The sequence below is a fragment of the Paracoccus halophilus genome, assembly GCF_000763905.1.
Lineage (GTDB): Bacteria > Pseudomonadota > Alphaproteobacteria > Rhodobacterales > Rhodobacteraceae > Paracoccus > Paracoccus halophilus.
This window is the reverse complement of record NZ_JRKN01000010.1, coordinates 1-54,686: the sequence shown is the minus strand read 5'-3', so window position 1 is coordinate 54,686 and position 54,686 is coordinate 1. Positions and strand designations below refer to the sequence as shown.

Annotated in this window: 56 protein-coding genes (1 of these 56 running past the window's edge); 35 read left to right on the top strand and 21 right to left on the bottom strand. The window is 67.5% G+C overall.

Annotated elements, in window-relative coordinates; genetic code table 11:
• The 3 genes from IT41_RS19435 to IT41_RS09385 form a co-directional block, all read right to left on the bottom strand.
• On the bottom strand, positions 1–1,236 hold the 5' portion of the coding sequence (locus IT41_RS19435) for a class I SAM-dependent methyltransferase (protein ID WP_052081369.1). The gene continues 891 nt to the left of window position 1, outside the view; only the first 1,236 of its 2,127 coding nucleotides appear in the window; its start codon is at positions 1,234–1,236; its stop codon lies off the left edge, out of view.
• A gap of 54 nt (positions 1,237–1,290) precedes the next feature.
• On the bottom strand, positions 1,291–3,192 hold the full coding sequence (locus IT41_RS09390; RefSeq protein ID WP_036740622.1) for a propionyl-CoA synthetase: 1,902 nt from the start codon (positions 3,190–3,192) through the stop codon (positions 1,291–1,293).
• A 216-nt stretch (positions 3,193–3,408) separates the two neighbouring features.
• On the bottom strand, positions 3,409–5,688 hold the full coding sequence (locus IT41_RS09385; protein WP_036740621.1) for an NADP-dependent malic enzyme: 2,280 nt from the start codon (positions 5,686–5,688) through the stop codon (positions 3,409–3,411).
• 157 nt (positions 5,689–5,845) lie between these two features.
• On the opposite strand from IT41_RS09385, the gene IT41_RS09380 reads away from it, so the two are divergent.
• From IT41_RS09380 to IT41_RS09355, 6 genes are all read left to right on the top strand, one after another.
• Positions 5,846–6,241, top strand: a complete 396-nt coding sequence (locus tag IT41_RS09380) for a cytidine deaminase (protein ID WP_036740620.1) — start codon at positions 5,846–5,848, stop codon at positions 6,239–6,241.
• Positions 6,238–7,530: a thymidine phosphorylase gene (locus tag IT41_RS09375; RefSeq protein WP_036740619.1), complete on the top strand. Its 1,293-nt coding sequence runs from the start codon at positions 6,238–6,240 to the stop codon at positions 7,528–7,530. Before IT41_RS09380 ends, IT41_RS09375 begins: the two co-directional genes overlap by 4 nt.
• On the top strand, positions 7,523–8,722 hold the full coding sequence (locus tag IT41_RS09370) for a phosphopentomutase (protein WP_036740618.1): 1,200 nt from the start codon (positions 7,523–7,525) through the stop codon (positions 8,720–8,722). Before IT41_RS09375 ends, IT41_RS09370 begins: the two co-directional genes overlap by 8 nt.
• Complete coding sequence (locus IT41_RS09365) at positions 8,719–9,687, top strand: adenosine deaminase (protein WP_036740617.1); 969 nt, start codon at positions 8,719–8,721, stop codon at positions 9,685–9,687. Before IT41_RS09370 ends, IT41_RS09365 begins: the two co-directional genes overlap by 4 nt.
• Positions 9,684–10,319, top strand: coding sequence for a uracil phosphoribosyltransferase (gene upp / locus IT41_RS09360; protein ID WP_036740615.1), 636 nt, complete (start codon positions 9,684–9,686; stop codon positions 10,317–10,319). Before IT41_RS09365 ends, upp begins: the two co-directional genes overlap by 4 nt.
• A gap of 230 nt (positions 10,320–10,549) precedes the next feature.
• The gene (locus IT41_RS09355; RefSeq protein WP_231564725.1) at positions 10,550–11,539 is read left to right on the top strand and encodes an SPOR domain-containing protein; all 990 of its coding nucleotides are present in this window, start codon (positions 10,550–10,552) and stop codon (positions 11,537–11,539) included.
• A 32-nt stretch (positions 11,540–11,571) separates the two neighbouring features.
• Here IT41_RS09355 and IT41_RS09350 read toward each other — a convergent pair whose 3' ends face one another.
• From IT41_RS09350 to IT41_RS09340, 3 genes are all read right to left on the bottom strand, one after another.
• Positions 11,572–12,591 carry a hypothetical protein gene (locus IT41_RS09350; RefSeq protein ID WP_036740610.1) on the bottom strand — a complete coding sequence of 340 codons (1,020 nt, stop codon included), beginning with the start codon at positions 12,589–12,591 and terminating at the stop codon, positions 11,572–11,574.
• A 204-nt stretch (positions 12,592–12,795) separates the two neighbouring features.
• Positions 12,796–13,701, bottom strand: a complete 906-nt coding sequence (rpoH, locus tag IT41_RS09345; protein ID WP_036740607.1) for an RNA polymerase sigma factor RpoH — start codon at positions 13,699–13,701, stop codon at positions 12,796–12,798.
• A 49-nt stretch (positions 13,702–13,750) separates the two neighbouring features.
• On the bottom strand, positions 13,751–14,797 hold the full coding sequence (locus IT41_RS09340; RefSeq protein ID WP_036740605.1) for a pseudouridine synthase: 1,047 nt from the start codon (positions 14,795–14,797) through the stop codon (positions 13,751–13,753).
• Here IT41_RS09340 and IT41_RS09335 point away from each other — a divergent pair.
• The gene (locus tag IT41_RS09335) at positions 14,796–15,101 is read left to right on the top strand and encodes a DUF6476 family protein (protein ID WP_231564724.1); all 306 of its coding nucleotides are present in this window, start codon (positions 14,796–14,798) and stop codon (positions 15,099–15,101) included. The two genes, IT41_RS09340 and IT41_RS09335, sit on opposite strands and share 2 nt — an antisense overlap.
• Here IT41_RS09335 and IT41_RS09330 read toward each other — a convergent pair.
• Complete coding sequence (locus IT41_RS09330; RefSeq protein WP_036740602.1) at positions 15,092–15,346, bottom strand: accessory factor UbiK family protein; 255 nt, start codon at positions 15,344–15,346, stop codon at positions 15,092–15,094. The genes IT41_RS09335 and IT41_RS09330 overlap by 10 nt on opposite strands.
• Positions 15,347–15,457: 111 nt before the next feature.
• On the opposite strand from IT41_RS09330, the gene lgt reads away from it, so the two are divergent.
• The 4 genes from lgt to IT41_RS09310 all read left to right on the top strand — a co-directional run bounded on the left by lgt (position 15,458) and on the right by IT41_RS09310 (position 18,552).
• On the top strand, positions 15,458–16,345 hold the full coding sequence (lgt, locus tag IT41_RS09325; RefSeq protein WP_036740600.1) for a prolipoprotein diacylglyceryl transferase: 888 nt from the start codon (positions 15,458–15,460) through the stop codon (positions 16,343–16,345).
• On the top strand, positions 16,342–17,400 hold the full coding sequence (locus IT41_RS09320; protein WP_036740597.1) for a class I SAM-dependent methyltransferase: 1,059 nt from the start codon (positions 16,342–16,344) through the stop codon (positions 17,398–17,400). The genes lgt and IT41_RS09320 overlap by 4 nt, the downstream gene beginning before the upstream one ends.
• Positions 17,384–18,148 (top strand): peptidoglycan editing factor PgeF, encoded by a 765-nt coding sequence (pgeF, locus tag IT41_RS09315; RefSeq protein ID WP_036740594.1) that lies wholly within the window; start codon positions 17,384–17,386, stop codon positions 18,146–18,148. Before IT41_RS09320 ends, pgeF begins: the two co-directional genes overlap by 17 nt.
• A 125-nt stretch (positions 18,149–18,273) precedes the next feature.
• Positions 18,274–18,552, top strand: coding sequence for a hypothetical protein (locus tag IT41_RS09310; protein WP_139221639.1), 279 nt, complete (start codon positions 18,274–18,276; stop codon positions 18,550–18,552).
• A 21-nt stretch (positions 18,553–18,573) separates the two neighbouring features.
• Here IT41_RS09310 and IT41_RS09305 read toward each other — a convergent pair whose 3' ends face one another.
• Positions 18,574–19,071 carry an Lrp/AsnC family transcriptional regulator gene (locus IT41_RS09305; RefSeq protein ID WP_036740588.1) on the bottom strand — a complete coding sequence of 166 codons (498 nt, stop codon included), beginning with the start codon at positions 19,069–19,071 and terminating at the stop codon, positions 18,574–18,576.
• Between the two features lie 160 nt (positions 19,072–19,231).
• Here IT41_RS09305 and trxB point away from each other — a divergent pair, with 160 nt between their 5' ends.
• The 4 genes from trxB (at position 19,232) to IT41_RS09285 (ending at position 23,894) form a co-directional block, all read left to right on the top strand.
• Positions 19,232–20,236 carry a thioredoxin-disulfide reductase gene (gene trxB / locus IT41_RS09300; RefSeq protein WP_052081368.1) on the top strand — a complete coding sequence of 335 codons (1,005 nt, stop codon included), beginning with the start codon at positions 19,232–19,234 and terminating at the stop codon, positions 20,234–20,236.
• A 273-nt stretch (positions 20,237–20,509) separates the two neighbouring features.
• Entirely contained in the window at positions 20,510–22,219 is a 1,710-nt protein-coding gene (locus tag IT41_RS09295; protein ID WP_036740585.1) for a bifunctional sulfate adenylyltransferase/adenylylsulfate kinase, read from the top strand.
• A gap of 89 nt (positions 22,220–22,308) precedes the next feature.
• Positions 22,309–23,088: a hypothetical protein gene (locus IT41_RS09290; protein ID WP_036740583.1), complete on the top strand. Its 780-nt coding sequence runs from the start codon at positions 22,309–22,311 to the stop codon at positions 23,086–23,088.
• Complete coding sequence (locus tag IT41_RS09285) at positions 23,085–23,894, top strand: hypothetical protein (protein WP_036740581.1); 810 nt, start codon at positions 23,085–23,087, stop codon at positions 23,892–23,894. The genes IT41_RS09290 and IT41_RS09285 overlap by 4 nt, the downstream gene beginning before the upstream one ends.
• A gap of 151 nt (positions 23,895–24,045) precedes the next feature.
• Here the strand turns inward: IT41_RS09285 and IT41_RS09280 are convergent, their stop codons facing one another.
• Together IT41_RS09280 and IT41_RS09275 are read right to left on the bottom strand one after the other, a co-directional pair.
• Positions 24,046–24,270: a DUF1150 family protein gene (locus tag IT41_RS09280; protein WP_036740579.1), complete on the bottom strand. Its 225-nt coding sequence runs from the start codon at positions 24,268–24,270 to the stop codon at positions 24,046–24,048.
• 13 nt (positions 24,271–24,283) lie between these two features.
• A complete protein-coding gene (locus IT41_RS09275; RefSeq protein ID WP_036740576.1) occupies positions 24,284–24,694 on the bottom strand; it encodes an Hsp20 family protein in 411 nt (136 codons plus the stop codon).
• Between the two features lie 186 nt (positions 24,695–24,880).
• Between IT41_RS09275 and IT41_RS09270 the strand changes: the two genes are divergently transcribed.
• From IT41_RS09270 to IT41_RS09260, 3 genes are read left to right on the top strand one after another with little or no spacing between them, the layout of a single operon-like run.
• Positions 24,881–25,099 (top strand): YdcH family protein, encoded by a 219-nt coding sequence (locus IT41_RS09270; RefSeq protein WP_036740572.1) that lies wholly within the window; start codon positions 24,881–24,883, stop codon positions 25,097–25,099.
• 52 nt (positions 25,100–25,151) lie between these two features.
• Positions 25,152–25,637 (top strand): 5-(carboxyamino)imidazole ribonucleotide mutase, encoded by a 486-nt coding sequence (gene purE / locus IT41_RS09265; RefSeq protein ID WP_036740570.1) that lies wholly within the window; start codon positions 25,152–25,154, stop codon positions 25,635–25,637.
• On the top strand, positions 25,630–26,673 hold the full coding sequence (locus tag IT41_RS09260) for a 5-(carboxyamino)imidazole ribonucleotide synthase (protein ID WP_036740568.1): 1,044 nt from the start codon (positions 25,630–25,632) through the stop codon (positions 26,671–26,673). The genes purE and IT41_RS09260 overlap by 8 nt, the downstream gene beginning before the upstream one ends.
• Here IT41_RS09260 and cobD read toward each other — a convergent pair.
• On the bottom strand, positions 26,657–27,625 hold the full coding sequence (cobD, locus tag IT41_RS09255) for a threonine-phosphate decarboxylase CobD (protein ID WP_036740565.1): 969 nt from the start codon (positions 27,623–27,625) through the stop codon (positions 26,657–26,659). The two genes, IT41_RS09260 and cobD, sit on opposite strands and share 17 nt — an antisense overlap.
• Positions 27,626–27,847: 222 nt before the next feature.
• Between cobD and IT41_RS09250 the strand changes: the two genes are divergently transcribed.
• From IT41_RS09250 to IT41_RS09225, 6 genes are all read left to right on the top strand, one after another.
• Complete coding sequence (locus IT41_RS09250; RefSeq protein WP_036740563.1) at positions 27,848–28,348, top strand: type III secretion system chaperone family protein; 501 nt, start codon at positions 27,848–27,850, stop codon at positions 28,346–28,348.
• 132 nt (positions 28,349–28,480) lie between these two features.
• Positions 28,481–29,287, top strand: a complete 807-nt coding sequence (gene proC, locus IT41_RS09245; RefSeq protein ID WP_036740560.1) for a pyrroline-5-carboxylate reductase — start codon at positions 28,481–28,483, stop codon at positions 29,285–29,287.
• The gene (locus IT41_RS09240; protein WP_036740558.1) at positions 29,284–29,625 is read left to right on the top strand and encodes a tRNA-binding protein; all 342 of its coding nucleotides are present in this window, start codon (positions 29,284–29,286) and stop codon (positions 29,623–29,625) included. Before proC ends, IT41_RS09240 begins: the two co-directional genes overlap by 4 nt.
• Positions 29,625–30,575 carry a 2-hydroxyacid dehydrogenase gene (locus IT41_RS09235; protein WP_036740555.1) on the top strand — a complete coding sequence of 317 codons (951 nt, stop codon included), beginning with the start codon at positions 29,625–29,627 and terminating at the stop codon, positions 30,573–30,575. The genes IT41_RS09240 and IT41_RS09235 overlap by 1 nt, the downstream gene beginning before the upstream one ends.
• The gene (locus IT41_RS09230) at positions 30,575–31,801 is read left to right on the top strand and encodes a glycerate kinase type-2 family protein (protein WP_036740553.1); all 1,227 of its coding nucleotides are present in this window, start codon (positions 30,575–30,577) and stop codon (positions 31,799–31,801) included. The genes IT41_RS09235 and IT41_RS09230 overlap by 1 nt, the downstream gene beginning before the upstream one ends.
• Before the next feature lie 87 nt (positions 31,802–31,888).
• Positions 31,889–32,845, top strand: coding sequence for a magnesium transporter CorA family protein (locus IT41_RS09225; RefSeq protein WP_036740551.1), 957 nt, complete (start codon positions 31,889–31,891; stop codon positions 32,843–32,845).
• Here the strand turns inward: IT41_RS09225 and IT41_RS09220 are convergent.
• The 6 genes from IT41_RS09220 to cobS form a co-directional block, all read right to left on the bottom strand.
• Positions 32,842–33,516 (bottom strand): DUF1045 domain-containing protein, encoded by a 675-nt coding sequence (locus tag IT41_RS09220; RefSeq protein ID WP_036740548.1) that lies wholly within the window; start codon positions 33,514–33,516, stop codon positions 32,842–32,844. The genes IT41_RS09225 and IT41_RS09220 overlap by 4 nt on opposite strands.
• Before the next feature lie 99 nt (positions 33,517–33,615).
• Positions 33,616–35,433 carry an aminopeptidase P family protein gene (locus tag IT41_RS09215; RefSeq protein ID WP_036740545.1) on the bottom strand — a complete coding sequence of 606 codons (1,818 nt, stop codon included), beginning with the start codon at positions 35,431–35,433 and terminating at the stop codon, positions 33,616–33,618.
• A gap of 37 nt (positions 35,434–35,470) precedes the next feature.
• Positions 35,471–36,733 (bottom strand): exopolysaccharide biosynthesis GT4 family glycosyltransferase EpsE, encoded by a 1,263-nt coding sequence (gene epsE, locus IT41_RS09210; RefSeq protein WP_036740544.1) that lies wholly within the window; start codon positions 36,731–36,733, stop codon positions 35,471–35,473.
• 99 nt (positions 36,734–36,832) lie between these two features.
• Entirely contained in the window at positions 36,833–38,692 is a 1,860-nt protein-coding gene (gene cobT / locus IT41_RS09205; protein WP_036740542.1) for a cobaltochelatase subunit CobT, read from the bottom strand.
• Between the two features lie 14 nt (positions 38,693–38,706).
• The gene (locus IT41_RS09200; protein WP_139221640.1) at positions 38,707–39,078 is read right to left on the bottom strand and encodes a hypothetical protein; all 372 of its coding nucleotides are present in this window, start codon (positions 39,076–39,078) and stop codon (positions 38,707–38,709) included.
• Positions 39,075–40,046, bottom strand: a complete 972-nt coding sequence (gene cobS, locus IT41_RS09195; protein WP_036740535.1) for a cobaltochelatase subunit CobS — start codon at positions 40,044–40,046, stop codon at positions 39,075–39,077. Before cobS ends, IT41_RS09200 begins: the two co-directional genes overlap by 4 nt.
• Before the next feature lie 135 nt (positions 40,047–40,181).
• On the opposite strand from cobS, the gene IT41_RS09190 reads away from it, so the two are divergent.
• Positions 40,182–41,150: a DUF808 domain-containing protein gene (locus IT41_RS09190; protein WP_036740532.1), complete on the top strand. Its 969-nt coding sequence runs from the start codon at positions 40,182–40,184 to the stop codon at positions 41,148–41,150.
• A 57-nt stretch (positions 41,151–41,207) separates the two neighbouring features.
• Here the strand turns inward: IT41_RS09190 and IT41_RS09185 are convergent, their stop codons facing one another.
• Positions 41,208–42,938, bottom strand: coding sequence for a chloride channel protein (locus IT41_RS09185; protein ID WP_036740529.1), 1,731 nt, complete (start codon positions 42,936–42,938; stop codon positions 41,208–41,210).
• 116 nt (positions 42,939–43,054) lie between these two features.
• Here IT41_RS09185 and IT41_RS09180 point away from each other — a divergent pair, with 116 nt between their 5' ends.
• Together IT41_RS09180 and IT41_RS09175 are read left to right on the top strand one after the other, a co-directional pair.
• Entirely contained in the window at positions 43,055–44,434 is a 1,380-nt protein-coding gene (locus tag IT41_RS09180) for an FAD-binding oxidoreductase (protein ID WP_036740526.1), read from the top strand.
• 94 nt (positions 44,435–44,528) lie between these two features.
• Entirely contained in the window at positions 44,529–45,125 is a 597-nt protein-coding gene (locus IT41_RS09175; RefSeq protein WP_036740523.1) for a LysE family translocator, read from the top strand.
• Between the two features lie 10 nt (positions 45,126–45,135).
• On the opposite strand, the gene IT41_RS09170 is transcribed toward IT41_RS09175, so the two are convergent.
• Entirely contained in the window at positions 45,136–45,636 is a 501-nt protein-coding gene (locus IT41_RS09170; protein ID WP_036740520.1) for a GNAT family N-acetyltransferase, read from the bottom strand.
• Positions 45,637–45,771: 135 nt separating this feature from the next.
• Here IT41_RS09170 and IT41_RS09165 point away from each other — a divergent pair, with 135 nt between their 5' ends.
• From IT41_RS09165 to IT41_RS09140, 6 genes are all read left to right on the top strand, one after another.
• Complete coding sequence (locus tag IT41_RS09165) at positions 45,772–46,557, top strand: glycoside hydrolase family 25 protein (protein ID WP_074948069.1); 786 nt, start codon at positions 45,772–45,774, stop codon at positions 46,555–46,557.
• Positions 46,533–47,189: a CPBP family glutamic-type intramembrane protease gene (locus tag IT41_RS09160; protein ID WP_036740516.1), complete on the top strand. Its 657-nt coding sequence runs from the start codon at positions 46,533–46,535 to the stop codon at positions 47,187–47,189. Before IT41_RS09165 ends, IT41_RS09160 begins: the two co-directional genes overlap by 25 nt.
• A gap of 60 nt (positions 47,190–47,249) precedes the next feature.
• Complete coding sequence (gene aspS, locus IT41_RS09155) at positions 47,250–49,025, top strand: aspartate--tRNA ligase (RefSeq protein WP_036740514.1); 1,776 nt, start codon at positions 47,250–47,252, stop codon at positions 49,023–49,025.
• Between the two features lie 134 nt (positions 49,026–49,159).
• The gene (locus IT41_RS09150) at positions 49,160–50,527 is read left to right on the top strand and encodes a DUF1800 domain-containing protein (RefSeq protein ID WP_036740512.1); all 1,368 of its coding nucleotides are present in this window, start codon (positions 49,160–49,162) and stop codon (positions 50,525–50,527) included.
• A gap of 9 nt (positions 50,528–50,536) precedes the next feature.
• Positions 50,537–51,718, top strand: a complete 1,182-nt coding sequence (locus IT41_RS09145) for a DUF1501 domain-containing protein (RefSeq protein WP_036740507.1) — start codon at positions 50,537–50,539, stop codon at positions 51,716–51,718.
• A gap of 20 nt (positions 51,719–51,738) precedes the next feature.
• Positions 51,739–52,428: a GNAT family N-acetyltransferase gene (locus IT41_RS09140; RefSeq protein ID WP_036740504.1), complete on the top strand. Its 690-nt coding sequence runs from the start codon at positions 51,739–51,741 to the stop codon at positions 52,426–52,428.
• Here IT41_RS09140 and IT41_RS09135 read toward each other — a convergent pair.
• Positions 52,425–53,153: a response regulator gene (locus tag IT41_RS09135; RefSeq protein ID WP_036740708.1), complete on the bottom strand. Its 729-nt coding sequence runs from the start codon at positions 53,151–53,153 to the stop codon at positions 52,425–52,427. The genes IT41_RS09140 and IT41_RS09135 overlap by 4 nt on opposite strands.
• A 139-nt stretch (positions 53,154–53,292) precedes the next feature.
• On the opposite strand from IT41_RS09135, the gene mce reads away from it, so the two are divergent.
• Both mce and IT41_RS09125 read left to right on the top strand, forming a co-directional pair.
• Entirely contained in the window at positions 53,293–53,697 is a 405-nt protein-coding gene (gene mce, locus IT41_RS09130; protein WP_036740706.1) for a methylmalonyl-CoA epimerase, read from the top strand.
• On the top strand, positions 53,697–53,969 hold the full coding sequence (locus IT41_RS09125) for a DUF1467 family protein (RefSeq protein ID WP_036740501.1): 273 nt from the start codon (positions 53,697–53,699) through the stop codon (positions 53,967–53,969). The genes mce and IT41_RS09125 overlap by 1 nt, the downstream gene beginning before the upstream one ends.
• Here the strand turns inward: IT41_RS09125 and IT41_RS09120 are convergent.
• Positions 53,923–54,636 carry an EI24 domain-containing protein gene (locus tag IT41_RS09120; protein ID WP_036740498.1) on the bottom strand — a complete coding sequence of 238 codons (714 nt, stop codon included), beginning with the start codon at positions 54,634–54,636 and terminating at the stop codon, positions 53,923–53,925. The genes IT41_RS09125 and IT41_RS09120 overlap by 47 nt on opposite strands.
• Between the last annotated feature and the right edge of the window lie 50 nt (positions 54,637–54,686).

Genomic DNA, 54,686 nt, shown 5'->3' with positions numbered 1-54,686 from the left:
GACGACATCATCGACCAGCTTGCGATAGGCCTCCGGGGTGGATTGATGGATCGCCACATCGAGGCAGATCGCCAGATCGGCGCTGCCCGCCGGCACATCCCCCGACGCGCCCTGCGTGAAGCTCCAGTCCGGGCGCTTGGCGCGCGCCAGATCCAGCCCGCTCGCGGACAGGTCGAAGCCGCGGTAATCCCGCAGCCCGAACACATGCATCACCTCAAGATCGCCGCAGCCGATATCGACCACCGGCCGGTCGGCATGGGCGGTCAGGACGGGTGCCAGCTGGCGGCGCTTGTCCAGCATCACCTCGCCGCGCGAGCCCAGCCCCGAGCCCAGTTCGGGGTCCGTCGCATAGCGGGTTTCCCAGAAAACCGCATTGTCCAGGCCGATGCTGTGCTGCCGCCGGATGCGGTTCATCGCCTGCATCATCTGCCGGTCCACCCAGGCGATGCCGGTCGGCGCGGGCATGCCATGGGCATCGACATGGCGATGGTAATGCATCGCGGTGATCTCTTGCGGCGCCAGCCCCTGATAGATATGGGCGCGGAAATGCGTCGGAAAGTTCGCGCCGACATCCAGCGGCAGAAAGGGCAGGTCCAGTTCCTGCATCGCCAGCGCAAAGCCAAGCTGGTCGGCGTGATGCAGATGATCGCCCAGAAGCGCCTGCTGCGCGAGACAGTGGCGCGACCAGCGCGGCCAGGCCTCGGCCAGCGCGGCAAAGGCGGCCCGGGGCAGAAAATAGGCGCCGCCATTGCAGTTCCGTGCGGGAACCTGCAAATCGGGCCTGAGCGTCGCGGGCGCGGTGGCGGGGTCGGGAAAACCCGCCTGCGCGAACAGGGGGCGCCATTTTTCGGCCGGGGGCTGGGCGGAATCGACGATCTTGGCGCGCACGGCTCTGTCGTCGAAAAGCGGGCGGGGATCGCGCAGGAACAGCAGATCCGCATCAAGCAGCAGCACCCGCTCCGCCTGCTGCAGAAGCCCGGTCCGGAACTGGACCAGCTTGTTGCAATAGGCGCCCGGCCCCTCGGCAAAGGCGTCATAGGGTTCAATCACCGCGCCCAGCCCGCGCAAGCGGTCCAGCCGCGCATCATTCGCCATGTCGCGCGGGACATGCACGACCAGCGCCGTACCCGGGTCATCGCCGGCGATACCGGCGCTGCGCAGCGATGCCAGCAACAGCCAGGCTTGTGTCAGGAAACGCGGATGCCGGTCGATGACACAGGAAATGGCTGTCTTCATGGATCGTCCTGTTGTCGCGGATCGCAGGGCATGCACGCCCTGCGGCAATTCCGGTCAGGGCTTATCCCTATTCGGATAGCCAAGCAATGCCAGCGCCGCGCCGATTTCATCCAGAACGGCCGGATCGTCGATGGTCGCGGGCGTCTTGAAATCCTCGCCATCGGCGATCTTGGCCATGGTCGCGCGCAGGATCTTGCCCGAGCGGGTCTTGGGCAGCCGCTCCACGACGCAGGCGGATTTAAACGCCGCGACCGGGCCGATCTGATCGCGCACCATGCGCACGACATCCTTGACGACCTGCTCATGCGGCGTCGTCGCCCCGGCCTTGAGGCACAGGAACCCCAGCGGAGCCTGCCCCTTGAGCGCATCGGCGACCCCGATCACCGCGCATTCCGCGACATCGGGATGCGCGGCCAGCACCTCTTCCATGGCGCCGGTCGAGAGCCGGTGCCCGGCCACGTTGATCACGTCATCGGTGCGCGCCATGATATAGAGATAGCCGTCCTCGTCCACATAACCGGCATCCCCGGTTTCGTAATAGCCGGGAAAATGGTCGAGATAGCTGTGTCGGAAACGCGACTCGGCGTTCCACAGCGTGGGCAGCGCGCCGGGGGGCAGGGGCAGCTTGATGGTGATCGCGCCCAGCGTGCCGGGCGGCACCGGATGGCCGCTTTCGTCCAGCACCTGCACGTCATAGCCGGGCATCGGCACCGAGGGGCTGCCGGGTTTGGTGGGCAGGGTCTCGATCCCGATCGGATTGGCGGCGATGGCCCAGCCGGTCTCGGTCTGCCACCAGTGATCGACCACCGGCACGCCCAGATGCTGCTGCGCCCATTTCACCGTGTCCGGATCGGCGCGCTCGCCGGCCAGGAACAACGCCTGCAGGTCATGCAGCTTGTAGCGGCGGATCCATTCGCCGTCCGGATCCTCGCGGCGGATGGCGCGCAGCGCGGTGGGCGCGGTGAAGAAGCTCTTGATGCGGTGGTTCTGGATGATGCGCCAGAACACCCCGGCATGGGGCGTGCCCACCGGCTTGCCCTCGAAGACCACGGTGGTCGCGCCGGCGACCAGCGGGCCATAGCAGATATAGCTGTGGCCGACGACCCAGCCGACATCGGATGCCGCCCAGAAACGGTCACCGGCGCCGATATTGTAGATATTGCTCATCGACCATTGCAGCGCGACCAGATGGCCCGCCGTGTGGCGCACCACGCCCTTGGGCTGGCCGGTCGTGCCCGAGGTATAAAGGATATAGGCGGGGTGGTTGCCTTCGACCGGGACACATTCGGCGGGCTTCACCCCGTATTGAAAGCCGTGCCAGTTGAAGTCGCGGCCCTCGACCAGCTTGGCGACCTCTTGTTCGCGCTGGAAGATGACGCAGAATTCGGGCTGGTGGCTGGCCATCTCGATGGCGCTGTCCAGCAGCGGCTTGTAATGGATGACGCGATTGGGTTCCAGCCCGCAAGAGGCGGCGATGATCGCCTTGGGCTGGAAATCGTCGATGCGGATCGCCAGCTCATGCGCGGCAAAGCCGCCGAACACGACCGAGTGGATGGCGCCAAGCCGGGCGCAGGCCAGCATCGCCTCGAGCGCTTCGGGGATCATCGGCATGTAGATGATGACGCGGTCGCCCTTTTCCACGCCACGCATGCGCAGCGCCCCGGCAAGCGAGGCGACGCGGTCCTGCAACTGCCTGTAGGTGATGCCCCTGGTCGAAAGCGTGATCGGGCTTTCATGCACGATCGCGACCTGATCGCCGCGTCCGGCCGCGACATGGCGGTCCACCGCGTTCCAGCAGGTGTTGACCATCCCGTCCGCGAACCATTCATAGATCGGGGCCTTGTCGTCGAACAGCGCCCGCGAGGGCTTTTTCTGCCAGTCGATCGCCTCGGCGGCCTGCATCCAGAACCGGTCGGGATCGGCCCGCCAACCGGCATAGACGTCTTGATATCCCATGAAAGCTCCTCCTCCAGGTTCGGCTTTGGTAGGCGCGGCCCAGGCCGTCAGGCAAGGATGTTAACGCCCGACATGTCCCATGGAAGAAGTTATTTTGCAGAATTTCCGGCGGCGCCTTGACAAATGTTTGCAAAACCGCCGGAAATTTGCGGATCGCAGAAAAATGCGCGCCGGTTTGCATAGCCGGCGCGCCTGTCGTGGGATGGCCGAATCGCGCTAGCGGTAATGGCCGACCGGGGTACCGGCGATCACGCTCATGTTCAGCAGCCCGCGCGTGGTGATCGAGGGGGTCACGATATGGGCGCGGTTGCCCATGCCCATCAGGATCGGCCCGACCTCAAGCCCGTTCGCCTTCATCTTCAATGCGTTGCGCACGCCCGAGGCGGCGTCGCTGCTGGCGAATACCAGCGCGTTGGCCGCGCCTTCCAGCCGCGAATCCGGGAAGATGCGGTTGCGCAGCTCGGCGTCCAGCGCCGAATCGACCTGCATTTCGCCTTCGAAGCAGAAATCGACCTCGCGTTCCTCAAGGAGCGCCATCGCCTGGCGCATCTTGCGACCGCCGGCGGTGTCGAGATTGCCGAATTGCGAATGGCTGCACAGCGCGACCTTGGGCGTCAGGCCAAAGCGGCGGATATGGCGCGCCGCGCCGATCGCGGTTTCCATCACCTGGCCGGCACTGGGTTCGTAATGCACCTGCGTGTCGGCGATGAAGATCGGGCCATCCTCGAGGATGATCATCGACAGCGCGCCGACCGGGTGCAACCCGTCGCGGGCCAGGATCTGGCGGATATAGTTCAGGTGCCAGCTATATTGTCCGAAGGTGCCGCAGATCAGGCTGTCGGCCTCGTCGCGGTGGACCATGACGGCGCCGATGGCGGTGGTATTGGTGCGCATGATCGCCCGCGCGATATCGGGGCTGACGCCCTGGCGGGCCATCAATTCGTGATAGGTGCCCCAATAGTCGCGATAGCGCGGGTCGTTTTCCGGGTTCACGATCTCGAAGTCGCGGCCGGGGCGGATCGGCAGGCCGGCGCGTTCGGCGCGCCGCTCGATCACCTCGGGGCGGCCGATCAGGATCGGCACATCGGTGGTTTCCTCCAGCATGGCATTGGCGGCGCGCAGCACGCGCTCGTCCTCGCCCTCGGCAAAAACGATGCGGCGCTTGGCCGTCGCGGCGGCCTCGAACACGGGCCGCATGATCATCGCCGAGCGGAAGACCGAGCCGTCCAGCTTGCGCTTGTAGGCGTCGATATCGGACAGCGGGCGCATCGCCACGCCGGTTTCCATCGCCGCGCGGGCGACGGCGGTCGAGACGACCCCGATCAGACGCGGGTCGAAGGGTTTCGGAATCAGGTATTCGGGGCCGAAGGTCAGCGTCTCGCCGCGATAGGCCATGGCGGCCTCGGCGCTGGTGGTGGCGCGGGCAAGCGCCGCGATGCCCTCGACGCAGGCGACCTCCATCTCGTCATTGATGGTGGTGGCGCCGACATCCAGCGCGCCGCGGAAGATGAAGGGAAAGCACAGGACGTTGTTGACCTGGTTGGGATAATCGCTGCGCCCGGTGGCGATGATCGCATCGGGGGCGACGGCGCGGGCATCCTCGGGCAGGATCTCGGGCGTCGGGTTGGCCAGCGCGAAGATGATCGGGCGGCCGGCCATCTTCCTGACCATGTCGGGCTTCAGCACGCCCGGACCCGACAGGCCCAGGAACAGATCCGCGCCCTCGATCACCTGATCCAGCCTGCGCAGGTCGCTGGCTTGCGCGAATTCCGCCTTTTGCGGGGTCATTTCCTCGGTCCGGCCCTGATAGACCAGCCCGGCAATGTCGCACAGCCAGACGTTTTCGCGTTTCACGCCCAGTTTCAGCAGCATGTTCAGGCAGGCGATGCCTGCCGCGCCGCCGCCGGTCGAGACGACCTTGATATCCTGGAAATTCTTGCCCGCGACATGCAGCGCATTGGTCGCGGCCGCGCCCACCACGATGGCGGTGCCGTGCTGGTCGTCGTGAAAGACCGGAATGTTCATCCGTTCGCGGCACAGCTTTTCGACGATGAAGCAGTCGGGCGCCTTGATATCCTCAAGGTTGATGGCGCCGAAGCTGGGTTCGAGGGCGGTCACGATATCGGCCAGTTTCTCGGGGTCCGATTCGTTCACCTCGATGTCGAAACAGTCGATATTGGCGAATTTCTTGAAGAGCACGGCCTTGCCCTCCATCACCGGCTTCGAGGCCAGCGCGCCGATATTGCCCAGGCCAAGCACCGCGGTGCCGTTCGAGACCACGGCGACCAGATTGCCGCGCGCGGTATAGCGGGCGGCGCTGGCGGGGTCGGCCTTGATCTCCAGGCAGGCTTCGGCCACGCCCGGGGAATAGGCGCGGCTGAGGTCACGGCCATTGGCAAGGGGCTTTGTCGCACGCACCTCAAGCTTACCCGGACGCGGGAATTCGTGATAATCCAGTGCCGCCTGTCGCGCGCTGTCCTGCCGGCGTTCTTCCATTGCCTGCCCACTCCTCTCAAGATGGTTCAGCGTTAAACTATTTTCGGGGCGGGGAACAGGGGTCTGCGGCGCGGGGGGGCAACCGTGCCGGACTTGCATCGCCGCCGGCCCGGGCGCAAGATCGGGGGCGGAAAATCTGGAACGAAAGAGCGGTCAGATGGCGCTTCTCGATGCGGCACGCGAAGTGCGGGAACGGGCCTATGCGCCCTATTCGGGTTTCAAGGTCGGCGCTGCCGTCCGCGGGGCCTCGGGGCGGATCTATCACGGCTGCAATGTCGAGAACGTCGCCTATCCCGAGGGCACCTGCGCCGAAGCCGGCGCCATCGCGCTGATGGTCGCCAGCGGCGAGACCGACCTGATCGAGGTCGCGGTGATCGCCGACAGTTCCGGCCCCGTGCCGCCCTGCGGCGGCTGCCGCCAGAAACTGGCCGAGTTCGGCCGTGCCGATACGCCGGTGCTGCTGGCCACGCTGGGCGGCGCCACGCTGGCCACCACGATCGGCGAATTGCTGCCGGGGCGTTTCGACATTTCGCATCTGTCGGGCACCGAATGATGGCAGCCGATCCGCGCCCCCTGATCGCAGCGATCCGCGACGGGCGCGGGCTGGACGAGGCAGGCGCCGCCCTGATCGCGCGGGGGCTGGCCGATGGCACGGTCAGCGACGCCCAGGCGGCGGCCTTTGCCATGGCGGTTCTGCTGCGCGGTCTGGATGCGCCGGCGCGTGTGGCGCTGACCCGCGCCATGCGCGATTCCGGCAAGGTGATGCATTGGGATCTGCCCGGCCCGGTGGTGGACAAGCATTCGACCGGCGGCATCGGCGATGCGGTCAGTCTGATTCTGGCGCCACTGGTGGCGGCCTGCGGCGGCTTTGTTCCCATGATTTCCGGGCGCGGGCTGGGCCATACCGGCGGCACGCTGGACAAGCTGGAGGCGATCCCCGGTTTCCGTACCGCGCTGTCCGAGGAGGCGTTTCGACGCATCGTTGCCGAACAGGGATGCGCGATCGTCGCGGCCGGGCGCGACCTGGCCCCCGCCGATGCGCGGCTTTACGCGATCCGGGACGAATCCGCGACGGTGGGGTCGATCGACCTGATTACCGCCTCGATCCTGTCCAAAAAACTGGCGGCCGGGCTCGACGCGCTGATCCTGGACGTCAAGCAGGGCAGCGGCGCGTTTCTGCGCGACGAACGGGCGGCGCTGTCGCTGGCCCGGGCGCTGGTCTCGACCGCCTCGGGCGCCGGCTGCCGCGCCCGCGCCTATATCACCGATATGGACCAGCCGCTGGCGCGCAGTGCCGGCAATGCGCTGGAACTGCGCGAGGCGATCGCCGTCCTGCGGGGCGAGCGGCGGGGGGCGCTCTGCGATCTGTCGCTGGCGCTCTCCTCGGCCTGTCTGGGAATCGTCGGGATCTCTGCCGATGCCGCCCGCGCCCTGCAAAGCGGCGCCGCGGCCGAGCGTTTCGCCCGCATGGTCGCGGCGCAGGGAGGTCCCACCGACCTGCTGGAGCACCCCGACCGGCACCTGCCGGCCGCGCCGGTCGTGCGCGCGGTGCCGGGCCATGGCCGCGTCGCCGCCATCGACACCGAGGCGCTTGGCCATGCCGTCGTCGCGCTTGGCGGCGGGCGGCTGCATGCGCGCGACCGCATCGACCCGCGCGTCGGGCTGGCGGATCTGTTGCGCATCGGCGAGCAGGCCGGCCCGGATCGCCCGCTGGCCGTGGTTCATGCGGCCTCGGAAGGGGCGGCCGCGGCCGCCATCGCCAGCGTGCATTCGGCCTATCTGCTGGGCGACGGACCCGAGCCCGGACCGCTGATCCGTGACGAGGTGGGCTTGGATGACTGACCAGGGGGCGAGGGGCGGGCGCGCTTTCGTGATCGTGATGGATTCCGTGGGCATCGGCGGGGCGCCCGATGCCGCTGACTATTTCAACGACGGCCTTCCCGATACCGGTGCCAATACCGTCGCGCATATCGCGCAGGCGCGCGCGCTGAACATGCCGCATCTGGACGCTCTGGGGCTGGGCGCCGCGATCCGCCTGGCCAGCGGCGCCGTTGCGCCGGGGCTCGGTGCCGCGCCGCGGGGCCTTTGGGGGGCGGCGACCGAGAGTTCGCGCGGCAAGGATACGCCATCGGGACACTGGGAGATCGCCGGCGTGCCGGTGCCTTGGGAATGGCACTATTTTCCCGACACGCATCCGGCCTTTCCGCGCGATCTCACGGCCCGGATCGCCCGGGCCGCCGGCACCGAGGGCATCCTTGGCAACCAGCATGCCTCGGGCACCGAGATCATGGCCCGGCTGGGCGCGCGGCATCTGCAGACCGGCTGGCCGATCTGCTATACCTCGGCCGACAGCGTGCTGCAGATCGCCGCGCATGAGGAGGCGTTCGGGCTTGAACGCCTGAACCGGCTGTGCAGCGAGGTGGCCGGGATGGTCCATCCCATGCGGGTCGGGCGGGTGATCGCCCGCCCCTTTGCCGGGGCCGAGGGCAGCTTTGCCCGCACGCCCAACCGCCGCGACTATGCCATCGCGCCACCCGCGCCGACGATCCTCGATGTCGCGCAGGCAGCCGGGCGCGCGACCCATGCGGTGGGCAAGATCGGCGATATCTTCAGCCATCGCGGCATCGCCCATCTGCACAAGGGCCAGTCCGATGCCGATCTGGCCGGCCACCTGCTGGCCCTGGCCGATGAGGCCCGGCCCGGCAGCCTGATCCTTGCCAATTTCGTCGAGTTCGACAGCCTTTACGGCCATCGTCGCAATGTTGCCGGCTATGCCGGGGCGCTGGAATGGTTCGATGGCGTGGCGGGGGCGTTTCTGGACAGGCTGCGGCCCGGCGATCTGGCGATCTTTACCGCCGATCACGGCAATGATCCGACCTGGCGGGGCACCGATCACACCCGCGAGCGCGTGCCGGTGCTGGGCTGGGGTTATGGCGCGCGCGAGATCGGGCAGGTGGGCTTCGCCGATATCGCGGCCTCGGTCGCCGCGCATCTGGGCCTGCCGCCCGTCGGGCCGGGGGCATCCTTCCTGTGAAGACGCTGAAAAAGGTCGAACTGCATCTGCATCTGGAAGGGGCCGCACCGCCGGGTTTCATCCGTGCCAAGGCTGCCGAAAAGCATCAGGACATCAGCCGTATCTTCGATGCGAAGGGCGCATATTCCTATCGGGATTTCAACGGGTTCCTGCGCGTCTACGAAGCCGCAAGCTCGGTTCTGACCTCGCCGCGCGACTATGCCGGGCTGCTCGCCGAGGTGCTGGCCGAATGCGCCGAGCAGGGCGCGATCTATGTCGAGCTTTTCGTCTCGCCCGAGTTCTGTGGCGGCGGCGATCTGTCGGCCTGGCGCGACTATCTGGCGGCGATGGACGAGGTGGCGCAGGCGGCGCGCCGCGACGGTATCGACAGCCGCGCCGTGCTGACCGCGATTCGCCATTTCGGCCCCGAGCGCGCCCGCAAGACCGCCATCTGCGCGGCCGAGACCGGCGGCGGCTGGGTCGCGGGTTTCGGCATCGCCGGGGCCGAGGATGCCGGCAGGCTGCCGGATTTCGCCTGGGGCTTCGATTGCGCGCGCGAGGCGGGGCTGGGCCTGACCGCCCATGCCGGCGAATGGGGCGGACCTGATCAGATACGCGACGCGCTGTCGCTGGGCGTCAGCCGGATCGGGCACGGGATCAGTGCCGTGCATGACCCCGCATTGCTGCGCGACCTGGCCGAGCGCCAGATCACACTTGAACTCTGTCCCGGCTCGAATGTCGCGCTTGGCATCGTGCCGGGCTGGGCCGCCCATCCGATCGCGCGGCTTGCCGATGCGGGGCTTCGGGTGACCGTCTCGACCGACGATCCGCCATTTTTCCACACCACGCTTTGCCATGAATACCAGATGCTTGCGGATGCGTTCGGCTGGGCCGAGGACGAATTTCGGCAGATGAATCTCTGGGCGGTTGACGCGGCGTTTTGCGACGGTGATACGAAAGCTGCCCTGCGAAAGGACCTGACATGACCGCGCCGCATCTGACCATCGTCAACCACCCGCGGGTTCAGCACAAGCTGACCATCATGCGCGACAGGAACACCTCGACCGCCGGCTTTCGCCGGCTGCTGCGCGAAATCAGCCTGCTTCTGGCCTATGAGGTCACGCGCGAACTCGAGATGACCAGCAAGCGGATCGAAACCCCGTTGGGCGCCATGGAGGCCCCTACGCTCGAGGGCAAGAAACTGGCGCTGATCTCGATCCTGCGCGCCGGAAACGGGCTTCTGGACGGGATTCTGGAACTGATCCCGGCAGCGCGCGTCGGCTTCGTGGGGCTTTATCGCGATCCCGAAACGCTGCAGCCGGTGCAGTATTACTTCAAGGTGCCCAACGATCTGGACGCGCGGATGACGATCGTGGTCGACCCGATGCTGGCGACCGGAAATTCCCTGGTCGCGGCCATCGACCTGCTCAAGCAAGCGGGGGCGACCAACCTGCGCTTCCTGAGCCTTCTGGCCGCGCCCGAAGGCGTTGCACGGATGCGCGAGGCCCATCCCGACGTGCCCATCGTGACCGCTGCGCTGGACGAAAGGCTGGATGATCACGGCTATATCGTGCCCGGTCTGGGCGATGCCGGAGATCGCATGTTCGGCACCAAGTGACGCCGCATTAACGGGGTGTTCAGAGCTTCTGTCCTATCACCGGATCAACTGACCGATTCGGGGATGGGACGATGCTGCGCAAGCTGGCGGGGATTGTACTTGCTCTTTGGCCGGCCGCGGTTCTTGCGGCCGGGCTTTCGCCGGCCGAGCAACCGCCCGCGGATTTCGAATCGCGCCAGTATATCGACAGTCGCGGCTGCGTATTTCTTCGCGAAGAGGCGGGGGGATGGATGGCGCGTCTTGCCCGTGACGGCACGCCGCTCTGTGGCTATCCGCCGACATTCTCGGCCCGTGGCATCGATGGAAAACCGCGTCTGCGGGCGCTGGATCCCAATGCGGGCCTGAGCCGCGCGCAACTGCTTGAGCAAAGCCTGTCGGAAACCATCCTGACCAGCCTTCGCCCGGGGGAATTGGCCAGCGACCCGACTCCGATGGAACAGCGCCCAGATATGGGACCCGAACCGGCGTCGCAAGCGCCTGTCGATACCTTGCTGGCCGCCCTTGCGGCGGCACCCGCCGTTCAGCGCAGCATGGGCGAGGCGCTGCGACCCAATCGCCGCCTCTGCGAATTGCTGGGCTATGATGGCGCGGACGAAAAGGGGGATTTCGGGCGCGATCCGACTCGCGGCTATTGCAGTTCCCTGCCGGAGACCGATCTGTCGCGTCTGGCATTCATTCGCCCGCTGAACGCGATCGTGGAGGATGATGCAAGGAAGGGCGAAGACGCGAAAGCGGCCGTCGGAAAGCCTGCGGAGGTGGACCCAGCCGGCTCCCCTGAAAGCGGGACCGCGCGCAAGCCAGCTGCCAGACCCCGCCCCGGATCTGGAGCAGAAAAGGCTGCGGCAGATGTCACGAAACCCGATGGTTCTGCGAAATCATCCGTGGGCGGGGCGGCGCCCTCAGTCGCAAAGGTCGCGCCGGCACCTCGCGCCGCGGCTGCGGCAGAGCCTCGCCGGAATGATCGCTCGGCGCCACCGCCGGGAATCATTCCCGCCGGCGCCCGCTATATCCAGTTCGGCAGCTATGCCGAGGCGGTGAATGCGGATCGCGCCGCGCAGGTCGTCGCCCGGCTGGGCTATGCCGTCATGCGCGGACAGACGCAGGCTTCGGGGCGCGAGCTGCAGTTCGTCCTGGTCGGCCCTTTCGATGATCGTGAAGCCATCGTCAGGGCCCTGGACAGCATTCGCCGCGCGGGGTTCCGCGACGCCTATCCCAGATGATCGGTACCGGTAGATCGCCGCGCAGGCGGGGGTCACTGATCGCAGATTTCCTGCAGTACCGCCCATTCGCGCTCGCTCAGGACGGGTCTCGGCTCAGCGGTGCGGAAAGGGTCGGCCTCGATCAGCCCCAGCGTCGCCTCGCCGGTTGGATCCAGCGAACGGGCATAGGGTTCGCTGGCGATCCCGGCGCGGGTGAAATAGTTCAGCAGGATCTCGTCATCGGGGCGCGGAACCGGCCCGGCCAGAAGGCTTTCGCCATATCCGGCCAGCGATTGCGGGGGCAGGGTGCCATTGGTCAGAAGCTGAAAGGTCGCGCGCGGCCCGGCAAAGCGCAGCGCCTGAAGAAGCGGGTCATTCTGAACCCCGACCGCCTGCGCCGCCAGAATATGCCCGGCCGTGACCTCCGGGGTGATCTGACCCCTGATCAGGTCCTCGCCGATGACCGTGATCGCGCCGGGCAGTCGCAGCGCGCTGCGCAGGCGGGCCGGCACAATCTCGATCCGCGAATCGGGTCCGGTCAGGCGCGCGGCCAGCTTGCCGCGGACCATGTCTCCGGCCGGGCGGGCGCAGGGATTGCCGGTGGTCTTGGCGATCTCCGCCAGGATTGTCCGGCCGATCTCGCTTCGTTGCGCGGGTGGCGCGACATTGGCCGCGTGACGCACCAGCGCCGGCGGCACCCAGAACACCGCCAGCGCCGCCATCAGCGCGGCCGCACCCAGCATCAGCCCGCCGCGCAACCGTCCCGGATGCGGCCTGGCCGCCTCGATCGCGCGGTGGATGCGGGAAATCGCGGCGATCATCAGATCGTCGTCGATTTCCAGTTCCTCATCGGCACCGGCCTCTCCGGGCCCATAGCGGGCGGGCATCCTGCCGGGATTGAGCCGCGTGACGGCGGGCAGGGACCAATGTGTCAACGGCGTTTCCGAGCGCGGATCGGTCAGCATCAGTGTCGCGTCCCCGAACGAGACAATGACATCGCGCGCCTGCGATTGCGGCGTCTCGCGCCAGAGGCCTGCCGCTTCAAGCCGTTGATATTGGTTCAGCGCCGTCATGCCTGCGTCATTTTTCCCTGCTGCGCCTGCCCGAGATTAGGCCTCGGGCGGTGGCGGTCAAGCACGCGTAATGCCCGGGCGCGGACCCTTGGCCAAGGCGGCGCGCGCGCAGGCCGGCATCTGCAAACTGCCGGCAAGATGGGTGCGTTGGCCCGCGCGCCGGGAGATCATGGCGATCTGCGGATCGCGGACGGCAATCCCGGATCAGGCGGTTTCGGGAACGGCCATGCCGCGCTCGCGGGCAAGCTCGCGGATGCGCTTTTGCAGCTTTTCAAAGGCGCGCACCTCGATCTGCCTGATCCGTTCGCGCGAGACGTCATAGCGCGTCGACAGGTCCTCCAGCGTCATCGGATCGTCGCGCAGCCGGCGCTCCATCAGGATGTCCTTTTCGCGCTCGTTCAGCACATCCATGGCCGCGATCAGCATTTCGCGGCGGGCGGACATCTCGTCGGCCTCGGCAAAGGCCTCGGCCTGGTTGGCATCCTCATCCTCCAGCCAGTCCTGCCATTGCGCGGTCGAATCGCCATCGGCCGAGCCCACGGTCGCGTTCAGCGAGGCATCGCCGCCCGACAGGCGGCGGTTCATGTCGATGACCTCCTGTTCGCTGACATTCAGGTCATGGGCGATCTGGGCGACGTTCTCGGGCCGCAGATCGCCCTCTTCCAGCGCGCCCAGCTTGGATTTCGCCTTGCGCAGGTTGAAGAACAGCTTTTTCTGCGCGCTGGTCGTACCCATCTTCACCAGCGACCAGGACCGCAGGATATATTCCTGGATCGAGGCGCGGATCCACCACATGGCATAGGTCGCCAGCCGGAAGCCCTTTTCCGGATCGAACCGCTTGACCGCCTGCATCAGGCCGACATTGGCCTCGGAAATGACCTCGGCCTGGGGCAGGCCATAGCCGCGATAGCCCATGGCGATCTTGGCGGCGAGCCGCAGATGGCTGGTCACCAGCTTTTGGGCGGCCTCGGGATCCTCGTGATCGACCCAGGCCTTGGCCAGCATGTATTCCTCTTCCGGTTCCAGCAGCGGAAACTTGCGGATCTCCTGCAGGTAACGGTTCAGACCCTGTTCGGGGCTGGGGGCCGGAAGGTTCGTGTAATTCGCCATATCTCAATCCCTGACCCACACATGCTTTGGTGGGCAAATGTTAACGCAATCAGCGCGTTTCAAGTTCCGTCGCGGCCGAACCGTTGCGCAATGCCTCAAGCAGCCCGGTCATATCTTGCGGCAAAGGGCTGCTGAAGGCCAGCCTCAGGCCGCTCACCGGGTGGTCGAAACCCAGCTCGGCGGCGTGCAGCGCCTGGCGGGGAAAGCCTGCGATGGCGGCCGCGCCCGCCACGCCAAGCGCCCGGGCCGAGGGGCGCCTGCCGCCACCATAGACCGGGTCGCCCACCAGACCCAGCCCCGCATGGGCCATATGCACGCGGATTTGATGCGTGCGGCCGGTTTCCAGCCGGCATTCCACCAGCATGGCAGCGGGCGGCGCGCCGAAGCTTTCGAGCATCCGCGCGCGGGTGACGGCGTGGCGGCCGCGCTCGAAACTGACGGCCTGACGCTGGCGGTCGGTCGGATGGCGCCCCAGCATGCTGGTAATGCGCAGCAGGTTGCCCGGCTCGAAGGCGATGCCGGGCAGGCCGCGCAGGCGCGCATCGCCCGCGTCGATCGTGCCATGGGCAATGGCCAGATAGCGGCGATGGGCGCTGTGATAGGCGAATTGCCGGGCCAGACCCTGATGCGCGCGATCGGTTTTCGCCACCACCAGCAGGCCCGAGGTATCCTTGTCGATCCGGTGCACGATGCCCGGCCGCGCCGCGCCGCCGATCCCCGACAGGCTGTCCGCGCAATGCGCCAGCAGCGCGTTGACCAGCGTCCCCGTGGGCGTGCCGGGCGCCGGGTGGACGACCATGCCGGCGGGCTTGTCCACGACGATCAGATCCGCATCCTCATGGGCGATGTTCAGCGGGATGGTTTCGGGCAGCGCCTCCAGCGGTTCGGGCGCGCCGATCTCGATGCTGTAATCGCCCGGCTCGGCGCGCGCCTTGCCGTCGCGCACCGGACCCGAAGGGCCGGTCACCGCACCTTCGGCGATCAGCCTGGCCAGCCGCGAACGCGACAGCGCGGCCGGCTCTGGCGCGGCGCGCGCAAGCGCCTTATCAAGCCGGTCGGAAAGACCTTCGGGAATGGTGATGAGGATTTCGGCCATGGCTGCGGATGATAAGCGCGAAGTGACGCCAGAGGAAGCGCTGCCGATGCTGCGCTGGCTGCGCATCCTGGTGACCCTGCTCGCGGCGGTGATGGGGCTGGGCGTGCTGGTGATCGCGGCGCTTTTGTGGCTGCGCCTGTCCGAGGCGTCGCTGCCCGATCTGCCCGACAGCATCACCCTGCCCGATGGCGCCCGGGCCGAGGCCCTGACATTCGCCCGCGACTGGCTGGTGGTGGTGACCGATAGCGGCGAGGTGCTGCTTTACGACCGTCAGGGGCGGCTGCGCGACCGGGTTCAGCCCTGATCGGCCTTCCTGCCTTCCAGTGCGTCGAGACGGGCGCGCAACTCGGTATTCTCGGTGCGCGCCTTGATCGCCATTTCGCGCACCGCCTCGAATTCCTCGCGGGTGACGAAATCGCGCTCGGCAAGCCAGCGGTCGATCCAGCCGTTGAAGGCTGTCTGGGCCTCGTCCTTGGCGCCCTGGGCCACGCCCATGGCATTGGTCATCAATTTTGAGAGATCGTCGAAGAAACGGTTGTTCGCGGTCATTGCGGCCCTTTCGGATCAGCTTTCGTCCCTATATGGCGTAGCACGGACGGTTATTCAATCGGCTGACGGCCTGCCACGCCCGCGCGGCCCGCGCCGCGAAACGAGGAAGCCATGATCCCTTTTCCCCAGATTTCGCCCGAGATTTTCACCATCGAGCTGTTCGGGATGGCGTTTTCGCTACGCTGGTATGCCATGGCCTATCTGGCCGGGCTGCTGATCGGCTGGTGGATCATGGTGCGGCTGATGCGCCGCCCGGCCCTGTGGGGCGATGCCGCGCCGATGCGCCCCGCGCAGGTCGAGGAATTGCTGACCTGGGTGATCCTTGGCGTGGTGATCGGCGGCAGGCTGGGCTTCGTGCTGTTCTACGAGCCGGGCTATTACCTGGCCAATCCCGGGCAGATTCCGGTGATCTGGCAGGGCGGCATGTCCTTCCATGGCGGCTTTCTGGGGGTGATCCTGGTGTCCTGGTGGTTCAGCCGGCGCAACGGCATCCCGGCGCTGCGCATGGCCGATGCGCTGGCGGTGGCGACGCCCATCGGGCTGGGGCTGGGCCGGATCGCGAATTTCATCAATGCCGAGCTTTGGGGACGGCCGACCGATGCGCCCTGGGGTGTCATCTTTCCCGGCGAGGCGGCGCAGACCTGCCCCGGCGTCGAGGGGCTTTGCGCCCGCCATCCCAGCCAGCTTTATGAGGCCGGGCTCGAGGGCGTGCTGCTGGCGCTCATCCTGTTCGCGCTGGTGCGCATGGGCGGCTTGCGCCGTCCGGGGCTGGTGCTGGGGGTATTCGTCACCGGCTACGGGCTGTCGCGTTTCGTGGTCGAGTTCTTCCGCCAGGCCGATGCGCAATTCATCACCCCGGACAACCCGCTGGGCCATGTGCTGGGCGGGCCGGTCTGGGGCGTGACCATGGGGCAATTGCTGTCGCTGCCGATGGTGGCGATCGGGCTGGCCTTCCTGATCCGCGCGCGGATGCGGCCGATGGTTGCCGGGGTCGCATGACGCCGCTGGCGCGGCTGATCGCGACTCAGATCGCGGCCTCGGGGCCGATGCAGCTGGACGAATACATGCGGCTGTGCCTGCTGCATCCGCAATACGGCTATTACGTGACGCGCGATCCCTTTGGCGCGGCGGGGGATTTCACCACCGCGCCCGAAATCAGCCAGATGTTCGGCGAGATGGTCGGCCTGGCGCTGGCGCAGGCCTGGCTGGATCAGGGCGGGCCGGCGCCCTTCACGCTGGCCGAAATCGGGCCCGGGCGCGGCACGCTGATGGCCGATATCCTGCGTGCGATCCGTGTCGTGCCGGGCATGGGCGCGGCGGCCGAGGTCACGCTGATCGAGGCATCGCCGCGTCTGCGGCAGGTCCAGCGCGACAGGCTGGGACAGGTGAAGCATGTCGAAACACTCTCGGATATCGCATGCAAGCCATTGTTTCTGATTGCAAACGAGCTTTTCGACGCCTTGCCCATCCGACAGTTCCAGCGCCAGGCCGAAGGCTGGGCCGAGCATGTCGTCACGCTGAACGATGCGGGCGAACTGGCACTGGGGCTGGCCGCGCCGCTGCCGGGTCCCGCCGCGCCCTGCGGTCAGATCCGCGAGACCTGCCCGCAGGCCCCCGCGCTTGCCGGCCAGATCGCGCGCCACATCGCGGCGCATGGCGGCTGCGCCATCGCCGTGGATTACGGCAACTGGCACGGGCAGGGCGACACCCTGCAGGCCTTGCGCCGCCACCGCCCCGAGCACCCGCTGGCCAATCCCGGCGAGGCCGATCTGACCGCCCATGTCGATTTCGAACCCCTGGCGCAGGCCGCGCGGGCGGCGGGGGCGAATGTGTCGCGCATGGTCACCCAGGGCGAATGGCTGCTGCGTCTGGGGATCGCCGCGCGGGCGCAGCGGTTGCAGGCGGCGGGCGATGCCGGCGCGATGGCCGCGCTTCACCGCTTGACCGCGCCGGGCGAAATGGGTCACCTGTTCAAGGCACTCGCCTTCTGGCCGCCGGGGGCGCCGGTGCCGCCGGGATTCGAACCGCTGGACGATGATGCACACGACACTTGAGATCCTGACCCATCCGCTTCTGGAGCCGGTGCGGCACGGCTTTTTCACGCGCCGGGGCGGGGCGTCCTCGGGCCTGTTCTCGGGGTTGAACTGCGGTCATGGCTCCAGCGATCAAAGCGAGATCGTGACCATCAATCGCGCCCGCGTGGCCGAGGCGATGGGCGTCGCGACGGATGCGCTGGCGACGGTTCACCAGACCCATTCCGCCGATGTCGCGATTTTCAGGAATGGCGACAAGGCCGGCGATTTCGCGGATATGCGCGCCGATGCGATCGTGACCGACCAGCCGGGCGTGGCGCTGGCCGTGCTGACCGCCGATTGCCAGCCGATCCTTCTGGCGGATGCCGGGGCCGGCGTGATCGGCGCGGTCCATGCCGGCTGGCGCGGCGCGCTGGCGGGCGTGATCGAGGCGGCCGTGGCGGCGATGCGCGATCTGGGCGCCGCGCGGATCAGCGCCGCGATCGGCCCGACGATCAGCCAGGGCGCCTATGAGGTCGGCGAGGAATTCATGGAGGAATTCATGGCCGAGGACCCCGCGCATCACCGTTTTTTTGCCGGCGGGCCGAACGGGCGGCCCATGTTCGACCTGCCGGCATTCGGGCTGATGCGCCTGCGCCAGTCCGGGGTCGAGGCGGAATGGATCCGCCATTGCACCTATAGCGAACCCGAGCGCTTTTTCTCGTACCGGCGCAGCACGCATCAGGGCGAGGCCGATTACGGGCGGCTGATCTCGGCCATCGCGCTGTAAGCCGGCCGCGCCGATTTCGCGCGGCGGGATGGCCAGCCGGTTTCCGTTGGAATAAGATCCCGGCCATGCGTCAGCCGATTGACCGGCCCCGGCACCATCCGGGCCGGCACCGCCAGGAGCCGCCCATGCGTCCGTTGCCATTGCTGCTTTTGCCCGCCGCACTTGCCGCCTGTACCGCGCCGGTTGCGGTGGCGCCCGGGGGCGATCTGCGCGCCCGGCAGGAGGCCGCCTGCCGGGCGGCCATCGCGGCGCATGTCAGCCGGCCCGAGGATCAGGTCGCGCCGCGCTGGCTGTCCGATACGCAGGGCGTGGCCACCGTTCAGACTATGGATGGCGCGCGGCGGCACCTGTGCCGGGTGGATGCCTCGGCGCGGGTGCTGGGCTATTCGCATCCCGATGGCTGAGGCCCGCCGGGGCCGGCAGGCTCAGCCGGCCGCGGCGCGTTCCTCGACCACGTCGAAGGGCACGCCCGGCTCGTCCTTGGCGCAGCGGATCACCAGCGAGGTCTTGACCGAGGCCACATTCGGGGCCGAGGTCAGATGCTCGGTCAGGAAGCTCTGAAAGCTGGACAGATCGGGCGCGACGCATTTCAGGATAAAGTCGATCTCGCCATTCAGCATGTGACATTCGCGGACCAGCGGCCATTCGCGGGCCAGCGCCTCGAATGCGCAAAGGTCGCGCTCGGACTGGCTGACCAGACGGACCATGGCGAACACCTGGACCTCGAATCCCATCTCGCGGGCGTCGATCCTTGCATGGTAGCCGCGGATATGGCCGGTTTCCTCAAGCACGCGGACGCGGCGCAGGCAGGGCGGGGCCGAGATGCCGACCCGGCGCGCCAGTTCGACATTGGTCATCCGACCGTCGGCCTGCAATTCGGCAAGAATCTTGCGGTCGATATCGTCCAGTCGGGCGGGGCTCATCTGTATCCTCGGGCGGCCGGTCGGCGGCCGCAATCCTGGCGGAAGCTACATCGCCGACCCGGCTTGCGCAATATTGTTTCAGAAATCCGCCGCGCTCCCGGGGCGGATTGCATGAGGGCGCGCGGGTGATTACCTAGGCCCGGCAACGCGAGAGGTTCCGATGTCCGACGCCAATACAGATACCGCCCTGCCTGCCCATAGCCGCGTGCTGATCGTCGGCTCCGGCCCGGCGGGCTATACCGCCGCCGTCTATGCCGCCCGCGCCATGCTGGAGCCGGTGCTGATCCAGGGCATGCAGCCGGGCGGACAGCTGACCATCACTACCGAGGTCGAGAACTGGCCCGGCGAAACGGAAATCCAGGGCCCCGACCTGATGGTCAGGATGGAGACCCATGCCCGCGCCATGGGCGCGCGCGTCCATATCGACACGGTGACGAAACTGGACCTGAAGGCGCGGCCCTTCGTGGCCGAGCTGGATTCCGGCGCGCGCATCACGGCCGATGCGGTGATCCTCGCGACCGGCGCCCAGGCCCGCTGGCTGGGGCTCGCGAGCGAGGACAAATTCAAGGGCTTCGGCGTTTCCGCCTGCGCGACCTGCGACGGGTTCTTCTATCGCAATCGCGAGGTGGCGGTGATCGGCGGTGGCAATACGGCCGTCGAAGAGGCGCTGTTCCTGACCAATTTCGCCAGCAAGGTGACGCTGGTCCATCGTCGCGACAGCCTGCGCGCCGAAAAGATCCTGCAGGAGCGGCTGTTCAAAAATCCCAAGGTGGAAATCCTTTGGGATCACGAACTGGTCGAGGTGCAGGGTGACGACAACCCGCTGGGCGTGACCGGCATCCGGCTGCGCGGCACCCAGGACGGGGCCGAGCGGGTGCTGCCGGCGGATGGCGTTTTCATCGCGATCGGGCATGCGCCCGCATCCGAACTGGTGGCGGGGCAGCTGGAGCTGCACAATGGCGGCTATGTGAAGGTCGAGCCGGGCAGCACCCGGACCTCGGTTCCCGGCGTCTTTGCCGCGGGCGATCTGACCGACCATATCTATCGCCAGGCGGTGACCAGCGCCGGCATGGGCTGCATGGCCGCGCTGGATGCCGAACGCTATCTTGCCCAGCATGAGCAGGATCCGGCCCCGGTGCCCGAGGCGGCCGAAATTCCGGCGTGACGCGGCCCGGCGGGACATCGTTCCGCGCTGCCGGGCGTCGGCGAAACGCTGGCGTGACCGGGCCGGGCGGGGCCGGAAATCGGGGCCGCGCGCACCCGGCCGGATCGCCGTGCCGGACATGGCAAATATGCAAAAACAACGGCGGAATCGCCAATCCGTCGGTTGAATCCCCCGGCCCTGGCCGCTAAGGGCAGCACGGTGACCGGGCCTGCCCGGTCGCCCTTTCGCTTGGGGGCCAGCTGAACCGACCCCGATCCAAACGCCGAGCATTCGATGACCCAGCCAAACCTCGTCCCGATCCCCGAACTCTATGTCAGTGCCGAATCGGCGCAGAAGCTGAAGCTCGAGGCAGGCAACATGCCATCATGGGATCTGACCCAGCGTCAGATCTGCGATCTGGAACTGCTGATGAACGGCGGTTTCCACCCGCTGAAGGGCTTTCTGACCGAGGCCGATTACAACGGCGTTCTGGACGACATGCATCTGACCAGCGGCGCGCTGTGGCCGATGCCGATCAACCTGGATGTCAGCCAGGATTTCGCCGACCGGATCGAGCCGGGTCAGGACATCGCGCTGCGCGATCAGGAGGGCGTCATCCTGGCGATCCTGTCGGTCACCGACAAATGGAGCCCCGACAAATCGCGCGAGGCGGAAAAGGTCTTCGGCGCCGATGACCTCGCGCATCCTTCGGTCAACTATCTGCACAATGTCGCGGGTCCGGTCTATCTGGGCGGCCCGATCACCGGCATCCAGCAGCCGACGCATTATGATTTCCGCGGCCGCCGCGACACTCCCAACGAGCTGCGCGCCTATTTCCGCAAGCTGGGCTGGCACCGCATCGTCGCATTCCAGACCCGCAATCCGCTGCACCGGGCGCATCAGGAACTGACCTTCCGCGCGGCGCGCGAGGCGCAGGCCAACCTGCTGATCCACCCGGTCGTGGGCATGACCAAGCCGGGCGATGTGGACCATTTCACCCGCGTCCGCTGCTACGAGGCGGTGCTGGACAAATATCCGCAGGCCACCACGCATCTGTCGCTGCTGAACCTGGCCATGCGCATGGGCGGCCCGCGCGAGGCGGTCTGGCACGGCATCATCCGGCGCAATCACGGCCTGACCCATATGATCGTCGGCCGCGACCACGCCGGCCCGGGCAAGAACAGCCAGGGCGAGGATTTCTATGGCCCCTATGAGGCGCAGGATCTATTCCGCAAGTATCAGGACGAAATCGGCGTGCAGATGGTCGATTTCAAGCAGATGGTCTATGTTCAGGAACGCGCCCAGTACGAGCCGGCCGACGAGGTCGAGGAGGGCGCGACCGTGCTGAACATCTCGGGCACCGAGCTGCGCCGCCGCCTGCGCGAAGGGCTCGAGATCCCGGAATGGTTCAGCTTCCCCGAGGTGGTCCAGCAGCTGCGCCGGACCTCTCCGCCGCGGGGCAAGCAGGGCTTCACGGTGTTCTTCACCGGGCTGTCGGGCAGCGGAAAATCCACCATCGCCAATGCGCTGATGGTCAAGCTGATGGAAATGGGCGGCCGCCCGGTCACGCTCTTGGATGGCGATGTGGTGCGCAAGCACCTGTCCTCGGAACTGGGATTCAGCAAGGAACATCGCGACATCAACATCAAGCGCATCGGTTTCGTCGCCAGCGAGATCACCAAGAATGGCGGCATCGCCATCTGCGCCCCGATCGCGCCCTATACCGCGACGCGGCGCGCGGTGCGCGAGATGGTCGAGGCCGGCGGTGCCTTTGTCGAGGTCCATGTCGCCACCAGCCTCGAGGAATGCGAGCGCCGCGACCGCAAGGGGCTCTACAGGCTGGCGCGCGAGGGCAAGATCAAGGAATTCACCGGCATCTCGGACCCTTACGAGGAGCCCCTGAACCCCGAACTGCGGGTCGAGACGGAAAGCGTCGATGTCGATCACTGCGCCCATCAGGTGCTGCTCAAGCTCGAGGGGATGGGGCTGATCGGCTTGAAATAAGGCCGCTGCCCATGCATCCGGGGGCCGCGCCGGCGTTGACCGGCGCGGCCCCTTGGCATATCGCGGGGTCAGCACTGCAGGGATGACAGATGACCGAACCCGTTCTAATCCTGACCATGAAATGGGGCACGATCTACGGGGCCGAGGATGTCAACCGGCTTTACCGGCAGGTAAAGCGTCATCTGGCGCGGCCGCATCGCTTCATCTGCTTTACCGATGACGCGCAGGGGATTGCCCCGGGCGTCGAGGCGCTGCCCTTGCCGGAACTGGGCCTGCCCAAGGGGCATGGCGATACGCGCTGGCGCAAGCTGGCGCTGTTCCGGCCCGATCTGGGCGGGTTTCAGGGCAAGCTGGCGCTGTTTCTGGATCTGGATCTGGTGGTGGTGGACGATCTGTCGCCGTTTTTCGATCTGCCCGGCGATTATTTCATCATCCGCGACGATGATCTGTTCCGCCCCAAGCCGCTGCGCCGGATCAATCCCGAACGCGACCGTTTCCTGCATTCGGTCGGCAACAGTTCGGTCTTTCGCTATGTCGTGGGCGCGCACAGCTATATCCTGGATGCCTATCTGGCCGATCCGGCGGCCGCCACGGCGGGATACGAGATCAGCCAGCAGTTCCAGTCGGCGCAGCTGGCCGCGCATGGCCATCTGAACTACTGGCCGCGCGGCTGGTGCGTCAGCTTCAAGAATGACTGCGTGCCGCGCAATCTGCTGAGCTATTTCAGCGACCCGCAACTGCCCGAGGGGGCGAAAATCGTGCTCTTCGCCGGCGCCCCCAAGATGGAGGACGTCTTTGCCGGGCGCGGCAACAAGTGGTATCGCCGCATCGGCAATATCGACTGGCTGCGCAAGGCCTGGGCGGGATGATCGGGCAGGCGTTCCGGCGCTGGAAACATGCCCGCCGCATCCGCGCCGCCGAGGCCGAGATCATGGCGCGCGACATCGTGCCCCGCCCGCACGGGCTGGATGCGCCGCTGATCGTCAGCCTGACCAGCTATCCGGCGCGTTTCGACACGCTGCATCTGGTGCTGCGCTCGCTTTTGCGCCAGACCGTGCGGCCGGACCGGGTGATCCTGTGGCTGGCCCGGGGGGATGAGGACGCGCTGCCCGCCAGCTGTCGCCTGCCGGGGCTGGAACTGCAAAGCTGCGCCGATTGGCGATCCTACAAGAAGATCGTGCCAGCCCTGCTTGAGGCACCCGAGGCCTGGATCGCCACCGCCGATGACGATATCTACTACGGCCCCGACTGGCTCGCCGGGCTGGTCGCGCGCGCCGATGCCGGGGTCGTGGCCCATCGCGCCCACCGCGTCACGCTGCGCGACGGGCAACCCCGCAGCTATGACGACTGGGCGCGCAATATCGACGCGCCGGAGGCCGGGCCGCTGATCTTTCCGACCGGGGTGGGAGGCGTGCTTTACGCGCCGGGCGTGTTCCACCCGGATGTGACCGATGCAACGCTGTTTCAGGAACTGGCGCCGCTCGCGGACGATGTCTGGCTTTACTGGATGCACCGTATGGCGGGATCGCGGCCGGCAAAGATGGGCGGGCGGTTCCGCATCACCGAATGGCCCGGCTCGCAGGCGTCGAATTTGCGCGGCGGCAATCTGTCCGGGGATGGCAATGACCGGGCTGTGCAGGCGATGGTCGCGCGCTACGGCTGGCCAGACGGCTGAAAAAACGCGATGTCTTTCGGGCCCGCGCGGTCTGCGTCCCGCAAGGGCGGCTGGCTGATCTCATGGGACGAGGGCGCCGCAAACGGGAAACGCCGCCCGGAAAAGCGCGGCGTTTCGTGCTGCAAGGCCTCTGGCGGCAGGTCCGGCCGGGTCAGTGCACGCTGACCGGCGTCAATTCGTTCTGGCGGGCCAGCATGAAGGCCAGGCTGCGGTCCTTGACCAGCGCCAGGCGCGCGCCGTCGATGCCGTGAACGGCATAAAGCGCATCCACGTCGGGAACCTGCTGGCGAATCTCCTCGGGTAGGGTCTCCATCGCGACGCGGCGAATATAGACGGTATTGCCCGTCTCGGCTCCGAATTCGTATTTCTGGTTCATTTGCGATCCCCTTTCATTTGCGGCTGATCGGAATTGTCTGCACGATGCTGTCGGGCACCGAACGGCGCAGGTCGATGTCCAGCAGGCCGTTTTCCAGCCTCGCCGCGATCACCTCGACGCCATCGGCCAGCACGAAACTGCGCTGGAAGGCGCGCGCGGCAATGCCCCGATGCAGGAACACGCGGTCATCCTCGGGCCCGGCCTGCCGGCCGCGAATCACCAGCTGGCGATCCTCGAGCGTGATCGACAGGTCGTCCTCGGAAAACCCGGCCACGGCCAGGGTGATGCGGAACCCGTCGGGGCCCTGATGTTCGATATTATAGGGCGGATAGCCCTCGGCCCCCTTGGCGGCCCTTTCGGCCAGACGTTCAAGCTGATCGAACCCCAGCAGGAACGGATGCGCGGCCAGACTGATCTTGGTCATGATCCCAAGCCCTTTTGCAGCAAAGCGACTGTCGGCCGGACCCCGATATGGCGATCCGACAGGACCAATATGTGAACGTTGCGGCCATTCCGCAAGATGCGGCGGCGCGTTAACCTGTTTCAGCAAGCCCATTAACAGCGTCGAAACGGTGGGTTATAAGCAATCGAGTCCAGCCCGAGGCCCGACATGAACGCCCATCACGAAATGTCCCATGAGGAAATCGCCCGCGCCCGTCTTGAGGTGCTGCGGCGCGAACACCGGGACCTCGATGAGGCGATCGCCGCGCTGGTCAGCCAGAGCCTGAGCCATTCGCTGACGCTGCAGCGGCTGAAAAAGCAGAAACTCCTGCTCAAGGACCGGATCGCCCGGCTCGAGGACGAGCTGACACCCGATATCATCGCCTGATTGCAAGCCGGCCCGTCCCGCGCTAGGGCGGGGCGGAAAAGGGGGCTTTGCCATGGAAAAACCCGTTGGAATCATCATGGGCAGCCAGTCCGACTGGCCCACCATGCGCGAGGCGGCGGCCATTCTGGACGAGTTGGGCGTGGGCTACGAGGCACGCATCGTGTCCGCCCATCGCACGCCGGACCGGCTGTGGGATTACGGCAAGACCGCCGTCGCGCGCGGGCTCAAGGTGATCATCGCGGGCGCCGGCGGGGCTGCGCATCTGCCCGGCATGATGGCCAGCAAGACGCGCGTGCCGGTGATCGGCGTGCCGGTCCAGACCAGGGCGCTTTCCGGGGTCGATTCGCTTTACTCGATCCTGCAGATGCCCAGGGGCTATCCGGTCGCGACCATGGCGATCGGCGCGGCGGGCGCGGCCAATGCCGGGCTGATGGCGGCGGGGATTCTGGCCGTCAGTGACCCCGATCTGGCGGCGCGGCTGGAGGCCTGGCGTCAGGCGCTGTCCGATTCCATCCCGCAGGAGCCCCAGGATGACTGAGCTTGCTCCCGGATCGACCATCGGCATTCTGGGCGGCGGCCAGCTGGGCCGGATGCTCTCTGTCGCGGCCAGCCGTCTGGGCTATCGCTGCCATGTCTATGAGCCCGCCGCGGCGCCTGCGGGCGATGTCGCCCATGCCGTGACCAACGCCCCCTATACGGATCAGGCGGCTTTGCGCGCTTTCGCCGAATCGGTCGATATCATCACCTATGAATTCGAGAACGTGCCGACCTCGGCGCTGGATCTTCTGGAATCGATCCGGCCGATCCGCCCGAACCGGCGCGCGCTGGCCGTGTCGCAGGACCGGCTGAGCGAAAAGGACTTCCTGTCCGAAATCGGGTTGCGCACCGCCCCCTATCGCAATGTCGAGACCGAGGCCGAGCTGCCTGCCGCGCTGGCCGATCTGGGCACGCCCGCGATCCTGAAGACGCGGCGCATGGGCTATGACGGCAAGGGGCAGATCCGGTTTTCCGAGGCCGGCCAGCGGGACTGGACCGGCGCGCCCTCGGTTCTTGAGGGGTTCGTCGATTTCTCGGCCGAGATCAGCGTGATCGTGGCGCGCGGCGCGGACGGGCAGGTCGCGGCCTATGATCCGGGCCGGAACGTCCATCGCGAAGGCATCCTGCGCACCACCACCGTCCCTTGTGGCCTGCCGCAATCGCTTTTGACCGATGCGGTGCTGATCGCGGCCCGGATCGTCAATGCGCTGGACTATATCGGTGTGATGGGGGTCGAACTGTTCGTGACCTCCGACGGGCTGGTGGTCAATGAGATCGCGCCGCGCGTGCATAATTCCGGCCACTGGACACAGGCCGGCTGCGCCGTCGACCAGTTCGAGCAGCATATCCGTGCCGTCGCCGGCCTGCCTCTGGGCGATGGTCAGCGTTATGCCGATGTGGAAATGCAGAACCTGATCGGCGACGACATGGCGCGGCTGCCCGATCTGCTGAAGCAACCCCGCATGCAGCTCCATCTTTACGGCAAGGGCGAGGCACGCCCGGGCCGCAAGATGGGCCATGTCAACCGGCTGCTGTAAGCGCGCCCTGCAGGCGCCCGAACTCGGCCCGGTTGCCGGGAATGCCCAGCCGCAGCCAGCGCGGATGCCAGGGAAAGACGCGCGACCAGATGCCGGCGCGGGCCAGCATATCCTGCGCCGCCTGCGCTTCGGGCGTCTCGTACAGCCGGAACAGATGCGTGCCGCCTGCCAGTCGCCAGCCATGGGCGGTGACGATCTGGTCCAGATGCAGCGCCGCCTCGGAGAGCCAGGTGACGGTATCTTCGGCCCATTGCGCATCGGCCAGCGCCGCCGCGCCGATCTCCAGCGCCGGGCCGCTGACCGACCAGGGGCCGGCGCGTCCGGCCAGCCGCGCCAGCAGATCGGGCGCGCCGATGGCAAAGCCCAGCCGCAGCCCGGCCAGCCCCCAGAACTTGCCGAAGCTGCGCAGCACGGTGACATTGCGGGGCCGGGCAGGGGCCACGGACAGGTCGGGGCGCGGATCGGCAAAGCTTTCATCGACGATCAGATGGCCCACCCCGGCGGCGATCCGGGCAATCTGTTGGGCCGTGAATTCGCGCCCGTCGGGATTGTTGGGGTTCACGATCACCGCCAGATCGGCGCTGCCCAACCCCTCGGGGGCGGTCGGCTCGGCGACCTGCCAGCCCGCCGCGCGCAGGCTGGCGGCATGTTCGTTATAGCTGGGCGATAGCACGGCGGCGCGCTTGCCCTGCAGCAGATGCGGCAGCAACTGGATCGCGGCCGAGGCGCCGGCCACCGGCAGCACCTGATCCGCCGGGCAGCCGAATCGGGTCGCGGCGGCGGCGATCAGCCGCGCCTCGTCGCTTGTGGTCGGCAATGCGGTCAGCGCATGGGCGGACAAGGCGGGCGGCGCATAGGGCCGGCGGTTGATTCCCGTGGACAGGTCGATCCAGCCGGAATCGCTGCCGAAACGGCTTGCCGCCCTGTCGATATCGCCGCCATGATCGCGCATGTTCCCGTGCCCTCCTGCCCGGCTGTTGAAGCCTCGCGGCGGGGGCGGGTCAAGCGCCGGATTCGGTGTTTTTGATCGCTGGTCACCGAAATTTCGCTTTACACCCTCGTGGAAGCATAACACGATATATGGTAGACGCATCTGGAAAACTACGCCGGGTGTAGTCTTGGCCACCAATGATAGGGGGTGGGCTGGCCCCATCTCGGATAGGCAGGGTTAGGCATGGCACAACTGGACTTCATCCACAGCGACGACATTCATCCCATCGACATTGTCGAGACCGTCGCGACCCATCACGAATGGGACTTCGACCGGCTGGCCGAGGATCAGATCGCCATGGCGGTCGAGGGGCAGTGGCGAACCTATTCCATCACGCTGGCATGGTCGCCCCGCGACGAGGTGCTGCGGCTGATCTGCACCTTTGACATGGACCCGCCTGCCGAGCGGTTGCCCCAGCTTTACGAGGTGCTGAACCTGGCCAATGATCAGGTCTGGGACGGCAGCTTCACCTTCTGGGCGCCGCAGAAGCTGATGGTCTGGCGCTACGGCCTGGTGCTGTCGGGCGAGACCATGGCCAGCCCCGAACAGATCGGCCAGATGATCAGCAACGCGATCATGGCGGCCGAGCGGTTCTATCCCTGTTTCCAGCTGGCCTGCTGGGGCGACAGTTCGCCCGAGGCGGCCATGGACATCGCCATGTCCGAGGCGTTCGGCCGGGCCTGACCCGCGGCGCCCGTGCACGGCGCGGGCGTCCTGCCGGCTGGCCTTTGACCGGGGCGGCTTTCCTTTGTCGTAAACTCTTGGCATGGTCCGCTCACAGGGGCCGCGAGAGGCACGAGACGGGAAAGACGGGGCATGACGGATATTTCGGAACTGAACGGGCGCGGCCTGGTGCTGATCGGCTGCGGCCGCATGGGCGGCGCGCTGCTGGAGGGCTGGCTGCAGCGCGGCCTGCGGCCCGGCGCGGTGCATGTCGTGGACCCCAAGCCGCGTGGCGATCTGGCCGGGATGGGCATTTCGGTGAATGGCGATCTGCCCGCCGATCCGGCCGTGCTGGTCATCGCCGTCAAGCCGCAGATGATGGCCGATGTGCTGCCCGCGCTGCGGGTCGGGGCGCGCACGCTGGTCGTCTCGGTCGCGGCCGGGGTGACGATCGCCGCCTATGAACAGGCGTTTCCGCAGGCGCCGGTCGTGCGCGCCATGCCCAATACGCCCGCCGCGATCGGGCAGGGGATCACCGCCATCGTCGGCAATGCCCGGGCCGCCGAGCCCGAGCTGGCGCTGGCCGGGGCGCTGATGTCCGCCGTCGGCCGCGTGGTCCGTCTGCCGGCCGAGGATCAGATGGACGCGGTGACGGCGCTTTCGGGCTCCGGTCCCGCCTATGTCTTTCACATGATCGAGGCGCTGGCCGCCGCCGGCGCGGCCGAGGGGCTGGCGCCCGATCTGGCGCTGGAACTCGCCCGCGCCACCGTCGCGGGTGCGGGGGCGCTGGCCGTCCATGCCGATGAGGATCCGGCGACCCTGCGCGAGAATGTCACCTCGCCCGGCGGCACCACGGCGGCGGGGCTGGCGCTGCTGATGGATCCGGAGAACGGCCTGCCGCCCCTGATGCGCCGCACCATCGCCGCCGCGGCCGCGCGCGGGCGGGAACTGGGCAAATGAGCGACCCGATCAGCCATGACGATTTCGCGCGCGTCGATATCCGCGTCGGCCGCATCCTGCGCGCCGAGCCCTTCCCCGAGGCGCGCAAGCCGGCGATCAAGCTCTATCTGGATTTCGGCCCGGAACTGGGCGAGCGGAAATCCTCGGCCCAGATCACGCGCCATTACGCGCCCGAGGACCTGATCGGCAGGCAGGTGCTGGCGGTGGTGAATTTCCCGCCGCGCCAGATCGGTAAATTCATGTCCGAGGTGCTTGTGCTGGGCCTGCCGGACAAGGACAATCAGGTCGTGCTGATCGGCCCGGATCTCGAGGTTCCCGTCGGGGGGAGGATGTATTGATGAAACTGCTGGTGACGCGGCGCATGACGCGGGCAGCGGAACACGCGCTTTCGGCGCGGTTCGAGACCACGATCCTGGACCGCGAAGAGGGGCTCAGCGAAGCCGAGGCGGCGCAGGCCATGGCCGAATATGACGCGATCATGCCGACGCTGGGGGATCGCTTTTCCGCCGGCGCGTTCAGCGGCGATCCGCGCTGCAGGCTGCTGGCGAATTTCGGCGCGGGCTTCAACCATATCGACGTCTCGGCCGCGGCCGGTGCGGGGATCGCGGTGACCAATACCCCCGACGCCGTGACCGAGGCCACCGCCGATATCGCGCTGACCCTGATCCTTGCCACCGCGCGCCGCGCCGGCGAGGGCGAGCGGCTGCTGCGCCGCGGCGAATGGCGCGGCTGGCAGCCGACGCAATTGCTGGGCCGCCATGTGACCGGCGCCACCGTCGGCATCATCGGCATGGGCCGCATCGGCAAGGCCATCGCGCAGCGCTGCCATTTCGGCTTTGGCATGCGGGTGCTGTTTCACAATCGCTCGACGGTCTCCGCGCTGGATTTTCCGGCCCGGCAGGTCGCCGATCTCGAGGAGCTGCTGACCCAATCGGATTTCGCCGTGGTCGCGGTGCCGGGCGGGGCGGGCACGCGCCACATGATCGGCGCGGCCGAGCTGGACAAGCTGGGGCCGCGATCCTTCCTGATCAATATCGCGCGCGGCGATATCGTGCAGGAAGCGGCGCTGGTCCAGGCGCTGGCCGGGGGCCGCATCGCCGGCGCCGGGCTGGATGTCTATGAGCACGAGCCGCAGGTCTCGCCCGATCTGGTGGCGATGGAGAACGTCACCCTGCTGCCGCATCTGGGCACCGCCGCCGAGGAGGTGCGTACCGCCATGGCGATGCGCGCGATGAACAACCTGATCGCCCATGACGAGGGCCGGCCGCTGCCGGACCGGGTGAACTGATGCAGCTCGCCGGGCGCGCCATGGCGCTGATCCGCGCCGGGATCGAGGCGGCCGATCCCGGCGCGGCGGTTGCGCGCGGCATGGCGCGGGTGCTGGAAAACCCGCCCGATCGGGGCGGGCGCTGGCAGGTGATCGCGCTTGGCAAGGCCGCCCGCGCCATGGCCGGCGCGGCGCTGCAGGCGCTGCCGGGGGCGGAGGCGCTGGTCGTGACCAATGCCGGCAACGATGCGCCGCTGTCGGGCGCGCGGGTGATGCGCGCGGGTCATCCGCAGCCCGATGCCGAGGGCGCGGCCGCCGCCGATGAGGTGATCGCCCGGCTGTCCGCGCGGACGCCGCGCGACCGGGTGCTGGCGCTGATCTCGGGTGGCGGCTCGGCCATGCTGCCCGCCCCGGCCGAAGGCATGACGCTGGCCGACAAGCAGGCGGTGAACCGGCTGCTGCTGGCCTCGGGCGCCGATATCGGGCAGGTGAACCTGATCCGTCAGGGGCTGTCGCGGCTCAAGGGCGGGGGCTGGCTGCGCATCTCGAAGGCGCCGGTCACGGCGCTGATCCTGTCCGATGTGCCGGGCGACGATCTGCGGGTGATCGCCTCGGGGCCGACGGTGGCGCCGGTGGGCAGCCGCGCGCAGGCCGCCGATCTGGCGCGCGAGCTGGGCATCTGGGAGGCGATGCCCGAACCCGCCCGCGCGGCGCTGATGCGGCCCGAGGATCGCCGCGCCCTGCCGCCGGCGCGCAACATCCTTGTCGGCTCGAATGGGATATCGGTGCAGGCGATGGTCGATGCCGGCGCCGAAGCCGGGCCGATCCCGCTGGAAGGCGATGTGCAGGATTGCGCCCAGGCGATCTGGGCGCTGGCCCCGCGGCTTGCCCCCGGTCAGGCGCTGGCTTTCGGCGGCGAGACGACGGTCAAGCTGACCGGCGACGGCATGGGCGGGCGCAACCAGGAACTGGCGCTGCGGCTGGCCGCGCTGGCCGAAACCCGGCCGGTCGATTTCGACTGGGCCTTTGCCTCGGTCGGCAGCGACGGGCGCGACGGCCCGGGCGAGGCGGCGGGCGGGCTGGTCACCCCCGCCACCATGGCCGCGATCCGCGCCGGCGGCATCGATCCGGCGGCGGCGCTGGCGCAGAATGATTCCACCCCGGCGCTGGATGCCGGCGGCGCGCTGGTCTTGACCGGCGCCACCGGCACCAATGTCGCCGATCTGGCGGTGCTGATCCGCGCCTGATCCGGGGCGGTCGGCTTAGCAGCGGGGCTTGACCCGGCACCATCCCCCGGCACAGTTACGCCCGGGGGCAAGCGCAGGCGGAACAGGATGCTTTACAACTATATCTATCAGAACGGCGGACTCGCGCCCCTGCCCGAAGGGGCGGATCTGGCCAATGCCGCCTGGATCGACCTTTACCGGCCGCTGGATTCGCAGGTGCGGGCCGTGGCCACGCTGGGCTACGAGATCCCGACCCTGGCCGATATGGAAGAGATCGAGATCTCGAACCGCCTCTATACCGAAAACGGCACCAGCTACATGACCGGCGTCCTGCCCGGAACGCTGCCCGACGGTGCCGCCACCGCCATGCCGGTGACCTTCATCCTGGACGGGCAGCGGCTGATTACCCTGCGCCATCACGCGCCGCGCCCCTTTGACACGTTTCCGCAACGCGCCGACCGCACCAGCAGCGGCTGCGCCACGCCCGAGCGGATCTTTCTCGGCCTGCTCGAGGAAATCGTGGGCCGGCTTGCCGATATCTCGGAAGGGGTGGCGCGGGTGCTGGACGAAACCGCGCCGCGGGTGCTGACGCTCAACGCGGCCGGTGACGCGGGCGCGCTGCAGCAGGCGCTGGTGACGCTGGGCCAGCAGTCCGAACTGATGAGCCGGGTGCGCATGGGGCTGCTTTCGGTCGAGCGTATCCTGGCCTATCACACGGCGACCAACACGCCGCATCGCGCCGACAGCACGCGGCCGGTGCAAAAGGCGATCCAGCGCGACATTCAGGCGCTGGAGGTGCATGCGGATTTCCTGGGCTCGCGCATCGCCATGACGGTGGATGCGACCATGGGCATGATCGGCCTGTTGCAGAACGACCGGATCCGCATCCTGTCGGTGGTCGCGGCGCTGTTCGTGCCGCCGATGCTGATCGCCAGCATCTACGGCATGAACTTCGAGCATATGCCCGGCCTTGAAATGCTGTGGGGGTTCCCGGTCTCGATGGTGGTGATGCTGGGCTCGGCGGTGGTGACCTATCTGTTCCTGAAATGGCGCAACTGGCTTTAGCCGCGCAGGGGCACGTCCTCGATCAGGTGAAAGAAGCCATCGCCGTCCTCGCCCATCAGCGCGACCGAGCGCAGCGGTATCGGTGCCGCGATCAGCGGCGTCAGATGCGGCGACAGGGCCTCGTGCAACAGCGCGCATTCGGCCGGGGGCAGGGCGCCGCTCAGCGTCAGGTGATAGCCGAAGAGGTCCAGCACGAAGGGATAGCCCCAGTGATCCAGATGCATGCGGGCCCGGGCGGGCAGCAGATCGGGGTTCCGGCGGTCGTATTCCTGCGGCGTCAGCGGTGCGCGGAACTCGTCGAGCCGGGTCACCAGCGAGGATTCCAGCGCCAGCAGTTCCGGCGGCTGGCGCTGCGGGCGCAGGGCCAGAAATCCGTGATCGTCGCGCGGCTCAAGCTGCAGTTCGCAGGGGGAAAGCCGGTCGCACAGCATGCGCAGGGTCCGCGCCAGTTCGGCCGGATCACGCCCCGCGGCCAGCCGGAACGGCGCCTTGAGCGTCGCGTGAAAGCCATAGCGGCGCGGCGCCCGGGTCAGCGCCTCGGCATTTCCGGGCAATCCCTCGGGGCGCGCGACATGACGGCCGGTCCGCGCGTCCCAGCCCAGCCAGGCGGCGCCGAAATCGGCCAGCGCCCCCTCGGGCAGGTGATAGATGGCATAGCGGTGGAATTGCATATGACCCCCTGATGGAAAGCGGTGCCGGTCCGCAGGCCGCGCCCGCTCGATACCAGAGCCGAAGGCGGCGCGACAATCGGATTTCCCGCCGGTCGGCGCCTATATCGAACCGGCCAGCGGGCGGGTGGCCAGATACAGCCAGTCCCGCGTTCCGGCATCGAGCAGCGGCGAGATCCCGTCCCAGACCCGCCCGTGATAGGCGTCGAGCCAGGCGATTTCCTGCCGCGACATCAGCCCCGGCTCGATCAGCCGCCGGTCGATCGGGGCCAGGGTCAGCGTCTCGAAACCCAGCATGTCGCGGCCGTCCGGGCTTGCCACCTCGTGGACCGCGATCAGGTTCTCGATCCGGATGCCGAATGCCCCCTCGCGGTAATATCCCGGCTCGTTCGAGAGGATCATTCCCGGTTGCAGCGGAATTTCCGAAATCCGCGAGATCCGCACCGGCCCCTCATGCACCGACAGCCCGGCACCGACGCCATGGCCGGTGCCGTGATCGTAATCCATGCCCTCGGACCATAGCGGCGCGCGCGCCAGCGCATCCAGATGCGCGCCGGCGACACCGCGCGGGAAGCGCGCCTGCGACAGCGCGATCATGCCCTGCAGGACGCGGGTATAGGGCCGGCGCACCGATGGATCGAAATCTCCCATCGGCAGGGTGCGGGTGATGTCGGTGGTGCCATTGTCATATTGGCCGCCGGAATCGATCAGCACGATGTCGCCCGGCAGAATCCGCCGGTCGGTCGCCTCGGTCACGCGGTAATGGACCACCGCGCCATGCGGCCCCGAGCCCAGAATGGTCTCGAAGCTGATGTCGAGGATGCCGCGCGCGCGGCGAAACTCCTCAAGCTTCTTCGCCACCGCAATTTCGGTCAGCGGCGTATCGGTCAGGCTTTCGACACGACCGTCCAGCCAGCACAGCAGTTCCGCGACCGCCGCGCCGTCCTGCAGATGGGCGGCGCGCATGCCGGCGAGTTCGGCCGGGTTCTTGCAGGCCTTGGGCATGATCGCCGGGTCCTGCGCCTCGGCGATCTCGGTGCCCATGCTCTCGATCAGAGAAAAGACCTGATCGGGCGCGGTGGCGGGATCGACGCGGACCGGACCCGAAAGGTTGGTCAGCGCCGGCGTCAGCGCATGCGGCGCGAGGATCTGCACCTCGTTGCCAAGCGCGGCGCGGATCTCGGCGGGGAATTTCTCGGGGTAGGCGAAAACCGCGACATGGCCGTTCGCCTCGATGATCGCGAAGCCCTGCACGACCGGGTTGCGGGGGATGTCGGCGCCGCGGATATTGAGCAGCCAGGACAGCGAATCGGGCAGGGTCAGCACGGCGGCGCTGTGTCCCGCCTCGCGCAGCGCATCGGCGATGCGCGTGCGCTTGGCCTTGGCGGTTTCGCCGGCGATGTCATCGGGCCAGAGCCGGACCCGGCCCGCGGGCGGCGCGGGCTGGTCGGGCCAGATCGCATCCACCGGGTTCTGATCGACCGCGAGCAGCGCGATGCCCGAGCCGGCCAGCGCCTTGTCCATCTGGGCGATCTCGCGGCGCGTGTGCAGCCAGGGATCATAGCCGATGCGGCCGCCCTCGGGCATGGCTTCGCTGAGCCAGTCGGCGGGTTTGGTCTCGGGCCAGGGGACGGGCGTGAAATGCGCCATATCCACCTCGGATTTCACCTGTACGCGATAGCGTCCATCGACAAAGATGCCGGCCCGGTCGGGGGTCACGATGCAGAAACCGGCGCTGCCGGTAAATCCGGTCAGCCAGGCCAGCCGGGCGTCGCGGGCGGCCACATATTCGCCCTGATGGGCGTCGGCGCGCGGCACAAGAAAGCCGTCCAGATCGCGCGCGGCAAGTTCGCGGCGCAGTTCCGCCAGCCGGGGCGGATGGCGTGCGGGGTCGGAATGGCTGGCATAGTCCTGGTACATGATCGTTCCTGCCTTGGCTGTCTGGGGCCGGGATGGGTCAGGCCGGGGCGCGACCAAGGGCGCGCGCCGCCTCGGGCAGGCTGCGGGCAAGCCCGTCGGCCACCGCCTCGGCGCTGCGGCGGTGGTGGAAATCGGCCGCGACCCGCGCCCGCGAGGCCTGGGCCAGACGCCGCGCGTAATCCGGGTCCGCGACAAGGCCGGCGATTTCGCGCGCCATCGCCTCGGGCTGCTCGGGCGGCACGAGGATCGCGTCGCGGCCCGAGGTGATCAACTCGTGATTGCCGCCGACATCGGTGACCACGACCGGCATCTCCATCGCCATCGCCTCCATGATCGCGACGGCAATGCCTTCGTTCAGGCTGGCCAGCGCGAAGACATGGGCGTTTTCCAGCCCCTCGCGGACGCGGGCCTCGCTTACCGCGCCCAGCAGGGTGACGGCATCCGTCAGGTCCTTTTCCGCGATCAGCCCCTCCAGATACTTGCGATAGCCTGTGCCGCCCTGCTCGTCCTCGCCGGCGATTTCAAGCCGCGCCTCGATGCCCTGATCGCGCAGCAGGCGCAGGGTCTCCAGCAGATGGTCATGGCCCTTGACCGCGTTCAGCCGGCCGCAGGAAAAGATGCGCAGCGGCTCATTGGGGGCGGGCGGCTGCCAGGGCGCGCTGCGCCTGATCTGGTCCAGATCCACGCCCATGGGCGCGATATTGATGATATCGGGCCTGGAGCCCGCCAGCTCGCGTTCCACGACCCCGGCCAGAAGGCGGGAAATGATGGTGGCAAAGCGCGCATGGCGCCATTTCTGCGGCTGGTTCGGGCCATAACCCTCAAGCGTCGGGCCGTGCAGCGTCAGGCTGTAGCCGGGTCCTCCAAGCCGTTCGGCGAACATGGCGATATTGGCGCTGTCGGCGCAGGAATGGACATGGATATGTGACCAGCCGTTTTCGCGCGCGATGCGCTTGAGCCGCGCGCCCATGGCCAGAAGGCCCAGCATCCGCGCCCGGCCGCGCGCCCCGCCTGCGGTCTCGGCGGTGAAGGCCGCGCCCAGCCCGCGCGCCCAGCCTCGCGGGCCCGAGCGCAGGAATTCCGCGACGATCCCCAGCCCCTCGCCGCGCAGCGGCGTCAGGTAACGGGTCCGGGCCTGCGCCTCGGCCGCCCAGCTATGGGATGCGATCGCGCGCGGCGGCAGGCGGGTCGAGATCAGATCCGCCTCGATCCCCAGTTCGGCCAGCGCCTGCCGTTCGCGCCACAGGAAGATATGGGTCTGGCCGGGGAATTCCGGGATGAAGAAACCGATACGCAGCACGTTGATCCCCCTGGTGTCACGAGGCGTCCGCAGCCCCGGTTCGCGCAGGCAGTGGTCGCATGGAGCGGGGGCGGAAATCAAGCGACGCGCGAGGAAAGCTCAGCCGGCCGGGCGCATATGCATCGCGCGGGCACGCTTGCGCGGATCGGCCTCGAACAGCGCGGCCAGTTGCTCGGTGATCGCGCCGGCCAGCTGTTCGGCATCGGTGATCGTCACTGCGCGCTGGTAATAGCGGGTCACATCATGGCCGATGCCGATGGCCAGCAACTCGACCTGCCTGCGCCTTTCGATCATGGCGATGACGTCGCGCAGGTGCTTTTCCAGAAAATTCGCCGGGTTCACCGAGAGCGAGGAATCATCGACCGGCGCACCGTCCGAGATGACCATCAGGATGCGCCGCGCCTCGGGGCGCCGCGCCAGGCGGCGATGCGCCCATTCCAGCGCCTCGCCGTCAATGTTTTCCTTCAGGAGCCCCTCTTTCATCATCAGGCCCAGATTGGGGCGCACGCGGCGCCAGGGCGCATCGGCGCCCTTGTAGATGATGTGGCGCAGGTCGTTCAGCCGGCCGGGCGCGCCGGGGCGTCCGTCGGCCAGCCATTTCTCGCGGCTTTGTCCGCCCTTCCAGGCGCGGGTGGTGAAGCCCAGGATTTCCACCTTGACCTGCGACCGTTCCAGCGTGCGCGCCAGCACATCGGCGCAGATCGCGGCAATCGAGATCGGCCGGCCGCGCATCGAGCCGGAATTGTCCAGCAGAAGCGTCACCACCGTGTCGCGGAATTCGGTGTCCTTTTCGACCTTGAAGCTTAGCGGCGTCGTGGGGTTCGCGACCACGCGGGCCAGACGGCCGGCATCCAGCACGCCCTCTTCCTTGTCGAATTCCCAGCTGCGGTTCTGCTGCGCCTGAAGGCGGCGCTGCAGCTTGTTGGCCAGCCGGCTCACTGCGCCGCGCAGGGGCTCAAGCTGCTTGTCCAGATAGGCCCGCAGGCGTTCCAGTTCCGCCAGATCGGCCAGATCCTCGGCCCGGATCTCCTCGTCGAACTGCTGGGTATAGACCTTGTAATCGGGGCTGGCCTCACTGACCGGAGGGGGGATGTCGGGCGGGCTGTCCGCCTCGGTCATCTCGGCCTCGTCGGCCAGTTCCTCGTCGGACTGGTCGTCCATGCTGACCTGGGCCTGACGTTCCTCCTGCGTCTGGTCCTGGCTGCGTTCGGGGCTGGCCTCGGCGTCCTCGTCCTGATCCTGATCGCGGGACTGGTTGTCGCCGGCCTCTTCCTCCTGCTCGGCGTTCTCCTCGGCCTCGTCCTGCGGCTCGTCGGGATCCTCGCCCAGCTGGTCGCCATAGCCGAGATCCGAGATCATCTTGCGCGCCAGCCGCGCGAAGGCGGCCTGATCGTCCAGCACCTCATGGACGCGTTCCAACTCGCTGCCGGCCTGTTCCTCGACGAAGGGGCGCCAGAGGTCGGCGACATGCTGCGCGGCCGCCGGCAGCGCCCGGCCCGAGGCCTGCTGCCGCAGCAGATAGCCGGCGGCGACCGCCAGCGGCGCCTCGGCCGGAGATTTGATCTGGGCATAGCCCTTGCGGTCGGCCTCCTGCCCCAGTTTCGCGTCGATATTCGACAGCGCGCCGGGCATGTCGCGGGCGCCAAGCGCCTCGCAGCGTGCGGTCTCCATCGCCTCGTAGAGTTCGCGGGCCATGGGGCCGGCAGGGGTGTATTTCGCATGCGTCGCCGGGTCGTGATGGCGCAGCTTCATCGCCAGCGCATCCGCCGTGCCGCGCGCCATCAGCACCTCGTCGCGGGTCATGCGGCGGCTGACCTGCGGCAGGCGCATGGTGTCGCCCGAGACGCCCGAGGGATCGGCAGAGAAGGTCACGTTCAGCTCATGATCCTCGGAAAGGGCGCGGGTGGCCTCGGTCAGGGCCTTCTTGAACGGATCGGCGGGGTTGTCGGATTTTTTCATGGCATGATCCGCTATCAGCGATGAGGCGTCATTTCGGGCAGGCGCTGGATCAGGTTGGCGCAGACCTGTTCTTGCGCTTCGAATGCGGCACTCAGCTTGGCATCTGAGCCGAGGATATGGGCATTGATTGCCTCTGCCCATCGTGGAGCGCGCGCCAAGGCATCGGAAATCGTTTTCTGGTCCGCGCCAAGCCGTGTTGCGGCCGCGACGAAATCATTTGACATGACAGACCAGCCATCGCTGACATCTTCAGGGCTGAAATGCGCGCGCTCGTAAAGGTCGTGGCCGCGATATAGCGCCCCACATTCCGCCGCGGCGACATCTTCCGCCGCATGCGTCACCGTCGGGCAAAGCAGCAAGCCGAAGAGAGCAATAATGCGCATCACCCCGCCATGACCGCCGCGCTTTCGGGCAGTTCCTCGTCGAACAGGCGCTGATAGAACTCGGCCACGGTCTGGCGCTCAAGCTCGTCGCATTTGTTCAGGAAGGTCAGGCGGAAGGCATAGCCCAGGCTGCCGAAGATGCGCGCGTTCTGGGCCCAGGAAATCACCGTGCGCGGCGACATGACCGTGGACAGGTCGCCCTGCATGAAGGCGGTGCGCGTCAGATCGGCCAGCGTCACCATCTGGCCGATCGTCTTGCGGCCCTTTTCGGTGTTGTAGGTCGGGTTCTTGGCCAGCACGATATTCGTCTCGGCGTCATGGGACAGGTAGTTCAGCGTGGCGACCAGCGACCAGCGGTCCATCTGGCCCTGGTTGATCTGCTGCGTGCCGTGGTAAAGCCCGGTCGTGTCGCCCAGACCCACCGTGTTCGAGGTCGCGAAAAGCCGGAAGAACGGGTTCGGGGTGATCACCTCGTTCTGGTCCAGAAGCGTCAGCTTGCCATCCGCCTCCAGCACACGCTGGATCACGAACATCACATCGGCGCGGCCGGCATCGTATTCGTCAAAGACGATGGCCGTGGGGTTGCGCAGCGCCCAGGGCAGGATGCCTTCGTGAAACACCGTGACCTGCTTGCCCTCGACCAGCTTGATCGCGTCCTTGCCGATCAGGTCGATCCGGCTGACATGGCTGTCCAGGTTCACCCGCACGCAGGGCCAGTTCAGCCGCGCGGCGATCTGTTCGATATGGGTGGATTTGCCGGTGCCGTGATAGCCCTGGATCATCACCCGGCGGTTATAGGCAAAGCCCGCAAGGATCGCCAGCGTGGTGTCGGGGTCGAACTTGTAGGTCGAGTCGATATCGGGCACGCGCTCGCTGCGATCGGCGAAACCCTTGACCTTCATGTCGCTGTCCAGGCCAAAGACCTCGCGCAGGTCTATTTCCTCGGTCGGTTTCGCATTCTGATCCAGCATGGCGGCGGCCCTTTCGATTATTCTGTGCTTGATGAATGATTCCGCTGTCCGGTGCAAGCGCGCGGGGCCGGGAACACTTGCCCGGACCTGGAAATTGAGGCAACCAAGGCATCGGAAACCGCAGGGGATGACAGGATGAGCGGATTGCTGGCGCTGCTGGACGACGTGGCGGGGATCGCCAAGATCGCGGCGGCCTCGGTCGATGACGTGGCCGGGCAGGCGGCCAAGGCGGGCGCCAAGGCGGCGGGCGCGGTGATCGACGACGCGGCGGTGACGCCGAAATACGTGCACGGCTTTTCCGCCGCGCGCGAGGTGCCGATCGTGATGAAGATCGCGCGCGGCTCGCTGTTCAACAAGCTGGTGATCCTGCTGCCCATCGCACTGCTGCTGTCGGCCTTTGCGCCCTGGGCCATCGCGCCGCTGCTGATGCTGGGCGGCGCCTATCTGTGTTTCGAGGGGGCCGAGAAGCTGTGGCACGCGATCGCCCATCGCCATGTCAACGAGCCGCATCTGGTCGCCACGCCCGAAGGCGGCGCAGGCCTTGAGGAAGAGCGCGTCAAGGGCGCGATCAAGACCGATTTCATCCTCTCGGCCGAGATCATGACCATCGCGCTGTCGACCATCCCCTTTGACGACACGATCTGGAGCAAGGCGCTCATCCTTGCCGTGGTCGCGGTCGGGATCACCGTCGCCGTCTATGGTTTCGTGGCGCTGATCGTCAAGGCGGACGATCTGGGTCTGTCCATGGCCGAGCGCGGTGGCGCGCTGGCCGGGCTGGGGCGCGGCATCGTCCATGTCATGCCCGGTTTCATGAAGGTGCTGACCGTGGTCGGTACCGCCGCGATGATCTGGGTCGGCGGGCAGATCATCGCGCATGGTCTTTATGAACTGGGCCAGCACCAGCCCTATGCCTGGATCAAGGGCATGTCCGCCGCGGCGGCGGTCGCGCTGCCCGCCGCGCCGGGTTTCGCCGCCTGGATGGTCACCGCCTTTTTCGACGGGGTGTTCGGACTGGTGATCGGGCTGATCCTGATCCCGGTCGCCCAATATGTGGTGACGCCGCTGATCGGCGCGGTTCGCGGGATGCTGGGGGCCGGGGCCTGATAGGGCGCGGCCGCTCGTGACAAGCCACGCCCGTGTGCCGGGGTGGCGTCGGGCGCGTCAGCTGTGCTCTTCGGCGGCGGCCTCGGACAGGGCGGTATTGAGCGCGCGCAGGGCATCGACGTGATAGAGCGCGCCGATGATCTCGGGCTCGGGCGCGGTGCCCCCGGCGCCGGGATCGGCGCCCTTTTGCGCCGGGGCCGGGCGGATCACGGCCAGAAAGGCGTCGCCGTCCCGGTCAAAGCGGCGCAGCGCCCGGTCCAGCGTCGCGCCGTCCTCGATCCATTGCCCGGCCGCGACCAGATTGCGCAGCAGGTCGGGCGACGGTGCGTTCTTTGCCGCCGCCGGCCGCATCACCGCCGTGATCCGCATCTTCTGCGGCAGCCAGACCTGCGGCCCCTCGGCGATATGGATGCCGCGCCGCCGGATCTGGGTCAGGAAGAACGAGCGATGCACCAGCCGCGAGGCCAGCGCCGATGACAGCGAAATCGTGGTCATCACCGCGATCCCCGTCTGCCAGTCGCCGGTCATCTCGAATATGATCATCGCGGTCGAGATCGGCGCGCCCAGCACCGCCGCGCCCACCGCGCCCATGCCGGCCAGCGCGTAAATGGTATGGCTGCCGGAAAGGCCGGGCATCAGCCTGGTGGCGATGATGCCGAAGACCAGCCCGGTCAGCGCGCCCATGACCAGCGCCGGCGAGAACACGCCGCCGCCCATGCGGCCGCCAAAGGTGATCGCCACGGCCAGCGCCTTGGCCAGCGCGACGATCAGCGCCGTGCCCAGCCCCAGCCCGCCGGTCAGCGCGTCCGAGGTGGTCTCGTAGCCGACACCGATGATCTGGGGAAAGGGAATCGCGATCAGCCCCAGCATCGCGCCGGCGATGGTCGGGCGCAGCCAGCGCGGCCAGCCGGTTTTTGCCATGATGCGGTCGCCCACCGCCTCGGCGCGGAAAATCGCCGCCATCATCGCGGCCGCGACCAGTGCGCAGACCAGCCCCAGCAGCATGAAGGCGGGCAGCTCGACATAGAAACCCAGTTCGCCCACCTGTCCCAGCTCGAATTCCGTCACGCCGCCGAAACGCAGCCGGTTGATCACCGTACCCGCCACGGCCGAGATGGCGATCGGCGCAAAGGCCTGCTGCGAGAAATGGCGCAGCACCACCTCATGGGCGAAAAGCGCGCCGGCGATGGGGGCGTTGAAACTGGCCGCGACGGCGCCCGCGACGGCGCAGCCCAGCAGGTCGCGCCCGGTCATCGGGCTGGCCTTGATCCGCTCGGCCACATAGGTCGAGATGACGGCCGCCAGATGCACGACCGGCCCCTCGCGCCCCGACGAGCCGCCGGTGCCCAGCGTGATGATCGAGGCGGCGGCCGAGGCCCAGCCCTCGCGCCGCTCGACCCGGCCGCCCTCGAGCGCGGCGCCCTCGATCACGTCGGCCACGGCGCGCGCGCGGGCATCCGGGGTAAAGCGGTCAAGGATCTGGCCCACGGCAAAGCCGCCCATGATCGGCACCAGCAGCACCCACCACCAGGGCAGCGTCCCCGCGACCGAGGCCATGCTCAGGTCGTCGGTGCCGTAGACCCTGCGCTGCAGCGCGCCGATGCCCAGCCGGAAGGCCAGCGCCGCCAGCCCCGCGCCGATGCCGATCATCAGCGCGATCAGCCAGAACTGGATCTTGCTGGGGCCGCGGGTGATCAGCACCGTCCAGCCCCGTGCGACATGGGCGCGCAGATGCCGCCAGCCCTGCCGCCCCCAGCCTTTCGCCCTGCCATGCTCGCGCCGCGTCATGCCGTCCCCCCTGATGCCGCCAGCGAATCACAATGCGGGCCGCGCGTCCAGCACCTGTGCTTGCCCAACCTGCCGCTGCGGGACTATCAGATTCCCCAGCCACCAAGGAGATTCCCATGCCGATTCCCGCGCCTGCCGCCGATTCCCTGGCCGCATTGCTGGGCGCGCGTTTCTCGACCAGCGCCGCCGATCGCGAATTGCACGGCCAGTCCGAGACCTTTCACCGCGCGCCGCCCCCCGATGCCGTCGCCTGGCCCGTCTCGACCGAAGAGGTCGCCGGGATCGTCGCGATCTGCCACGAACATCGCGTGCCGGTGATCGGCTGGGGCACCGGCACCTCGCTTGAGGGGCATGCGCTGGCCACGCAGGGCGGGCTGGTGATCGATCTCACGAAAATGGACCGCGTGCTGGAGATCCGGGCCGAGGACATGCAGGTCAGCCTCCAGCCCGGCTGCACGCGCGAGGCGCTGAACACGGAACTGCGCGCCACCGGCCTGTTCTTCCCGGTCGATCCGGGCGCCAATGCCAGCCTGGGCGGCATGGCGGCGACGCGCGCCAGCGGGACGACCGCCGTGCGTTACGGCACGATGCGCGACAATGTCCTGGCGCTGGAGGTGGTGCTGGCCGATGGCAGCATCATCCGCACCGGCACGCGGGCCGCGAAATCCAGCGCCGGCTATGATCTGACCGGGCTTTTCGTCGGCTCCGAGGGCACGCTGGGGATCATCACCGAGCTGACCCTGCGCCTGCATGGCCAGCCCGAAGAGGTCGCCTCGGCCGTCTGCGGCTTTCCGACGCTGGATCAGGCGGTGGAATGCGTGACGGCCACCATCCAGTCGGGCATTCCCATGGCGCGGATCGAATTCGTCGATGCCGATGCCGCGCGCGCCTTCAACCGATATGCCGGCACGAATCTGCACGAGGGCCCGCATCTGATGGTCGAGTTCCACGGCTCTCCCGCCACGGTCAAGGAGGACGCGCAGCGTTTCGGCGAACTGGCGCGGGATTTCGGCGGCACCGGCTTCGACTGGGCCACCACGCCCGAGGATCGCGCCGCGCTGTGGAAGATGCGCCACGGCGCCTATCGCGCCTGTCTGGCGCTGCGTCCCGGCGCGACGGCGGTGGTGACCGACGTTTGCGTGCCGATGTCGCATCTGCCCGCCGCCGTGGCCGCCGCCGCGCAGGATATCCGCGAGGCCGGGCTGATCGGGCCGATGGTCGGCCATGTCGGGGACGGCAATTTCCATTCGCAACTGCTGGTCATGCCCGGCGATGAGCAGGAACTGGCCGCCGCCAAGCGGGTCGCCACCCGCATGGCCGAGCGCGCGCTGGCCGTCGGCGGCACGATCACCGGCGAACATGGCGTGGGCATCGGCAAGCGCCCGCTGATGCGCGCCCAGCATGGCGAGGCGGTGCGCGTCATGGCCGCGATCAAGGCGGCGCTGGACCCGCAAGGCATCATGAATCCGGGCAAGCTGGTCCCGGATGTGAACTGAGGCGCGGCGGCGGAGCGGCAATTCGGGCGCAGGAAACGGATCGCCGGAACGGGGCGGGCGGGCGAGATTGCGCCCGAACCGTTCCGAGGACCACATGACCGAACCGACCCTTGCGCTGATCGCCTTCCTGTTCCCGCTGGCCTATAGCCCCGGCCCGGGCAATCTGTTCTTTGCCGCGAATGGCGCCCGCTTCGGCTTTCGCGCGACGGTGCCGGCGAATATCGGCTATCATCTGGCGACATGGATCGTGACCTGCGCGCTTGGCCTTGGGTTTTCGGCGCTTGCCGCGCAGGCGGGGATGTTGCTTGGCCTGCTGAAATGGCTCGGCTCGGCCTATGTGCTCTTGCTTGCCTGGCGATTCCTGCGGGCGGGCGCCCTGCAGGGGGCGGCAGCAGCCCGCCCGGCCGGTTTCGCCGATGGCGCCCTGCTGCTGGTCCTTAACCCCAAGGCCTATGTCATCATCGCGCTGATGTTCACGCAATTCCTGGGCGGCGGCGACGCTGCTGCGACCGGGCCGGTGGTCTGGATCGCCACGGTCTTCACACTGAACAACATGCTGGCATTCGTCCTGTGGACGCTGCTCGGGGATCGGCTGGCGGCCGGGTTCCGGCAGGACATTGCCGCGCGCAGGCTGAACACGGTCCTTGGTGCGATGCTGGCGGCGGTCGCGTTCTGGATGCTTGCCGCATGATCGCGCCGTCTCAGGTCATCGGCGGAATGGCGTAGATCACGCCGTCGATCTTGGGCGTGCAATAGCGGCCGATGATGGTGCCGCCCAGCCGTTCCGCGATGCGCCGGCTGGGCCGGTTCGCCAGCGCGACCGGATAGCGGAAATGGAACGGCGCATAGCGGGCGCTGGCGCGGCGGACCAGCGTCGAGACCATCTCGAGGCCATAGCCCTGGCCCTGCGCCTCGGTCCTGATCCAGATGCCGATCTCGGGCCTGCGGCCCGCCAGCCGGTGCAGCCCCAGCAGGCCAAGGAATTCCCCGGTCCCGGCCAGGCGCGCGACGAAATGCAGGTCGGTTCCGGCGCGTTGGGCGATCAGCCATTCCTCCCATACCCGGCGAAAGGCGTCGCGGCTGTGCGGCGGGTCCCAGGCGGTGTAACGCGCGAGCCTTTCGTTGATGCAGGCGAAGGCCTCGGCCGAATCCGAGGGGGCAAAGGGGCGCAGCGCGACGCGCGGCGTGTGCAGTCTGTCCATGACCTGTTCCGGGCAGTTCGAATCCGACTGCGATCCTGACAAATTCGTGATTGTCACGCCACAGTGACTTTGCATCCCTGCTTTGTCATAAGAGGCAAAAGCGCCGGTGAAAGGCGCCTCGGGCAGAGGGTGTTGATGAGACTCGCAGTTAGGATTTTCGCGGTGCTGTCGCTGGCCGTTCTGGCGGCTTGCGGAGGTGGGGCGCCGCGTGGCCCCGGTGTGACCGTGGGGCAGGGCTCGGGCCCGCAATTCGGCGACAGCGCGCCCCATGAATGGGTCGGCGGCCACCCCTATGACCACCCGGTCCAGGGTCTGGATATCTCGCGCTATCAGGGCGATATCGACTGGAACCGGGTGCGCGGCTCGGGGGTGAGCTTTGTCTATATCAAGGCGACCGAGGGCGGCGATTACGCCGATCCGAACTTCCGCCGCTACTGGGCCGAGACCGCCCGCGCGCGCATCCCGCGCGGCGCCTATCACTATTTCTATTTCTGCCGCTCGGGCCGGGAACAGGCGGAATGGTTCATCAGGAACGTGCCGCGCGAACGCGGCGCGCTGCCGCCGGTGCTGGATCTGGAATGGACCGTCTCGCGGACCTGTCCGCGCCGGCCGCCCAGCAGCGAGGTCCTGCGTGAGGCGAGGATATTCAAGGATATCCTGCACCGCTATTACGGCCAGCGCCCGATCATCTATACCACGGTCGATTTCTATCGTGACAACAATATCCGCAGCTGGCCCGAGGAGTTCTGGCTGCGTTCCGTCGCGGGTCATCCGCGCATCACCTATCCGGGCCAGCGCTACAGTTTCTGGCAATATACCGGCACGGGTCTGGTTCCGGGGATTCGGGGCAATGTCGATATCAACGTATTTGCCGGTTCTGCGGCACAGTGGCGACAATGGCTGAGCACGCGCATGCAGTAAATCGCGGCCTGCTTTGGGCCGAGTTCTCGGCGCTCTATATCGGGGCGCCGCTGGGCATCGCGCTGTTCATGCCCGGCCGGCTGCTGTTCGAGGCGCTGGCCGTGTTCAGCATCGCCGGGCTGGCGCTCTTGTGGCGCACGGGCGGCTTCGACTGGCGCGGCCTGGTCCGCGGCTTTCGCCGGGTGCCGATCTGGCAGGTGCTGCTGTTCGGCCTTTTCGTGGGCGTGTCGGGCTGGATCATCATCCAGGTCACCCGGCCCGACTATATCCGCCTGCTCACGCCCGAGCGGCTGCGCCTGCTGGGACTGATCTGGCTGCTTTACCCGCTGCTTTCGGCGCTGCCGCAGGAGCTGATCTTCCGGCCGCTGTTCTTTCACCGCTTCGGCAGCCTGTTTCCCGACCGCGCGACGGCGGTTCTGGTCAATGCGACGGTGTTTTCATTCGCGCATCTGATGTACTGGTCCATCGTCGTCGCGGTGATGACCTTTATCGGCGGCTGGATATTCGCCCGCGCCTATCTGGTCCGGGGCTTTCCGACGGCCTGGCTCCTGCATGCGATCGCCGGCAATGCGCTGTTTACCGTCGGAATGGGGGCCTATTTCTGGTCCGGCGCGGTGGTGCGGCCTTTCTGATTGCTTGACTTCCCCGGCGCGGCGCGGTTGATGCGGGGCCGATACGCAAGGGGAAAAACGATGAGCGCCTATCGCAGCCATACCTGTGGCGAGCTGACTGCAAAAGCCGCCGGAGCCGAAATCCGCCTGTCCGGCTGGGTCCACCGGGTCCGCGACCATGGCGGCGTGCTGTTCATCGACCTGCGCGACCATTACGGCATCACCCAGGTCATCGCCGACAGCGACAGCCCGGCATTCGCCGCGATGGAAAAGCTGCGCGCGGAAACCGTGATCCGCATCGACGGCCGGGTCAAGCTGCGCGACCCCGATCTGGTCAACCCCAGACTGCCCACCGGCGAGATCGAGGTCTATGCCACCGACATGGCGGTGCTGGGCGCCTCGGACGACCTGCCGCTGCCGGTCTTCGGCGATCAGGACTACCCCGAGGAAACCCGGCTCGCCTACCGTTTCCTGGACCTGCGCCGCGAGTCGCTGCACAACAACATCATGCTGCGCGCCCGCGTGATCAAATGGATCCGCGATGCGATGTGGGATGCCGGTTTCACCGAGTTCCAGACCCCGATCATCACCGCCTCCAGCCCCGAGGGGGCGCGCGACTTTCTGGTGCCCTCGCGCCTGCATCCGGGCCGGTTCTACGCGCTGCCGCAGGCGCCGCAGCAGTTCAAGCAGCTGATCATGGTCGCGGGCTTCGACAAGTATTTCCAGATCGCCCCCTGTTTCCGCGACGAGGACCCGCGCGCCGACCGCAGCCCGACCGATTTCTACCAGCTCGACATGGAAATGTCCTTTGTCGAGCAGGAGGACGTGTTCCGCGCCATCCAGCCGGTCATTCAGGGCCTGTTCGAGGAGTTCGGCGGCGACCGCAAGGTCGATCCCGACTGGCCGCGCATCCCCTATGCCGAGGCGATGCTGAAATATGGCAGCGACAAGCCCGACCTGCGCAACCCGATCGAGATGCAGGTGGTTTCCGACCATTTCCGCGGCTCGGGCTTTGCCATCTTTGCCAAGCTGCTGGAGCAGGAGGGGACCGAGGTCCGCGCCATTCCCGCGCCCAAGGGCGGCAGCCGCAAATTTGCAGACCGGATGAATGCATTCGCGCAACAGCAGGGGCTGCCGGGGATGGGGTATATCTTCTGGCGCAAGGGCGATGACGGCCAGACCGAAGCCGCCGGCCCGATTGCGAAAAACATCGGCCCCGAACGGACCGAGGCGATCCGCCAGCAGCTTGGGCTGGCCGAAGGCGACGCGGCCTTCTTCCTTGGCGGCAAGCCCGAAACCTTCGAGGCTGTCGCCGGCCGCGCCCGCAACGAGATCGGTCGCGAGCTTGGCCTGACCGATGAAAACCAGTTCAAATTCGCCTGGATCGTCGATTTCCCGATGTATGAAAAGACCGAGGACGGCCGGATCGACTTCAGCCACAACCCGTTTTCCATGCCGCAGGGCGGGATGGCGGCGCTTGAGGGCGATCCGCTGGCGGTCAAGGGCTATCAGTACGATCTGGCCTGCAACGGCTATGAGCTGGTCTCGGGCGCGATCCGCAACCACAAGCCGGAAATCATGTTCAAGGCCTTTGGACTGGCCGGCTATCCCGAATCCGAGGTCGAAAGCCGTTTCGGCGGCATGGTCAAGGCGTTCCGCTATGGCGCGCCGCCGCATGGCGGTTGCGCGGCGGGGATCGACCGGATCGTGATGCTGCTGGCCGACGAACAGAACATCCGCGAAGTCATCATGTTCCCGATGAACCAGCGCGCCGAGGACCTGATGATGGGCGCCCCCAGCGAACCCACCAACGAACAGCTGCGCGAATTGCGGCTGCGGGTGCTGCCCCGGGAATAGGCAGCCGGATGGCGCGGCCCCGCCGGGGCCGGCTTTCGTGCCGGGTTGAAGAAAGCGTGATCTGACCTTGGTGCCGCTTCGTGCGATAACGGCAGGCGGGATGTCACTGCATCCCGGTCGCGAAAGGTGTCCCGATGTCCCTTGGGTTTCCCGAACTCGCGGCGATCCGGCTGGGCTATGGCCTGTCGCCGCTGATGCCGCCGCCGCAAGATGCCGACGCCGTTCTGGCGGGGGTGGCCCGCGCCGCGCCGGGCGCGGATGCCGTGACGACGGACGAAGCCCGGGAATTCCATCTGCGGCTGGGCGAACTCAGCAAGGCACGCAAACAGGGCGACAAGAAGGCGGTCGATGAATACCGGACCTTTGCCCGCAGCCTGTCGCGCCTGACGGTGATCGACCTGCAGCGCCGGATGGTGCGCGCGGTCGACGACCCGGTCGGCTTCGGCGAAAGGCTGGTACAGTTCTGGTCCGATCACTTCACCATCAGGCCGATGGGGGCGGGACAGAACCCGCTGGCCATGGCCTTTGCCGACGAGGCGATTCGCCCGCATCTGACCGGCCGGTTCGAGGACATGTATGTCGCGGCCGAAACCCATCCGATGATGATGCTTTATCTGGACCAGACCGCCAGTCGCGGCCCGAATTCGCCCTTTGCGCAAAAGCGCAAGGAGCGGGGCTTCGGCCTGAACGAGAACCTCGCGCGCGAGGCGCTGGAACTGCATTCGATGGGCGTCGGCGCACCCTATAGCCAGAAGGATGTCCGCGAACTGGCCGAACTGCTGACCGGCATGACTTATACGCCTGCCAAGGGCGTGGTCTTTCAACCGCAGATGGCCGAGCCGGGCGCCGAGACGGTGCTGGGCGAAAGCTATGGTGGCGGGCGCGCCGATATGGCGGATATCCGCGCGGCGCTGACCGACATCGCCCGCCGGCCCGAGACCGCGCAATATGTCTCGAAGAAGCTGGCGGTGCATTTCTTTTCCGACACCCCGCCCGAGCCACTGGTGCGCGACATGGTGCAGACCTGGCGCGAGACGGGCGGCGATCTGGCGCGGGTCTATCGTGTCATGGTCGGCCATCCGGCGCTGGCGCAGACGATGGGCCAGAAGATCCGCCAGCCTTTCGACCTGCTGGCCGCCGGGTTTCGCGCCCTGGGCGTGACCGGCCAGAAGATCGCGGCGCTGGAGCATCCGCAGAATGCGCGCTGGCTGTTCAATGCGATGAACAGCATGGGCCAGCCCTGGGGGCGGCAGAAAGGCCCCGACGGATGGCCGGAAGAGGCGTCGGCCTGGATCGCGCCGCAGCAACTGGCGGCGCGGATCAACTGGTCGCTGCGGATGCCGCGCCAGATGCTGGACGAATTGCCCGATCCGCGCGAACTGCTTGAGACCACATTTCGCGGCGGCCAGTCGCCGGAACTGGCCTGGGCGGTGCCCAAGGCCGAAAGCCGGGCCGAGGGGGTCGCGCTGATCCTGGCCTCCAGTGATTTCAACCGGCGATAGGAGGGACGCATGCTGAACCCGGACCGCCGACTGTTTCTGAAAGGCACCGCGCTGATCGGCTGTTCCGCCGCGGCGCATCCGCTGATGAGCTCGATGACATTTGCCGCGCTGCCGGGCGACAACCGGCTGGTGGTGATCATCCTGCGCGGCGCGATGGACGGGCTGGACGTGATCCAGCCCTATGGCGATCCGGCGCTGCGCCAGTTGCGGCGCAAGCTTGCCACCGGCCCCGATCGCGGCGCGCTGGATCTGGACGGGTTCTACGCGCTGCATCCCGGTCTGGCCCCGCTGATGCCCCTTTGGAAAAACGGAGAGCTGGCTTTCGCCCACGCCGTTTCGACGCCCTATCGCGACAAGCGCAGCCATTTCGACGGCCAGGACGTGCTCGAGGCGGGAACCGGAAACGACCTGCCGGTGGATCGCCGCGTCGGCGGCTGGCTGAACCGGCTGCTGCTCGCCACGCCGGGCGCCACCGCCGAGACGGCCTATTCCGTGGGGGTCGAGCAGATGAAGATCCTCAGCGGCGAAGCCGCGCATCTCAGCTGGGCGCCGCGGGCCAGCCTGGATCTTTCGGCGCAGGCGCAGCTTCTGCTGGAGCATGTCTATCAGGCCGACCCGCTGTTTCGCGATGCGGCCCGCGACGCGATCCAGATCGGCGCCGAGTCCATGGATATGACGCGCACGCAAGGGCCGACCGCCGACGCCACCGCGCTGGGGGCGTTCACCGCCAGCCGGCTGAACGGCGAAAGCCGGATCGCGGCCTTTTCCATCGCCGGCTGGGACACGCATGCCAATCAGGAGGTGGTTCTGGGCCGGGCGCTGGACCGGCTGGCGGCGGCCATTCTGGCCCTGCGCGACGGGCTCGGCGCGAACTGGGGCCGGACCACCGTCCTGGCGATGACGGAATTCGGTCGCACCGTGCGCGAGAACGGCTCGGGCGGGACCGATCATGGCACCGGCGGGGCGTTGATCATGGCGGGCGGCGCCATCCGGGGCGGGCGGGCCTATGGCGAATGGCCGGGCCTGGGTGAGGGGCAGCTTTACGCCGGCCGCGACCTGATGCCCACCCGCGACATCCGCGCCTATGCGGGCTGGGCCATGCAGGGCTTGTTCGGGATCGAACGCGACCGGCTGGAGCGTGCGGTCTTTCCCGGCCTTGAGCTTGGAGAAGATCCGGGGATACTTGCCTGACCAGTGCAGGACAGAACCCCATGACCCAACGCCTTCTGGGCGCCGCCGTGCCGGGCTTCGCCCCGCCGCCCGCGCCGGGACCCGCCCTGATCGAGGGGCGACATGTGACGCTTGAGCGGCTTGATCCCGCGCGCCATGCCGATGATCTGTTCGCGGCCAATGCCGGGCAGGACCGGGTCTGGGACTATCTGCCCTATGGCCCGTTTGCCGATCTGCGGGCCTATCGCGATTGGCAGGCTTCCATGGCCGGCCTGTCCGATCCTTTCTTCTATGCCTTCCGCGACAGGGAGACCGGCGGCATTGGCGGGCTTGGCGCCTATCTTCGGATCGAGCGGGGCCATGGCGTGATCGAGATCGGCCATATCGGGATCGCCCCCTTCATGCAGCGAAGCACCGCCGCGACCGAGGCGATATCGCTGATGATCGGCTGGGCCTTTGCCGCCGGCTATCGTCGCGTCGAGTGGAAATGCGACGCGCTGAACGAGCCGTCCCGCCGGGCCGCGCGGCGCTACGGCTTTACCCATGAGGGCGTGTTCCGCCAGCACCTGATCGTCAAGGGCCGCAATCGCGATACGGCCTGGTTCTCGATCATCGACAGCGAATGGCCGTCGCTGGCGCGGGCGCACGCGCTCTGGCTTGCGCCCGGCAATTTCGATGCCCGGGGGTGCCAACGCCAAAGCCTGGGGGAACTGACCGCGCGCGAGGCTTAGGACATGCGCACGGTGGCCAGACGGTCCTGCACCAGCCCGCTGATCCGCGCCAGATCGGTGGCAAGCGCCCTTCCCTCGGCATGGTCGCGGGCGAGCGCCGTCGCTGCATCCTCAAGCGGGCGGTCATGTGCCGAGCGCGCGACCCCGGCCAGAAAGCGCACGATATAGTCGATGGCGGCGGTATCGTCGGCCAGCGACAGCACCTCGGCCACATGGGCAAGATCGTCGCGCAGCGCGCCCTGATCCGCCGCGATCACCTCATCGGGCAGGATGCGCGGCCATTTGGGCCGGGCATCCGCCGGCAGGGCGGCAAGGATCGCCTCCTGAAACACGGCGAGGCTTTCGATCGGCTTGGCCAGAAACCCGTCGGCGCCGGCCTTCATCGCCGCGTCGCGATTGCCGGGATCGCCCGAGATGCCCAGAATCACAGGCACGCGCGGCTCGCTTCTGGCGATGGTCGCGATCATGTCGGCGCCATCGCCATCGGGCAGGCCCATATCGATGATCACCGCGCCCGGGCGATAGGTCTGCAGGTGCCGCAGGGCCGAGCGGATGCAGTCGGCCCGCCGGATGCGCGCGCCGGATCGCAGGCATAGCAGCCGCACCGCCTCGGAGGCGACGCGCGAATCCTCGACCACCAGCACGGTCAGCCCGGCCAGCGGTCGGTTGGGCAGGGTGACCTGCCAGGTGGGACATGTCTCCGCCCCGATCCTTTCCTGTTCCATCATCGCTTAGTCCTAACCTGAGAATCGCTGTCTCCATGCAGATTCGCGCGATTTGGCTAATAAGCGGTTAATCACGGTTTCTTTTCCTTTCCCCTGCCGCCCCAAGGTCCTAGAAGGACCTCAGATGACGGAGGATCGCATGATCGGACGATTGAACCATGTCGCCATCGCCGTGCCGGATCTGCAGGCCGCGGCAGCGCAATATGCCGATGTCCTGGGCGCCCGGGTCGGCGCGCCGCAGGACGAGCCCGAGCACGGTGTGACCGTCGTCTTTATCGAGCTGCCGAATACCAAGATCGAGCTGCTTTATCCGCTGGGCGAGAACAGTCCGATCCGCGGCTTTCTGGACCGGAATCCCTCGGGCGGGATCCATCACATCTGTTACGAGGTCGATGACATCAACGCCGCGCGTGACCGGCTCGGGGCGCAGGGGGCCCGCGTGCTGGGCGATGGCGAGCCCAGGATCGGCGCCCATGGCAAGCCGGTCCTGTTCCTGCATCCCAAGGATTTCAACGGCACCCTGATCGAACTGGAGCAAGTCTGATGAGTCTGACCGGAGGTGTCGTCCTTTATGCCGTGGTCTGGGTTCTGGTGCTGTTCGTGCTGCTGCCCTTTGGCCAGCAGAGCCAGGCCGATGTCGGCCAGATCGTGCCCGGCACGCCGGCCGGCGCGCCGCATGAGCCCAAGCTGAAGAAAAAGGCGATCTGGGCCACGATCATCGCCACGATCATCTGGGCCGTGCTGGCCTATATCATTCTGGGCGGGTTCTTCACGCGGGCGGATGTCGAAGGCTGGTGGGTGCCCGACGCCGGCTGAGATGGAACAGGTGGGTGAACCCCGCCGCCGCCATTACCGGCCCGATCAGGTTCAGCACCGGCACCGTCAGCAGGATCGCGATCGCGATGCCCAGCAGCGTGACCGGCGTCGAGAGCCGTCGGCGCAGTTCGGTTGCCTGCGGCTCGTGCAGATGGCGCCGCGCCGCCATCTGAAAGAACTCCCGCCCCAGCAGCCAGCCATTGCCGGCGAAATACAGAACCGATGCCAGCGGCCCCAGAAACGGCGTCAGGATCAGCGTGATCAGGGTGACGGCAATCACCGCGCCCATGACGGCAAGCGATTCCCACAGGCCGTCCCAGAAGGCGACCGGCAGGCCGCGCGCCTCGGGATAGTGGATCTGCTCGACGGCATCGGCGACGCGCTCGGCGAACAGCCCGGCAAAGCCGGCGGCGACCGGCACCATGAGAAAGATGCTCATCAGCGGAAACAGCACCAAGGACCCCCATGACAGGGCAGGGGCGATCGTCACGGTCCCGATCCATGGCAGGGTCAGCGTTTCGGGCGCGGCGAGGCGGATGGTCCAGAAGGCACCCGCCTGCAGCGCCGCGAACAGCAGCAATGTCAGCCCGATGCCAAGCGCGATGACGCCAAATATCCGGGGCCGCAGCAGATCCCCCCAAGCCAGAAACAGCGCCCGGGGGATCATGCCAGAAAGGTCGTCTTGGCGGCGATATCTGGGCGGGGGCGGTCAGGGGG

Bases quoted from the DNA above. Each gene is read 5' to 3' on its own strand.
- IT41_RS09390 (WP_036740622.1), bottom strand. From the start codon at position 3,192: ATGGGATATCAAGACGTCTATGCCGGTTGGCGGGCCGATCCCGACCGG.
- IT41_RS09385 (WP_036740621.1), bottom strand. From the start codon at position 5,688: ATGGAAGAACGCCGGCAGGACAGCGCGCGACAGGCGGCACTGGATTAT.
- IT41_RS09380 (WP_036740620.1), top strand. From the start codon at position 5,846: ATGGCGCTTCTCGATGCGGCACGCGAAGTGCGGGAACGGGCCTATGCG.
- IT41_RS09375 (WP_036740619.1), top strand. From the start codon at position 6,238: ATGATGGCAGCCGATCCGCGCCCCCTGATCGCAGCGATCCGCGACGGG.
- IT41_RS09370 (WP_036740618.1), top strand. From the start codon at position 7,523: ATGACTGACCAGGGGGCGAGGGGCGGGCGCGCTTTCGTGATCGTGATG.
- upp (WP_036740615.1), top strand. From the start codon at position 9,684: ATGACCGCGCCGCATCTGACCATCGTCAACCACCCGCGGGTTCAGCAC.
- IT41_RS09355 (WP_231564725.1), top strand. From the start codon at position 10,550: ATGGCGCGTCTTGCCCGTGACGGCACGCCGCTCTGTGGCTATCCGCCG.
- IT41_RS09350 (WP_036740610.1), bottom strand. From the start codon at position 12,591: ATGACGGCGCTGAACCAATATCAACGGCTTGAAGCGGCAGGCCTCTGG.
- rpoH (WP_036740607.1), bottom strand. From the start codon at position 13,701: ATGGCGAATTACACGAACCTTCCGGCCCCCAGCCCCGAACAGGGTCTG.
- IT41_RS09335 (WP_231564724.1), top strand. From the start codon at position 14,796: ATGGCTGCGGATGATAAGCGCGAAGTGACGCCAGAGGAAGCGCTGCCG.
- IT41_RS09340 (WP_036740605.1), bottom strand. From the start codon at position 14,797: ATGGCCGAAATCCTCATCACCATTCCCGAAGGTCTTTCCGACCGGCTT.
- IT41_RS09330 (WP_036740602.1), bottom strand. From the start codon at position 15,346: ATGACCGCGAACAACCGTTTCTTCGACGATCTCTCAAAATTGATGACC.
- lgt (WP_036740600.1), top strand. From the start codon at position 15,458: ATGATCCCTTTTCCCCAGATTTCGCCCGAGATTTTCACCATCGAGCTG.
- IT41_RS09320 (WP_036740597.1), top strand. From the start codon at position 16,342: ATGACGCCGCTGGCGCGGCTGATCGCGACTCAGATCGCGGCCTCGGGG.
- pgeF (WP_036740594.1), top strand. From the start codon at position 17,384: ATGCACACGACACTTGAGATCCTGACCCATCCGCTTCTGGAGCCGGTG.
- IT41_RS09310 (WP_139221639.1), top strand. From the start codon at position 18,274: ATGCGTCCGTTGCCATTGCTGCTTTTGCCCGCCGCACTTGCCGCCTGT.
- IT41_RS09305 (WP_036740588.1), bottom strand. From the start codon at position 19,071: ATGAGCCCCGCCCGACTGGACGATATCGACCGCAAGATTCTTGCCGAA.
- trxB (WP_052081368.1), top strand. From the start codon at position 19,232: ATGTCCGACGCCAATACAGATACCGCCCTGCCTGCCCATAGCCGCGTG.
- IT41_RS09295 (WP_036740585.1), top strand. From the start codon at position 20,510: ATGACCCAGCCAAACCTCGTCCCGATCCCCGAACTCTATGTCAGTGCC.
- IT41_RS09290 (WP_036740583.1), top strand. From the start codon at position 22,309: ATGACCGAACCCGTTCTAATCCTGACCATGAAATGGGGCACGATCTAC.
- IT41_RS09285 (WP_036740581.1), top strand. From the start codon at position 23,085: ATGATCGGGCAGGCGTTCCGGCGCTGGAAACATGCCCGCCGCATCCGC.
- IT41_RS09280 (WP_036740579.1), bottom strand. From the start codon at position 24,270: ATGAACCAGAAATACGAATTCGGAGCCGAGACGGGCAATACCGTCTAT.
- IT41_RS09275 (WP_036740576.1), bottom strand. From the start codon at position 24,694: ATGACCAAGATCAGTCTGGCCGCGCATCCGTTCCTGCTGGGGTTCGAT.
- IT41_RS09270 (WP_036740572.1), top strand. From the start codon at position 24,881: ATGAACGCCCATCACGAAATGTCCCATGAGGAAATCGCCCGCGCCCGT.
- purE (WP_036740570.1), top strand. From the start codon at position 25,152: ATGGAAAAACCCGTTGGAATCATCATGGGCAGCCAGTCCGACTGGCCC.
- IT41_RS09260 (WP_036740568.1), top strand. From the start codon at position 25,630: ATGACTGAGCTTGCTCCCGGATCGACCATCGGCATTCTGGGCGGCGGC.
- cobD (WP_036740565.1), bottom strand. From the start codon at position 27,625: ATGCGCGATCATGGCGGCGATATCGACAGGGCGGCAAGCCGTTTCGGC.
- IT41_RS09250 (WP_036740563.1), top strand. From the start codon at position 27,848: ATGGCACAACTGGACTTCATCCACAGCGACGACATTCATCCCATCGAC.
- proC (WP_036740560.1), top strand. From the start codon at position 28,481: ATGACGGATATTTCGGAACTGAACGGGCGCGGCCTGGTGCTGATCGGC.
- IT41_RS09240 (WP_036740558.1), top strand. From the start codon at position 29,284: ATGAGCGACCCGATCAGCCATGACGATTTCGCGCGCGTCGATATCCGC.
- IT41_RS09235 (WP_036740555.1), top strand. From the start codon at position 29,625: ATGAAACTGCTGGTGACGCGGCGCATGACGCGGGCAGCGGAACACGCG.
- IT41_RS09230 (WP_036740553.1), top strand. From the start codon at position 30,575: ATGCAGCTCGCCGGGCGCGCCATGGCGCTGATCCGCGCCGGGATCGAG.
- IT41_RS09225 (WP_036740551.1), top strand. From the start codon at position 31,889: ATGCTTTACAACTATATCTATCAGAACGGCGGACTCGCGCCCCTGCCC.
- IT41_RS09220 (WP_036740548.1), bottom strand. From the start codon at position 33,516: ATGCAATTCCACCGCTATGCCATCTATCACCTGCCCGAGGGGGCGCTG.
- IT41_RS09215 (WP_036740545.1), bottom strand. From the start codon at position 35,433: ATGTACCAGGACTATGCCAGCCATTCCGACCCCGCACGCCATCCGCCC.
- cobT (WP_036740542.1), bottom strand. From the start codon at position 38,692: ATGAAAAAATCCGACAACCCCGCCGATCCGTTCAAGAAGGCCCTGACC.
- cobS (WP_036740535.1), bottom strand. From the start codon at position 40,046: ATGCTGGATCAGAATGCGAAACCGACCGAGGAAATAGACCTGCGCGAG.
- IT41_RS09190 (WP_036740532.1), top strand. From the start codon at position 40,182: ATGAGCGGATTGCTGGCGCTGCTGGACGACGTGGCGGGGATCGCCAAG.
- IT41_RS09185 (WP_036740529.1), bottom strand. From the start codon at position 42,938: ATGACGCGGCGCGAGCATGGCAGGGCGAAAGGCTGGGGGCGGCAGGGC.
- IT41_RS09180 (WP_036740526.1), top strand. From the start codon at position 43,055: ATGCCGATTCCCGCGCCTGCCGCCGATTCCCTGGCCGCATTGCTGGGC.
- IT41_RS09175 (WP_036740523.1), top strand. From the start codon at position 44,529: ATGACCGAACCGACCCTTGCGCTGATCGCCTTCCTGTTCCCGCTGGCC.
- IT41_RS09170 (WP_036740520.1), bottom strand. From the start codon at position 45,636: ATGGACAGACTGCACACGCCGCGCGTCGCGCTGCGCCCCTTTGCCCCC.
- IT41_RS09165 (WP_074948069.1), top strand. From the start codon at position 45,772: ATGAGACTCGCAGTTAGGATTTTCGCGGTGCTGTCGCTGGCCGTTCTG.
- IT41_RS09160 (WP_036740516.1), top strand. From the start codon at position 46,533: ATGGCTGAGCACGCGCATGCAGTAAATCGCGGCCTGCTTTGGGCCGAG.
- aspS (WP_036740514.1), top strand. From the start codon at position 47,250: ATGAGCGCCTATCGCAGCCATACCTGTGGCGAGCTGACTGCAAAAGCC.
- IT41_RS09150 (WP_036740512.1), top strand. From the start codon at position 49,160: ATGTCCCTTGGGTTTCCCGAACTCGCGGCGATCCGGCTGGGCTATGGC.
- IT41_RS09145 (WP_036740507.1), top strand. From the start codon at position 50,537: ATGCTGAACCCGGACCGCCGACTGTTTCTGAAAGGCACCGCGCTGATC.
- IT41_RS09140 (WP_036740504.1), top strand. From the start codon at position 51,739: ATGACCCAACGCCTTCTGGGCGCCGCCGTGCCGGGCTTCGCCCCGCCG.
- IT41_RS09135 (WP_036740708.1), bottom strand. From the start codon at position 53,153: ATGGAACAGGAAAGGATCGGGGCGGAGACATGTCCCACCTGGCAGGTC.
- mce (WP_036740706.1), top strand. From the start codon at position 53,293: ATGATCGGACGATTGAACCATGTCGCCATCGCCGTGCCGGATCTGCAG.
- IT41_RS09125 (WP_036740501.1), top strand. From the start codon at position 53,697: ATGAGTCTGACCGGAGGTGTCGTCCTTTATGCCGTGGTCTGGGTTCTG.
- IT41_RS09120 (WP_036740498.1), bottom strand. From the start codon at position 54,636: ATGATCCCCCGGGCGCTGTTTCTGGCTTGGGGGGATCTGCTGCGGCCC.